The organism is Pseudomonas wadenswilerensis, assembly GCF_900497695.1.
Lineage (GTDB): Bacteria > Pseudomonadota > Gammaproteobacteria > Pseudomonadales > Pseudomonadaceae > Aquipseudomonas > Aquipseudomonas wadenswilerensis.
In genome coordinates this window covers 1-56,239 of record NZ_UIDD01000007.1, presented here as the reverse complement: position 1 = coordinate 56,239, position 56,239 = coordinate 1, and the positions used below count along the sequence as shown (strand labels likewise).

General features: G+C 63.2%; 52 protein-coding genes and 1 pseudogene (1 of these 53 cut by a window edge). 22 read left to right on the top strand and 31 right to left on the bottom strand.

Annotated elements, in window-relative coordinates; translation table 11 throughout:
* A protein-coding gene (locus CCOS864_RS11475; protein WP_115086413.1) for a dihydrodipicolinate synthase family protein crosses the window boundary here: on the top strand, positions 1-91 show its 3' portion. The gene continues 794 nt to the left of window position 1, outside the view; the window shows 91 of its 885 coding nt (coding positions 795-885); the start codon falls outside the window, past its left edge; its stop codon occupies positions 89-91.
* Positions 92-254: 163 nt separating this feature from the next.
* On the top strand, positions 255-1,784 hold the full coding sequence (locus CCOS864_RS11470) for a catalase (RefSeq protein ID WP_115086412.1): 1,530 nt from the start codon (positions 255-257) through the stop codon (positions 1,782-1,784).
* Here CCOS864_RS11470 and CCOS864_RS11465 read toward each other — a convergent pair.
* Positions 1,753-2,784, bottom strand: coding sequence for an AraC family transcriptional regulator (locus CCOS864_RS11465; RefSeq protein WP_115086411.1), 1,032 nt, complete (start codon positions 2,782-2,784; stop codon positions 1,753-1,755). The two genes, CCOS864_RS11470 and CCOS864_RS11465, sit on opposite strands and share 32 nt — an antisense overlap.
* Before the next feature lie 170 nt (positions 2,785-2,954).
* Between CCOS864_RS11465 and CCOS864_RS11460 the strand changes: the two genes are divergently transcribed.
* From CCOS864_RS11460 to CCOS864_RS11450, 3 genes are read left to right on the top strand one after another with little or no spacing between them, the layout of a single operon-like run.
* Positions 2,955-4,139, top strand: a complete 1,185-nt coding sequence (locus CCOS864_RS11460; protein ID WP_045198067.1) for an acetyl-CoA C-acyltransferase family protein — start codon at positions 2,955-2,957, stop codon at positions 4,137-4,139.
* Positions 4,140-4,153: 14 nt separating this feature from the next.
* A complete protein-coding gene (locus CCOS864_RS11455; protein WP_115086410.1) occupies positions 4,154-5,002 on the top strand; it encodes a 3-hydroxybutyryl-CoA dehydrogenase in 849 nt (282 codons plus the stop codon).
* An 11-nt stretch (positions 5,003-5,013) separates the two neighbouring features.
* A complete protein-coding gene (locus tag CCOS864_RS11450; RefSeq protein ID WP_115086409.1) occupies positions 5,014-5,607 on the top strand; it encodes a TetR/AcrR family transcriptional regulator in 594 nt (197 codons plus the stop codon).
* A gap of 1 nt (position 5,608) precedes the next feature.
* Here CCOS864_RS11450 and CCOS864_RS11445 read toward each other — a convergent pair whose 3' ends face one another.
* The 7 genes from CCOS864_RS11445 to CCOS864_RS11415 all read right to left on the bottom strand — a co-directional run bounded on the left by CCOS864_RS11445 (position 5,609) and on the right by CCOS864_RS11415 (position 14,645).
* On the bottom strand, positions 5,609-6,235 hold the full coding sequence (locus tag CCOS864_RS11445; RefSeq protein WP_244211907.1) for a DUF2931 family protein: 627 nt from the start codon (positions 6,233-6,235) through the stop codon (positions 5,609-5,611).
* Positions 6,236-6,248: 13 nt separating this feature from the next.
* A complete protein-coding gene (locus CCOS864_RS11440) occupies positions 6,249-8,009 on the bottom strand; it encodes a PAAR domain-containing protein (RefSeq protein ID WP_115086407.1) in 1,761 nt (586 codons plus the stop codon).
* A 106-nt stretch (positions 8,010-8,115) separates the two neighbouring features.
* Entirely contained in the window at positions 8,116-8,493 is a 378-nt protein-coding gene (locus CCOS864_RS11435) for a response regulator (RefSeq protein WP_115086406.1), read from the bottom strand.
* A gap of 71 nt (positions 8,494-8,564) precedes the next feature.
* Positions 8,565-9,773, bottom strand: a complete 1,209-nt coding sequence (locus CCOS864_RS11430; RefSeq protein ID WP_115086405.1) for a hybrid sensor histidine kinase/response regulator — start codon at positions 9,771-9,773, stop codon at positions 8,565-8,567.
* On the bottom strand, positions 9,767-10,342 hold the full coding sequence (locus tag CCOS864_RS11425) for a chemotaxis protein CheB (protein ID WP_115086404.1): 576 nt from the start codon (positions 10,340-10,342) through the stop codon (positions 9,767-9,769). Before CCOS864_RS11425 ends, CCOS864_RS11430 begins: the two co-directional genes overlap by 7 nt.
* Positions 10,339-11,160 carry a CheR family methyltransferase gene (locus tag CCOS864_RS11420; protein ID WP_115086403.1) on the bottom strand — a complete coding sequence of 274 codons (822 nt, stop codon included), beginning with the start codon at positions 11,158-11,160 and terminating at the stop codon, positions 10,339-10,341. The genes CCOS864_RS11425 and CCOS864_RS11420 overlap by 4 nt, the downstream gene beginning before the upstream one ends.
* Positions 11,157-14,645, bottom strand: coding sequence for a response regulator (locus CCOS864_RS11415; RefSeq protein WP_115086402.1), 3,489 nt, complete (start codon positions 14,643-14,645; stop codon positions 11,157-11,159). Before CCOS864_RS11415 ends, CCOS864_RS11420 begins: the two co-directional genes overlap by 4 nt.
* Before the next feature lie 296 nt (positions 14,646-14,941).
* Between CCOS864_RS11415 and CCOS864_RS11410 the strand changes: the two genes are divergently transcribed.
* Positions 14,942-15,313, top strand: a complete 372-nt coding sequence (locus CCOS864_RS11410) for a response regulator (protein WP_115086401.1) — start codon at positions 14,942-14,944, stop codon at positions 15,311-15,313.
* A 60-nt stretch (positions 15,314-15,373) separates the two neighbouring features.
* A complete protein-coding gene (locus CCOS864_RS11405; RefSeq protein WP_115086400.1) occupies positions 15,374-16,693 on the top strand; it encodes a glycosyltransferase in 1,320 nt (439 codons plus the stop codon).
* On the opposite strand, the gene cobF is transcribed toward CCOS864_RS11405, so the two are convergent.
* Together cobF and CCOS864_RS11395 are read right to left on the bottom strand one after the other, a co-directional pair.
* Positions 16,659-17,408, bottom strand: coding sequence for a precorrin-6A synthase (deacetylating) (gene cobF / locus CCOS864_RS11400; protein WP_115086399.1), 750 nt, complete (start codon positions 17,406-17,408; stop codon positions 16,659-16,661). The genes CCOS864_RS11405 and cobF overlap by 35 nt on opposite strands.
* A gap of 72 nt (positions 17,409-17,480) precedes the next feature.
* Positions 17,481-18,770, bottom strand: coding sequence for an OprD family porin (locus tag CCOS864_RS11395; protein ID WP_115086398.1), 1,290 nt, complete (start codon positions 18,768-18,770; stop codon positions 17,481-17,483).
* Positions 18,771-19,135: 365 nt separating this feature from the next.
* Here CCOS864_RS11395 and CCOS864_RS11390 point away from each other — a divergent pair, with 365 nt between their 5' ends.
* Together CCOS864_RS11390 and gloA are read left to right on the top strand one after the other, a co-directional pair.
* Complete coding sequence (locus CCOS864_RS11390; protein ID WP_115086397.1) at positions 19,136-19,495, top strand: histone-like nucleoid-structuring protein, MvaT/MvaU family; 360 nt, start codon at positions 19,136-19,138, stop codon at positions 19,493-19,495.
* 216 nt (positions 19,496-19,711) lie between these two features.
* Entirely contained in the window at positions 19,712-20,233 is a 522-nt protein-coding gene (gloA, locus tag CCOS864_RS11385; protein WP_115086396.1) for a lactoylglutathione lyase, read from the top strand.
* Between the two features lie 155 nt (positions 20,234-20,388).
* Here the strand turns inward: gloA and CCOS864_RS11380 are convergent, their stop codons facing one another.
* On the bottom strand, positions 20,389-21,801 hold the full coding sequence (locus tag CCOS864_RS11380; protein ID WP_115086395.1) for a purine-cytosine permease family protein: 1,413 nt from the start codon (positions 21,799-21,801) through the stop codon (positions 20,389-20,391).
* A gap of 325 nt (positions 21,802-22,126) precedes the next feature.
* Here CCOS864_RS11380 and CCOS864_RS11375 point away from each other — a divergent pair, with 325 nt between their 5' ends.
* The 3 genes from CCOS864_RS11375 (at position 22,127) to CCOS864_RS11365 (ending at position 24,104) form a co-directional block, all read left to right on the top strand.
* A complete protein-coding gene (locus tag CCOS864_RS11375) occupies positions 22,127-22,612 on the top strand; it encodes a flavin reductase family protein (protein WP_115086394.1) in 486 nt (161 codons plus the stop codon).
* 94 nt (positions 22,613-22,706) lie between these two features.
* Positions 22,707-23,750 carry an LLM class flavin-dependent oxidoreductase gene (locus CCOS864_RS11370; protein WP_115086393.1) on the top strand — a complete coding sequence of 348 codons (1,044 nt, stop codon included), beginning with the start codon at positions 22,707-22,709 and terminating at the stop codon, positions 23,748-23,750.
* Between the two features lie 105 nt (positions 23,751-23,855).
* Positions 23,856-24,104, top strand: coding sequence for a hypothetical protein (locus tag CCOS864_RS11365; RefSeq protein WP_115086392.1), 249 nt, complete (start codon positions 23,856-23,858; stop codon positions 24,102-24,104).
* Between the two features lie 16 nt (positions 24,105-24,120).
* Here CCOS864_RS11365 and CCOS864_RS11360 read toward each other — a convergent pair whose 3' ends face one another.
* The gene (locus CCOS864_RS11360) at positions 24,121-24,336 is read right to left on the bottom strand and encodes a DUF3079 domain-containing protein (protein ID WP_115086391.1); all 216 of its coding nucleotides are present in this window, start codon (positions 24,334-24,336) and stop codon (positions 24,121-24,123) included.
* Between the two features lie 174 nt (positions 24,337-24,510).
* On the opposite strand from CCOS864_RS11360, the gene CCOS864_RS11355 reads away from it, so the two are divergent.
* From CCOS864_RS11355 to CCOS864_RS11340, 4 genes are read left to right on the top strand one after another with little or no spacing between them, the layout of a single operon-like run.
* The gene (locus CCOS864_RS11355) at positions 24,511-25,041 is read left to right on the top strand and encodes an iron transporter (protein WP_115086390.1); all 531 of its coding nucleotides are present in this window, start codon (positions 24,511-24,513) and stop codon (positions 25,039-25,041) included.
* The gene (locus CCOS864_RS11350; RefSeq protein ID WP_115086389.1) at positions 25,042-25,362 is read left to right on the top strand and encodes a cupredoxin domain-containing protein; all 321 of its coding nucleotides are present in this window, start codon (positions 25,042-25,044) and stop codon (positions 25,360-25,362) included. It abuts the gene before it with no gap.
* A gap of 20 nt (positions 25,363-25,382) precedes the next feature.
* Positions 25,383-26,237, top strand: a complete 855-nt coding sequence (locus CCOS864_RS11345; RefSeq protein ID WP_115086388.1) for an FTR1 family iron permease — start codon at positions 25,383-25,385, stop codon at positions 26,235-26,237.
* Positions 26,225-27,604 (top strand): 4Fe-4S binding protein, encoded by a 1,380-nt coding sequence (locus tag CCOS864_RS11340; protein ID WP_115086387.1) that lies wholly within the window; start codon positions 26,225-26,227, stop codon positions 27,602-27,604. The genes CCOS864_RS11345 and CCOS864_RS11340 overlap by 13 nt, the downstream gene beginning before the upstream one ends.
* Here the strand turns inward: CCOS864_RS11340 and CCOS864_RS11335 are convergent.
* From CCOS864_RS11335 to CCOS864_RS11280, 12 genes are all read right to left on the bottom strand, one after another.
* The gene (locus CCOS864_RS11335; RefSeq protein WP_115086386.1) at positions 27,601-29,220 is read right to left on the bottom strand and encodes a methyl-accepting chemotaxis protein; all 1,620 of its coding nucleotides are present in this window, start codon (positions 29,218-29,220) and stop codon (positions 27,601-27,603) included. The genes CCOS864_RS11340 and CCOS864_RS11335 overlap by 4 nt on opposite strands.
* Before the next feature lie 12 nt (positions 29,221-29,232).
* Complete coding sequence (locus CCOS864_RS11330) at positions 29,233-29,928, bottom strand: anaerobic ribonucleoside-triphosphate reductase activating protein (RefSeq protein ID WP_115086385.1); 696 nt, start codon at positions 29,926-29,928, stop codon at positions 29,233-29,235.
* Positions 29,925-30,092 carry an anaerobic ribonucleoside-triphosphate reductase gene (gene nrdD / locus CCOS864_RS28595; RefSeq protein WP_115086384.1) on the bottom strand — a complete coding sequence of 56 codons (168 nt, stop codon included), beginning with the start codon at positions 30,090-30,092 and terminating at the stop codon, positions 29,925-29,927. Before nrdD ends, CCOS864_RS11330 begins: the two co-directional genes overlap by 4 nt.
* Positions 30,093-30,126: 34 nt before the next feature.
* Entirely contained in the window at positions 30,127-32,139 is a 2,013-nt protein-coding gene (locus tag CCOS864_RS11320; protein WP_115086383.1) for a ribonucleoside triphosphate reductase, read from the bottom strand.
* A 229-nt stretch (positions 32,140-32,368) separates the two neighbouring features.
* The gene (gene moaA, locus CCOS864_RS11315) at positions 32,369-33,361 is read right to left on the bottom strand and encodes a GTP 3',8-cyclase MoaA (protein ID WP_115086382.1); all 993 of its coding nucleotides are present in this window, start codon (positions 33,359-33,361) and stop codon (positions 32,369-32,371) included.
* A gap of 10 nt (positions 33,362-33,371) precedes the next feature.
* On the bottom strand, positions 33,372-34,289 hold the full coding sequence (locus tag CCOS864_RS11310; protein WP_115086381.1) for a peptidylprolyl isomerase: 918 nt from the start codon (positions 34,287-34,289) through the stop codon (positions 33,372-33,374).
* A 10-nt stretch (positions 34,290-34,299) separates the two neighbouring features.
* On the bottom strand, positions 34,300-34,980 hold the full coding sequence (gene narI, locus CCOS864_RS11305; RefSeq protein ID WP_115086380.1) for a respiratory nitrate reductase subunit gamma: 681 nt from the start codon (positions 34,978-34,980) through the stop codon (positions 34,300-34,302).
* Positions 34,973-35,728 carry a nitrate reductase molybdenum cofactor assembly chaperone gene (gene narJ, locus CCOS864_RS11300; RefSeq protein ID WP_115086379.1) on the bottom strand — a complete coding sequence of 252 codons (756 nt, stop codon included), beginning with the start codon at positions 35,726-35,728 and terminating at the stop codon, positions 34,973-34,975. Before narJ ends, narI begins: the two co-directional genes overlap by 8 nt.
* 2 nt (positions 35,729-35,730) lie before the next feature.
* Positions 35,731-37,269: a nitrate reductase subunit beta gene (narH, locus tag CCOS864_RS11295; protein WP_038995541.1), complete on the bottom strand. Its 1,539-nt coding sequence runs from the start codon at positions 37,267-37,269 to the stop codon at positions 35,731-35,733.
* 11 nt (positions 37,270-37,280) lie between these two features.
* Entirely contained in the window at positions 37,281-41,048 is a 3,768-nt protein-coding gene (locus tag CCOS864_RS11290) for a nitrate reductase subunit alpha (RefSeq protein ID WP_115086378.1), read from the bottom strand.
* Positions 41,049-41,121: 73 nt separating this feature from the next.
* Positions 41,122-42,519 carry a NarK family nitrate/nitrite MFS transporter gene (locus CCOS864_RS11285; protein ID WP_115086377.1) on the bottom strand — a complete coding sequence of 466 codons (1,398 nt, stop codon included), beginning with the start codon at positions 42,517-42,519 and terminating at the stop codon, positions 41,122-41,124.
* Positions 42,506-43,801 (bottom strand): MFS transporter, encoded by a 1,296-nt coding sequence (locus CCOS864_RS11280; RefSeq protein ID WP_115086376.1) that lies wholly within the window; start codon positions 43,799-43,801, stop codon positions 42,506-42,508. Before CCOS864_RS11280 ends, CCOS864_RS11285 begins: the two co-directional genes overlap by 14 nt.
* Positions 43,802-44,117: 316 nt before the next feature.
* Here CCOS864_RS11280 and CCOS864_RS11275 point away from each other — a divergent pair, with 316 nt between their 5' ends.
* The 3 genes from CCOS864_RS11275 to CCOS864_RS11265 all read left to right on the top strand — a co-directional run bounded on the left by CCOS864_RS11275 (position 44,118) and on the right by CCOS864_RS11265 (position 47,337).
* On the top strand, positions 44,118-45,920 hold the full coding sequence (locus CCOS864_RS11275; RefSeq protein WP_115086375.1) for a HAMP domain-containing protein: 1,803 nt from the start codon (positions 44,118-44,120) through the stop codon (positions 45,918-45,920).
* Entirely contained in the window at positions 45,917-46,564 is a 648-nt protein-coding gene (gene narL, locus CCOS864_RS11270; protein ID WP_115086374.1) for a two-component system response regulator NarL, read from the top strand. The genes CCOS864_RS11275 and narL overlap by 4 nt, the downstream gene beginning before the upstream one ends.
* A gap of 95 nt (positions 46,565-46,659) precedes the next feature.
* Entirely contained in the window at positions 46,660-47,337 is a 678-nt protein-coding gene (locus CCOS864_RS11265) for a Crp/Fnr family transcriptional regulator (protein ID WP_115086373.1), read from the top strand.
* A gap of 22 nt (positions 47,338-47,359) precedes the next feature.
* On the opposite strand, the gene ubiT is transcribed toward CCOS864_RS11265, so the two are convergent.
* From ubiT to norR, 7 genes are all read right to left on the bottom strand, one after another.
* Positions 47,360-47,830 carry a ubiquinone anaerobic biosynthesis accessory factor UbiT gene (gene ubiT, locus CCOS864_RS11260; RefSeq protein WP_115086372.1) on the bottom strand — a complete coding sequence of 157 codons (471 nt, stop codon included), beginning with the start codon at positions 47,828-47,830 and terminating at the stop codon, positions 47,360-47,362.
* Positions 47,824-48,714, bottom strand: coding sequence for a U32 family peptidase (locus CCOS864_RS11255; protein ID WP_115086371.1), 891 nt, complete (start codon positions 48,712-48,714; stop codon positions 47,824-47,826). Before CCOS864_RS11255 ends, ubiT begins: the two co-directional genes overlap by 7 nt.
* Positions 48,715-48,724: 10 nt before the next feature.
* Positions 48,725-49,720 carry a ubiquinone anaerobic biosynthesis protein UbiU gene (gene ubiU / locus CCOS864_RS11250; RefSeq protein ID WP_115086370.1) on the bottom strand — a complete coding sequence of 332 codons (996 nt, stop codon included), beginning with the start codon at positions 49,718-49,720 and terminating at the stop codon, positions 48,725-48,727.
* Between the two features lie 133 nt (positions 49,721-49,853).
* Positions 49,854-51,089 (bottom strand): molybdopterin molybdotransferase MoeA, encoded by a 1,236-nt coding sequence (locus CCOS864_RS11245; protein WP_115086369.1) that lies wholly within the window; start codon positions 51,087-51,089, stop codon positions 49,854-49,856.
* On the bottom strand, positions 51,086-51,640 hold the full coding sequence (gene moaB / locus CCOS864_RS11240; protein WP_115086368.1) for a molybdenum cofactor biosynthesis protein B: 555 nt from the start codon (positions 51,638-51,640) through the stop codon (positions 51,086-51,088). Before moaB ends, CCOS864_RS11245 begins: the two co-directional genes overlap by 4 nt.
* Positions 51,641-51,730: 90 nt before the next feature.
* Positions 51,731-52,378: a pyridoxamine 5'-phosphate oxidase gene (gene pdxH / locus CCOS864_RS11235; RefSeq protein WP_115086367.1), complete on the bottom strand. Its 648-nt coding sequence runs from the start codon at positions 52,376-52,378 to the stop codon at positions 51,731-51,733.
* 81 nt (positions 52,379-52,459) lie between these two features.
* On the bottom strand, positions 52,460-53,980 hold the full coding sequence (norR, locus tag CCOS864_RS11230; RefSeq protein WP_115087095.1) for a nitric oxide reductase transcriptional regulator NorR: 1,521 nt from the start codon (positions 53,978-53,980) through the stop codon (positions 52,460-52,462).
* A 180-nt stretch (positions 53,981-54,160) separates the two neighbouring features.
* On the opposite strand from norR, the pseudogene CCOS864_RS11225 reads away from it, so the two are divergent.
* From CCOS864_RS11225 to CCOS864_RS28225, 3 genes and pseudogenes are all read left to right on the top strand, one after another.
* Positions 54,161-54,595, top strand: a pseudogene (locus tag CCOS864_RS11225) (hemerythrin domain-containing protein); the annotation flags it as partial.
* Between the two features lie 733 nt (positions 54,596-55,328).
* A complete protein-coding gene (locus tag CCOS864_RS11220) occupies positions 55,329-55,688 on the top strand; it encodes a transposase (protein ID WP_010226374.1) in 360 nt (119 codons plus the stop codon).
* On the top strand, positions 55,685-56,239 hold a 555-nt coding region (locus CCOS864_RS28225), incomplete at its 3' end, for an IS3 family transposase (RefSeq protein ID WP_167458880.1). The genes CCOS864_RS11220 and CCOS864_RS28225, both read left to right, overlap by 4 nt.

Genomic DNA, 56,239 nt, shown 5'->3' with positions numbered 1-56,239 from the left:
TTTGCCGGTGGGTGAACCGCGGCGGCCGGTATTCGCCCTCGACACTGCAGGCCAGGCGCGCTTGCAGCAGTTGCTCAAGCAAATGCCGTAGCGGCGCTGCAGCAACCCGGCACTGAGGCAGTGTCGGGTCCCCCCCCCCATAGTCGCCAGCCAGTTAGGGAGAAGTCTGACGCCGCGTAATGAAAACCCATCTGGGTACACTGTCCCGTCGTTTCTATCATCGGCTGCTCCCCTTCCATGACAGGACAGTCATCATGAGCACCCGCAGTTTTTCAGGCTACACATTGGGCATACTCGCCTCGGCCGTGCTGATTGCCAGCAGCGCCCTCGCCGCTCCGCTGACCCGCGACAACGGCGCCCCGGTAGGCGACAACCAGAACTCGCAGACTGCCGGCGGCACTGGCCCCGCCCTGCTGCAGGATGTGCAGTTGATCCAGAAGCTTCAGCGCTTCGACCGCGAGCGCATACCTGAGCGTGTCGTTCATGCCCGCGGTACCGGTGCCCATGGCGAGTTCATCGCCTCCAGCGACATTTCCGAGCTGACCCGGGCCAAGGTGTTCACCCCGGGGGAGCGAACCCCGGTGTTCGTGCGCTTCTCTTCGGTGGTGCACGGCCTGCATTCACCAGAAACCCTGCGCGACCCGCGCGGTTTTGCCACCCGTTTTTACACCGCCGATGGCAACTGGGACCTGGTCGGCAACAACTTCCCGACCTTCTTCATCCGCGATGCGATCAAGTTCCCCGACATGGTCCACGCCTTCAAGCCCGACCCGCGCACCAACCTGGGCAACGACGCCCGGCGCTTCGACCTGCTCTCGCATATGCCCGAAGCCACCCGCACCCTGACCCTGCTCTACTCCAACGAAGGCACGCCACTGAGCTACCGGCACATGGACGGCAACAGTGTTCACGCCTACAAGTTCGTCAACAGGGATGGCGAAACCACCTACGTGAAGTTCCGCTGGAAAACCTTGCAAGGTCAGAAGAACCTCAACCCCGGCGAAGTGGCCAAGCTGCAGGGCCATGACTTCAGCCACATGACCACCGACCTGGTCAATTCCATCAACCGCGGCGACCATCCGAAGTGGGACCTGTATATCCAGACCCTCAAGCCCGAGCAACTGGCAGGTTTTGACTTCGATCCGCTGGACCCTACCAAGATCTGGCCAGGGGTTCCTGAGCGCAAAGTCGGGCAGATGGTGCTCAAGCGCAATGTCGGCAACTACTTCCAGGAAACCGAACAGGTGGCGCTGGCGCCTTCGAACCTGATTCCGGGCATCGAGCCCTCGGAAGACCGCCTGCTACAGGGCCGGCTGTTCTCCTATGCCGACACCCAGATGTACCGGGTTGGCGCCAACGCCGCCGGCTTGCCGATCAACCAGCCCAGGGTCAAGGTCAACAACGGCAACCAGGATGGCGCCCTGAACGCGTCGCGCACGGTCGGCGGGGTCAATTACGAGCCCAGCCGCCTGATGCCGCGCCCGTCGACCGAGTCAGCGCGCTACAGCCCGTTGCCCTTGAGCGGCAATACCCAGCAACAGGGCATCGAGCGTCAGCAGAACTTCAGGCAGGCTGGCGAGCTGTTCCGTTCTTACGACAGCAAAAACCGCCGCGACCTGATCAACAGCTTCGGCCAGTCGCTGGCCAGCAGCGATGACGAAAGCAAGCACACCATCCTCTCGTACCTGTACAAGGCCGACCCGGAGTATGGCAAGGGGGTGGCCAAGGTTGCCGGTGGCGACCTGGTCAGGGTCAAGCAACTGGCGGCGCACCTGCAGGACTGAGCATGCGCTGGCGGTAACTGCCGGGGCTCTCGCCGGTCCACTTCTTGAACGCCCGGTGAAACGCACTGGGCTCCTGGAAACCGGTGTGCTCGGCGACTTCGGCAATACTCAGGTGCGTCTGGCGCAGGCATTCGAACGCCATGGCCCGGCGCACCTCGTCCTTGATCTGCTGGTACGAGCGGCCCTCACGCTCCAGTTGGCGGCGAAAGCTGCTGGGGCTCAGGCCCTGGCGTTCGGCCATGGCCAGCAGGGTCGGCCACTGGCCATACTGGCGGGCGCGCAGGTAGCGATACACCTGGGCCACCTGGCCATTCTGGTTGCGGTAGCGAATCACCAGCCATTGCGGGGCGCTGCGCAGGAAGGTCTTAAGCGCCGCCAGGTCCTGGACCACCGGCAAGCGCAGGTAATCGGCAGCAAACTCGATCTCGGTACGGCCACTGCCCAGTTGCACGTTGGCGCCCCACAGCAATGGGTCATCCTCCTGGGCCGGGCGCGTGTCGGCCAGCGCCGTACGGTCGATCACGATGCGTCGCCCGGCCAGCCAGCACAGCAGGCTGATCACCAGGGCGAGGAAGGTTTCTTCGGCGTACACCCGGGTCAGCGGATCTTCGATGCCGGTGCGCAGGCTGATCACTGCGCGCCCGCCCTTGATCGTCAACTGCCCGCGAATATCGCGCAGGAACAGCGCAAAGTTGTTCAGGCACTGGCGCAGGGCCTTTTCCAGGGTCGGCTCCTGGATCAGCCCCCGGCAGATCAGGGCAAAGCTGCCCTGGGGCATGCCATGGCTGTCGAGGTTGAAGAACTCGTCGTTCAATGCTTCGATCAGCAGCAACCACAGTCGTGCAAACGCCGGTGCCGGTACGCGCGCAACGGACGATTCCAAGACCGCCTGATCGATACCGGCCTCGGCCAGCAACGCGGCCGCCCGCTCAGGCTGGGCGCGCAAAGCATGGAGCATGGTACGAACGAAATAAACGGCGACTGTATCGTTTTCCCGCATGGCGGTTTCCGCAAGGGTGTGGCAAAAAATACCAGTGTCACTGGACAGTTATGGCATAGGCCCGCGCGCAGGCTTTGCCTAGACTCAAAGCCAACCTGAAGGTGGCTGTGGGCAGCATTCTGGCAGACGCCGGCCCTGCCCCGCCACGCTTTCGCACACTGGAGTCGCTCATGAATACCCCGGACATCTATGTAGTCAGCGCCGTACGCTCGGCCATTGGCAGCTTCGGCGGCGCCCTCAAGGACCTGCCCCTGGCGGACCTGGCCAGCAGCGTGACCCGCGCCGCCATCGAACGCGCAGGCGTGGCGCCTGAGCAGATCGGCCATGTGGTCATGGGCAACGTAATCCCTACCGAGGCGCGCGACGCCTACCTGGCGCGGGTCGCGGCAATGAATGCCGGCATCCCCAAGGAGACCCCGGCATTCAACGTCAACCGCCTGTGCGGCTCGGGCCTGCAGGCCATCGTTTCGGCGGCGCAAAGCCTGCTGCTGGGCGACGCTGAAGCAGTCGTCGCCGCGGGCGCCGAATCCATGAGCCGCGGCCCTTACCTGCTGCCGCAAGCCCGCTGGGGCGCGCGCATGGGTGATCTGCAGGGTATCGACTACATGCTCGGCATCCTCCACGACCCCTTCGCCGGCTTCCATATGGGTATCACTGCCGAGAACGTTGCCGAACGCAATGGCATCACCCGGCAGATGCAGGACGAACTGGCCCTGACCAGCCAGCGCCGCGCTGCCCGCGCCATCGCCGAGGGCCGCTTCGCCAGCCAGATCGTGCCGATCGAGATTCCCAGCCGCAAAGGCCCGGTACGCTTCGAAGTCGATGAGCACGTGCGTGGCGAGGTGACTGCCGAGCAACTGGCCGGCATGAAGGCTGTATTCAAGAAAGACGGCACGGTCACCGCCGGCAACGCCAGCGGCCTGAACGACGGCGCCGGTGCCCTGGTGCTGGCCACCGGTGACTTCGTCAAACGCCATAACCTGCAGCCCTTGGCCCGCCTGGTGGCCTACGCGCACGCTGGCGTCGAGCCGGAGCTGATGGGCCTGGGCCCGGTACCGGCGACCCGCAAGGTACTCGACAAGGCCGGCCTGAGCGTTGCCGACCTCGACGTGATCGAGTCCAACGAAGCCTTCGCCGCGCAAGCCTGCGCCGTCGCCGGTGAACTGGGCTTCGACCCGGAAAAGGTCAACCCCAACGGTTCGGGCATTTCCCTCGGCCACCCGGTCGGCGCCACCGGGGCGATCATCGCCACCAAGGCCATTCATGAACTGCAGCGCATCCAGGGCCGTTACGCCCTGGCAACCATGTGCATCGGCGGTGGCCAGGGTATCGCCATCGTCTTCGAACGCGTCTGAGCAAGGAGTACAAGGTGAGTATTGAGAATATTGCGGTGATCGGCGCTGGCACCATGGGCAACGGCATTGCCCAGGTGTGTGCGGTGGCCGGTTACCAGGTGACCCTGATCGATGTCTCCGACGCCGCCCTCGAGCGTGGTGTAGCCACCCTGCGCAAGAACCTCGAGCGTCAGGTCAGCAAGCAGACCCTGGCCGCTGAAGATGCCGAGGCCGCCGTGGCGCGCATCCGCACCAGCACCGACTACGCGCAACTGCAACAGGCCGAGCTGGTGATCGAGGCTGCCACCGAGAACCTCGACCTGAAGCTGCGCATCCTCAAGCAGATCGCCGCCAGCGTCAGCGACCAGTGCGTGATTGCCACCAACACTTCGTCGCTGTCGATCACCCAGTTGGGCGCGGCGGTCAGCCAGCCTGAGCGCTTCATTGGCGTGCACTTCTTCAACCCGGTGCCGATGATGGCCCTGGTCGAGATCATCCGCGGCCTGCAAACCAATGATGCCACCTACGCCAAGGCCCTGGCCCTGACCGAAAAGGTCGGCAAGACGCCGATCAGCGCCGGCAACCGCCCGGGCTTTGTGGTCAACCGCATTCTGGTGCCGATGATCAACGAAGCGATCTTCGTGCTCCAGGAAGGCCTGGCCAGCGCCGAAGACATCGACACCGGCATGCGCCTGGGCTGCAACCAGCCGATCGGCCCGCTGGCCCTGGCCGACCTGATCGGCCTGGACACCCTGCTGGCGATCATCGAGGCCTTCCACGAAGGCTACAACGACAGCAAATATCGCCCTGCTCCGCTGCTCAAGGAAATGGTTGCCGCCGGCTACCTGGGGCGCAAGAGCGGTCGCGGTTTCTTCACCTACTAGGGAGCCCTGCCATGGACGCCGCTTTGCGCTGTGCGAACTTTGAAGAGCGGCGTGACAAGGCCCTGGAACTGTTCGCCGAGAAGGGTTTCGGCCAGGTCAGCATGCGTGAACTGGCCGCCCACCTGGGGCTGACGGCAGGCTCCTTGTACCACCACTTTCCGAGCAAGCAGCACTTGCTGTTCGATCTGATCGAGGAGTTGTTCGAGGAGCTGCTGGCGACCCTTAACCCGGGGCGGCGCAGCCAGCAGCAGACCCTGGGCGAAGTGATTGCCGCCCACTGGAGCTTGCATGCTGAGCGGCCGTTGCAGTTTCGACTGGCCGAGCGTGACCTGTGTTGTTTGAGTATCGAGCAACAGGCGCGCATCGGCCAACTGCGTCACCAGTATGAAGGCGCCCTGCTGCGTCTGCTGGTGCCCAAGGCAACCCTGCGCGGCAAGGCATTGCAAGCCACCGCCCATGTCATCGCCAACCTGCTCAACAGCCTGCCCGGCTGGCTGCAAACCTCACAACTGCCCCAGGCCCAGGGCCTGGCGCTAATGGAAAGCATGCTCCTGGGCGGGATCGAGCGAACCCTGCGCGGTGAAAGCCTGAACTCGATGGCCTGAGTCACCAGGCGCCGTAGGGGATGCCATGGGTGTCGATGTAGGTTTGGGACTCGGGTTCCAGTGGTGGGTAGCCGCTGCTGGAGCGGCCTAGATCCGGGCCCAACGGCACAATTCGGCCGACCGTTCGGGTGACCTTGATGCGGTCCAGGCAAACACCCCGTAGCCAGGTTTGGGCGATGCCGCCGGGGGCCAGGCCGATGGTGACATACGTACGGTGATTAACAATGACTCGATCATCCAATCGACAGTAGGCGCGTACAGGTTCCAACATGCTCTGGCGCGTTGCCTCGGGAATCTCAATGACGACTTCGTAGGTCTGTGCTTCGGCTAATGATTGCCAGCGCACGTAGATCAATTTGGGCAAATCACTGCCCGATACGTATTTTCCCGACCCAAATCCCGTACGGGTTGACCAGCCATCCTCAGGCTTGAATGTAAAATCCATCCTGGCGTTCCCGCCCATGACTCGTCTAAACCCTCGATCCTTGATATCCAGTACATCGGCAGTTTCAATCCATACAGCCATATGGGTAGGCGCCACAAAACCCAAATACCACGCATCATAAGGCAGCCCAGCGCCACCTTGACCTGCACAACCTGCCAGCAGCAGAGCGGTGTGCAGCAGCATGACTCGCCAGACACTACTCATTGGGGAATACGCTGCGTTGACCGTTTTCATTCGGCCTATGAATAAACACCACTTCTGCACTGTCGCGCACTAAATAACCCATGGGATTCCAGTGACTGGACAGATGAATGTAGCGCGTGCGCAACAATGTCTCTTCATCAGGATCAAGCCCATGACTGGCTCGGTCGCCTAACGCATAAGCGGTCAATTTCGCTGCAATGCCTTGAAGCTCATCGGGCAAGCCCTGTTGATCACGAAGCTCGTGGAACGGCACACCATTTCGCATACCAAGTTCACGCATAATACGGAAATAGACTTGCGACAAGTCGGCAAATACATCGCGTTCACAACGTATAAAAGCAAACACGCGCTTTTGCGGGTGTGCGTCTCGATTTGGAACAAAGGGTAGGTCCATTGACCAGGTAACTATATTGATTTGCAATTGCAGTCGCTCCCACTTTGAGCGATTTCGCAAGTAATCTTCCTGGGCTCTTAGATAGGACTGGCTCCGTTCGTTGGCCACGCTGCGTAGTTCGACACTGCTACGCGGCCTAGACAGCAAGACTTTTTCTCGCATGTGTGGCAGGTAACCTCCACCTACATCAGAGTGCGCGCCAGGCACCTCGATATCGTTGTCGGTTCGGGTCAGCGGGAAATTTTTGCGCCACTCATCCCGTGCCACCAGGTGCACGACCTTATGGGCAACACCAGCCTTGAGGCCCATTTCCACCCCAGAGTAGTTAGCGTTCGCCGGACTGAAATTACCGCGAAATACCGCCACTATCGCCGCAACAGAATCAAACAGACCAATAAACTGAATGTTCAAATGATGTTTGGAATTCCAGTCGAAGTCATCAGAAAGCATGACGTGCACCGGCCAGCGTGCAGCCAGACCACTGCGCTTGCCCCTGTGCAGATCGTTAGCAAAGTGCCTTGGTGCGGCGGCGCCCCGGCTGAAACCAAATAGGTCAAATTGCAACTCGTATACTTTTGCCTGAGGATTCTCGTCAAACCAGATGTTGACCTGATTCAAAACCTCATCATGTGCCTGTTCTGCCCGAGCAATCACCCCCGTCCCGTAACGACCGGTTGCCTGAGACAAGGCTGAATCCTTGCCCCCGCTCGTAGTACCTATCCCTTGGATATAGACTTTGAGCACAGCCAGACGCCTGCCTTGGTGTTTATCACTGCGTACCCGATCCTGATACAACTCATACAACCGCGCCACATTGGTCATATCATTGCCATAGCTGTTATCCGGCACATTCCCCTGCCCGTCATAGCCATACCTGGCGCAATGGCGACGCACTTCTTCGGCCTCTTCTTCCAGTTCTACATCCCGGGCAAAGCACTGGGCGACGGTGGCGCTGTTGGCCAGGTTGTTGCCCGTGCCATCAAAGAACACGCCGATGCGCAGGGTGACGCCATCGTCCACCTCGACTTCTTCCTCCTCTTCTTCGAGGGCAATTGCCGGCGGCAGCGATCGCCCGGTGGTGGTCAAGCCCATGCGCGCCCGCTGTTGGCTGGCGATCAGCGTGTGGCTGCCATAGGGGCAGGCGCAGCGCACCAGGTGACCTTCGCCGGCCACCGGTTGGCCGCTTACCTTGTAGGCCGGGTTGCCCTGGGCAATTTCGCCGGTACGCTGGCAGCGAGGGCAATAGACCGGGTCGCCCATGCGTGCGATGGGCCGACCGCCAAGCGGATGCTTTGCGCAGCCGCCGCGTACTTCACCACCGGTGCTGGTGGCGTCTCCTTTGCGAACGATAAAGCGCATGCGCCGATTCCCTGTGGCGACTCACAAGGATGTTATCGGACGCTTTTTGCACGGAGGGGAACATCAGCCACCCATGCTCGATGGCGTGGGAAGTGTCAGCAGGCTCCTAGCGCAATTGCTCCTGAATCTGGTCACGCAAGCTGTCCAGATCAAAGGGCTTGGCCAGGATCGGCGCCTTGAAGGCGATCGGGCTGCCTGATTCGCGGATTTCCGCCGGATAGCCGCTGATGAAAATCACCTTAAGGTCCGGGCGCATCTTGACCGCAGGTTCGGCGATCTGCACCCCGGAGATCCCTCCCGGCAAACGAAAATCGGTGACAATCAGGTCCAGGTGCGGCTTGCTTGCCAGAATCTTGAAGGCTTGCTCACCGTTCTCCGCCACCAGCACGTGGTAACCCTCACCCTTGAGGTAGTCCTCGAGAATCATGCGAATCACCGGTTCGTCTTCGACCACCAGTACTACGTCTTGCGCATCTTCACTCATGCCAATGCCTTGTTCTATAAATCGTTTGGTTACATCGCAGTATGACCCCGGCCTCATGCAGAGGTTGCCTGCTACCGGTCATTTTCTCGCAGTGACTGCGGCAACGGCAGACACACGGTAAAAGTCGCGCCCTCGCCTTCGACGCTGTGCACGCTGATGCCGCCGCCATGGGCCAGGACGATCTGCTCGGAGATGTACAGGCCAAGGCCAAGGCCTGCACTGCTCTGGCTGGAAGCGACCCGTTCGAACTGCTGGAAGATCCGTTGCTGGTTGTGCTCGCTGATGCCGATGCCGTGGTCACGCACCTCGACACAGGCCATGCCGCCTTGCTCGAAGGTGCGCACCTGCACCGGGCTTTTCGCCCCGTAGCGCAGGGCATTGGTCAGCAGGTTGGCGACCACCTGTTCGATCCGAAACTCGTCCCAGACACCTGCCAGCGGCACGCCCGCCTCGAACTCGATGCGTGACTCGGCAGCCGCCGCCTGGGCTTCGAAGTTCTCGATCAAGCCGCCCACCAGTTGCCCCAGGTCGAACTGACTGGGGCGGATCGACAGCTTGCCGGTGCGGATCCGCGACACGTCGAGCATGTCCTCGATCAGGCGGATCAGGCTGTTGATCTGCCGCTCGTCGCGCTCGACCATGGCGCGCATCTTGTCCAGGGTAAAGGCATCGGCGTTGTCCTTGGCCAGGTGCAGCTTGCGCAGTTGGGTTTCCAGGATCAGGCCGTTCAGGGGCGTACGCACCTCATGGGAGACGATCGACATGAAGTCATCGCGCATGCGCACCGCGTGTTCCAGTTCGCGGCGGGTCACCTGCAACTGCGCCAGCAGCAGTTCCTGTTCTTCGCGGCTGCGTTCGAGAGCTTCCAGTTGCTGGCCGAGGGCCTTGCGCTGGCGAAACAGGTCGACGAACACCGCCACCTTGCTTTTCACCGCCAGGCTGTCCAGCGGCTTGTGCAGGAAGTCCACCGCGCCGCTTTCGTAGCCCTTGAAGGCGTAGTTCATCTCGCGCCCGGCGGCGCTGACAAAGACAATCGGGATATTCTTGGTCTTCTCGGTGCCGCGCATCAGCTCGGCCAGTTCGAAGCCGTTCATGCCGGGCATCTGCACGTCGAGGATAGCCAGGGCGAACTCGTGCTCGAGCAACAGTGCCAGGGCCTGGTCGGCGGACTGAGCCTGGTGCACCTCGCGGTCTTCGCCCTTGATCAACGCGTCCAGGGCCAGCAGGTTCTCCGGCAGGTCGTCGACGATCAGCAGTTTTGCATGGATGTGGCTTAGCATTCAGGGGCTTCCAGGCTGGCGAGCAATTGCCCGATGCCATTCAAAGGGAGTATGTAATCGGGCTGGTGCAGAGCCAGTGCCGCGCGCGGCATGGTCGACACTTGCGCCTCATGGGGGTCCTGGATAATGGTCCGGCCACCTTGGCGCTTGATCGATGCAAGGCCACGAGCACCGTCTTCATTGGCGCCGGTCAGTAGTACACCGAGCAAGCCCGGGCCATAGGCATCAGCCGCCGACTCGAACAGAACGTCGATCGAGGGCCGGGAAAAATGCACGCGCTCCTCCTGGCTCAGGGACAGGCTATGGTCGCGCTCCACTGACAGGTGGTAGCCGGGGCCCGCCACATAAATGGAGCCGGGCGCGATGTCTTCCTTGTCACGGGCTTCACGCACCGGACGCTTGAGTCTGCGGGCAAAGACCTCGGCCAGGTGGCTGTGGCGATCATCCGGCAGATGCAGCACGCACACCAGCGGAATGCGAAACGCCGGCGGCAAGGCCTGGAACACCGCAAGCAAGGCGCTGACGCCCCCCGCCGAGGCACCAAGGGCAATCGCCTGGACCCCCTTCATGATTTACGGTAGATCCGTTCGGGCTTGACCAGCGCCTCGAACTGGTCGGCATAGGCCGAGAAATCCAGGGTTTCCTTGCTGCCCAGGACCAGAAAACCGCGATGGCACAGCGACTCGTGGAACAGGCCGAAGGCACGGTCCTGCAGGGCCTTGTTGAAGTAGATCAGCACATTGCGGCAGGAGATCAACTGGGTTTCGGAGAATACGCTGTCGGTGGCCAGGCTGTGGTCGGCGAAGGTCACGTTGTCGCGCAGGCTGCTGTCGACGATGGCATTGCCATAGGCCGAGGTGTAGTAGTCGCTGAGCTCGCCGCGGCCCCCGGCCTTGCGGTAGTTCTCGGCATACAGGCGCATGTTCTGCATGCTGTAGATGCCCTGCTTGGCCTTCTCCAGGGAGCTGGGATTGATGTCGGTGGCGTAGATGATGGTGCGTTCCAGCAAGCCTTCTTCGCGCAGCAGGATGGCCATCGAATAGACCTCTTCGCCGGTACTGCAACCGGCGATCCAGATCTTGATCGAAGGCCAGGTGCGCAGCAGCGGCACCACTTCCTGGCGCACCGCGAGAAAGTGCTCGGGGTCGCGGAACATCTCGCTGACCGGGATGGTCAGGAACTGCAGCAACTGCATGAACATGCCTGGATCGTGCAACACCCGCTCCTGCAGGGCCGACACCGTCTTGCAGTCGAACTGGCGCAGTGCGTGCTGGATCCGGCGCTTGATCGAGGCGCCGGAGTAATCGCGAAAGTCATAGCTGTACTTGAGGTAGATCGCCTCGATCAGCAGCCGGATTTCAATGTCGGTGTTGCGTTCGATACTCAAATTCGCTCCAGTTGCGGCAGCCAGACACGGATCAGCGAGAACAGACGGTCAAGGTCGATGGGCTTGGCGAGATAGTCGTTGGCCCCGGCTTGCAGGCAACGCTCCTGGTCATCCTTCATCGCCTTGGCGGTGACGGCGATGATCGGCAGCTTGCGCCAGCGCGGGTCCTTGCGGATCAAACGGGTGGCCTCATAGCCGTCCATCTCCGGCATCATCACGTCCATCAGCACCAGGTCGATGTCCTCGTGCTGTTCCAGGCGCTCGATGGCTTCGCGGCCATTGCGCCCGATCTCGACGATCGCGCCCTTGTGTTCCAGGGCGCTGGTCAGGGCAAAGATGTTACGCACGTCGTCATCCACCAGCAGCAACTTGCGCCCCTCGAAGACCTTGTCGCGGCTGCGCGCGGTCTTGAGCATGCGCTGCCTTTCATGGGACAGCTTGGATTCGACTTTGTGCAGAAAAAGCGTGACTTCATCGAGCAGGCGCTCGGGTGAGCGCGCGCCCTTGATGATGATCGAGCGCGAGTACTTGAGCAGGTCGGCTTCTTCTTCGCGGGTCAGGTTGCGCCCGGTGTAGACGATCACCGGCGGGAACGCGCGGATGTCGTCGTCGGACATGCGCTTGAGCAGCTCGTTGCCAAGCATGTCCGGCAGTTTGAGGTCAATGATCATGCAGTCATAGATGTTCTCGCGCAGCAGGTCCAAGGCCTGCTGGGCCATGCCTACGGCGGTGATCTCGATGTCTTCGTCGCCGATCAGGCGGGCGATGCTTTCGCGCTGCAGGTCGTCATCCTCGACCAGCAGGATGTGCTTGAGCTTCTGGGTCAGCTTGGCCTCCAGGCGGGCGAACACCTGCTTGAGTTCCTCGCGGGTCGCCGGCTTGACCGCATAGCCGATGGCGCCCATGTGCAACGCCGCCTCGACCCGGTCCTCGACCGAGATCACATGCACCGGAATGTGCCGGGTGCTGGCCTGCTCCTTGAGCCGTTGCAGCACGGTCAGGCCGGAATGGTCCGGCAGGCGCATGTCCAGCAGCACCGCATCGGGAATGAAGCTTGCCGCCAGTTCGAAGCCTTCGTCGGCGGCCTGCGCGACGAGGCAGCTGTAGCCCAGCTCATGGGCCAGGTCGTAGAGGATGCGGGCGAAATTCGGCTCGTCCTCGATCACCAGGATGCAGCGGTTGCTGAAGGGTGCCTTGTCGCGGTCGTCGGCGAAGCTTGGCGTCTGGCGTGGCGCCGGTGCTGGCACCACTTCCGGCACGGGTGCTGCGACCACCAGCGCCGGCTGATGAACGATCGCCGCCGGGCGTTGCTCGACAATCGGCTCGTAGCGCTCCGGCAGGATCAGGCTGAACACGCTGCCCTTGCCCAGGCTGCTGTCGACGCTGATCTGGCCACCGAGCAACTGCGCCAGGTCGCGCGAGATCGACAAGCCCAGGCCAGTACCGCCATAACGACGGTTGGTGGTGCCATCGGCCTGATGGAAGGCCTCGAAGATGCTCTGCTGCTGGTCGGCAGCAATACCGATGCCGCTGTCGCGCACCGAGAAGACGATACCGCTGCCCGCCTGCCAGCCAACGCTCAGGCTGACTTCGCCGCGCTCGGTGAACTTGACCGCATTGGACAGCAGGTTCTTGAGGATCTGTTCCAGGCGTTGGCGATCGGTATACAGGGTTGGCGGCACCTGCGCCTCGACCGAGACCTTGAAGCTCAGGTGCTTTTCGTCGGCCAGTGGTTCGAACAGGTTACGCAGGCCTTCGGCAAGACGCGCCACGTGGGTGGTTTCCGGGCGCACCTCGAGTTTGCCGGCCTCGACCTTGGCGATGTCGAGAATATCGTTGATCAGGTTGAGCAGGTCATTGCCCGCCGAATAGATCGACTCGGCAAACTTGACCTGCTCGCCGGTGAGGTTTTCTTCGGCGTTCTCGGCCAGCAGCTTGGCCAGGATCAGCGAACTGTTGAGCGGCGTGCGCAGCTCGTGGGACATGTTGGCAAGGAACTCGGACTTGTACTTGCTCGAGCGTTGCAAGTCTTCGGCGCGCTCCTGCAGCTCGACCTGGGCCTGGTTCAACTCGCTGTTCTTGCGGTCCAGGGCATCGCGCTGTTCGGCCAGGGCTTCGGTGCGCTCGGCCAGTTGCTCGTTGGTCTGCTCGAGTTCGGCCTGTTGGGTTTCCAGGTTGGCCTGGGACTCCTTGAGCACCCGCGACTGTTCTTCAAGCTCTTCGTTGGCGGTTTTCAGCTCTTCCTGCTGCACCTGCAACTCTTCGTTGAGCTGCTGGGTTTCGGCCAATACCTCCTGCAGGCGCTGACGGTAGCGGGCGCTTTCGATCGACGTCCCCATGTTGGCGGCCACCAGTTCCAGGAACTCGATATCGCGCTCATCCAGGGTGCGCAGGAACCCCAGCTCGACCACGCCGTTGATCTGCCCATCGTTGCTGGTCGGCATCACCAGCACGCTGCGAGGCAAGCCCTCGCCCAAGCCGCTGCTGACCTTGAAATAGTCGCCCGGCAGATCGTCCAGGCGCAGCAGGCGCTCCTGCATGACGGCCTGGGCCAGAATACCTTCCTGGCTGCCGACCACCTGGTCCCGCGCGGCCTGCTCGGCCGACAGCCCATAGGTGGCGACCCGGCGCAAGCCGCCGTGTTCGTCGCGGGCGTACAGGGCGCCCACGGCGCTGCCCAGGTAGCCGGCAAAAAAGCGCAGGATATTGTTGCCGAGCATCGGCAGGGTCAACTGCCCCAGCACCTGGCCGGCCAGTTCGGTCTGCCCGGTGCGCAGCCAGGCCTGGCGCTCCAGGCGCTGGTTGGCACGTTGCTGGGACTCAAGGCCGCTGGCATAGCTGCTGGACAACGCCAGCAGGTCGCGGCGACCCAGGTAGGCCAGCAGGCCGCTGAGCAGGATGACAAACACCAGGTAGACGGAAATCGACACCACGGTGGTGGTATTCACCGTTTCGTTGCGCGCGACCCGTAGCTGGTGCTCCATGGCAATGAAGGCGTCGAACTCCTTGCGGATCTCGTCGGTCAGGCGCTTGCCCCTTCCCGAGCCAATGGCCTCGCGAAAGTTGCCGTTGTCGCGGCGCAGGCTGATCATCGTGCTGGCAAAGGTGTTCCACTCCTCCTGCAGACCGAGCAGGCGCTCCAGGCGGTCAACCTGCTGCGGGTTGTCCGCCACCATCTGCTCCAGGCCCTTGATACCGGCGACCACCTGCGGCTTGGCCACCTCATAGGGATCGAGAAAGCGTTCTTCGCCGGTGAGCAGGAAGCCGCGCATGCCGGTTTCCATGTCGATCGACAGCTTGACCGTCTCGTTGGCGTTGTTGATCACCCGATCGGTGTGCTCGACCCACTGGATGGCCGCCAGCAGGTAGCTGATGATGGTGACGAACACCACCGCACTGAGCAGTCCGACCCCCAGGGGCAGGCCGATGTTGCGGGTCAGCAGCTTGCGAAAGCTGCGCTGATCGATTGAGGCTGGTTGAATCATCTCAAGACGCCCGAGCAAAGGTAGCAAACGAAGGAGTGTGGCGGATTTTTCGAGTAATCGTTCTATTTTCCGTGGGAACGGCCATTCTGCCAGCCTTCCCTACTCCGAGTCTAAACGCCTTTGGCCATTCTGGCAGGGCATTTAGCCAGCATTTGAGAGGTGTCTTGCGCAAACGTTCCCTGCTTTTTCAATGACCGCTATGCTGTTCATTCGGGGGGCTTTTTTCAGCACAGAGGGAACTTCGGAGCGCACCCGGCTTACAGATAATGAACAGACTTTTGTACAGGAATCCCCCAATGTCCCAGACACCCCAGCCCCTGCTCGTCGTCGAAGATGACGCTATCGTGCGCATGCTGATGGTCGAGGTGCTTGAAGAGCTGGGCTATCAGGTGCTGCAGGCTGCCGATGCAGAAGCGGCGCTGAAGGTTTTGAAAGACACGCAACAATCCCTGGCCTTGCTGCTGACCGACGTCGGCCTGCCGGACATGAACGGCAAGGACCTGGCAGTAAAAGCCCGGGAGCTGCGTCCGGCGCTGCCGGTGCTGTTTGCCAGTGGCTATGGCGACAACCTCGATGTACCGGCCGACCTGCACCAGATCGCCAAGCCGTTCAGCATCGACCAGTTGCGTGACAAGGTGCAGGGTATTCTCCAGGCCTTTTATGAATGAGTGGGGGTGGGAGCGCAGAATCTGCTTTAATACGCGCTTTTGCCAAGGTCCCCGATACCCATGTCCGCCCCTGCCCTCAACGTCCTGGTCATTGGCTACGTCTGGCCCGAGCCGCGCTCTTCGGCCGCCGGTTCGCACATGATGCAGATCCTTGAAAGCTTCGTGCAGCGCGGTTGGCGCATCACCTTCAGCAGCCCTGCAGCCATTGGCGAGCACACGGCCGACCTGGCAAGCCTGGGTATCGCCGAGCAGGCCATCACCCTCAACGACAGCAGCTTCGACCGCTTTGTCGGCGAACTGGCCCCGGACGTCGTGCTGTTCGACCGTTTCATGATGGAAGAGCAGTTCGGCTGGCGCGTGGAAAAACACTGCCCCAACGCCCTGCGCGTGCTGGAAACCTCCGACCTGCAAAGCCTGCGCGATGCTCGCCAGCAACTGCTGCGCCGGCGCCTGATCGAGGGCCTGGACCCGAATGATTTTCGCGCGCTGTTCAACACCTCCGGCCCCGACCTCTATCGGCAGATGGCCAGCGCCGACCTGACCCTGCGCGAACTCGCCGCCATCTACCGCAGCGACCTGAGCCTGATGATCTCCGACGTCGAGATCGACCTGCTGCTCAACGGCTTCGGCGTGCCCGAGCACCTGCTGCACTGGTGCCCGCTGATGCTCGACGCGCCCAGCGAGCCGTTCAAACCGTTCGCCGAGCGCGCGCACTTCCTCAGCATCGGCAACTTCCGCCATGCGCCGAACTGGGACGCGGTGCTGTGGATGAAGAACAGCCTGTGGCCGATGATCCGTCGGCGCCTGCCGCAGGCGCAGTTGCACATCTACGGCGCCTACACCCCGCCCAAGGCCACGGCGCTGCACAAACCGGCCGAGGGCTTTCACATCATGAACTGGGCTGAAGATGCCCTGGAAGTGATGAGCAATGCGCGCATCTGCCTGGCCCCCCTGCGCTTTGGCGCCGGGATCAAGGGCAAGCTCACCGACGCCATGCAATGCGGCACGCCCAGCGTGACCACGCCGATCGGCGCCGAAGCCATGCACGGCGCCCTGCCCTGGCCCGGAGCGATCGCCGAGACCGCCGAAGGCCTGGCCGAAGCCGCGGCGACGCTATACAGCGACGAAGCGCGCTGGAACCAGGCGCAGCAGGACGCGCGCCGGCTGTTGAGCGCTCGCTACGACCGTCGCCAGCACGCCAACGCCTTGGTCGAACGCATCGAATACGCCCTGGCCGACCTCGACCAGCACCGCCTGTTCAACTTCACCGGCGCCATGCTCCGCCACCACCAGCACAAAAGCACCCAGTACATGGCCCAGTGGATCGAGGCCAAGAATCGCCTGGCTACAGCGGCCGACGCAGCAGATAAGTGTCCATGATCCAGCCTTTGCGCGCCCGTGCCTGTTCACGGGCGGCGAGGATCTGCGCCTTGACCTCAAGCAGCGGCCCGGCAATCAGGATCTGGTCTGCCGTGCCCAGGTAAGCGCCCCAATAGATGTGCAACTGCGGATCATCCAGCGCCGCGAAGGCGCACTGGCCATCGAGCATGACCACCAGGTTGTCGATGCGCGGCTGTTCGGCCAGACGCCGCCCGGGCAGCACGGTCAGGGGCTCGCCAATACGGTTCAAGGCAATGCGGTGGCCGGCGGCCAGGGCCTGCACGCTGCTGATGCCGGGGATCACTTCAAGCGCCAGTGACACGCCTCGGGCCTGCACCAGATCGAGAATACGCAGGGTACTGTCGTACAGGGTCGGCTCCCCCCACAGCAGGAAAGCGCCACATTCACCGTCCGCCAGTTCGTTTTCGATCAGGCTGGCGTACAGCGCCGCACGCTGCTGGTGCCAGTCCTGCACTGCACCGACATAGTCGCTGGCCGCGCCATCGCGCAGCGGGTCATCGACCTGCACCAGGCGATACCCGGGTTGATCGATGTAACGTTCGAGAATGTTCTTGCGCAGTTGCAGCAACTCATCCTTGACCGCGCCCTTGTCGAGCACGAAGAACACCTGGGCACGGTTCAGCCCGTCGATGGCTTCAAGGGTGATCTGGCGCGGATTGCCCGGCCCGATACCAATCAACAGCAGTTGTTTCATTGCAAGTCGCTTCCATGGCCCGGCCAGCCCCTATAGTCGGCTGGCCGAAGCACAATGGCAACGTACTGTTGTTTAGAAGATCGAGAAGTTGTAGCTGACGATCACCCGGGTTTCGTCCATGTCGCGGGCATACTTCTCGTAGTTGCTGCGGTAGGTGGAGTTACGCAGGCGCACGCTGACATCCTTGAAGGTGCCGCCCTGGATCTGGTACTTGAGCTCGCTGTCGCGTTCCCACTCCTTGCCCTCGGCCAGGCTGCCCGGGACCTTGATATGGTCACCGTTGATGTAGCGGGTAAAGAAACTCAAGCCCGGTACACCCATGGCCTTGAAGTCGTAGTCGTAGCGCAGTTGCCAGGAGCGCTCCTGGGCTGCAGCGAAGTCGTTGACCTGGGCGTAGTTGACCAGGTACGGGTTGCTGCCATCCAGGTACGGCATGGCGTTCTCGCCATACATGCGCTGCCAGCCGGCGCTGACCTTGTGCCCACCCAGGCTATAACCGAGCATGCCGCTCAAGGCGCGGTGATCGATATCGCCCGCGCGCGCACGGCCGATGTCGTCGCTCTTGATCAGGCGCAGGTCGGCCGACAGGCTGCCGACGCTCAACGGCTGGCTGGCCACCAGGCCCAGGAAGTGCTGGCGGTAGATGTTCTCAAGTTTGGCCACCTGGTACTGCGCACTCAGGCGGTCATTGAACTTGTAGTCGACCCCAGCCATGTCGAAATGGTCGGCAGTGGTATTGCAGGCGTAGCGTTTGTTCTTGCAATGAACGCGGATGTCCTGACGGTCGGTTGAATCCCGCGCGGTGTACTTGTCCAGGCGGGCAACGGTGAACTTCAGGCCCTTGATTTCTTCGGAGGTCAGCAGCGTGCCCTGAAACATCGTCGGCAACAAACGCCCGTCGTTGTACTTGAGCAGCGGCATGTCCGGCATCATCGAGCCGACCTTGAGCACCGTCTGCGAATAACGCATCTTGCCGGCCACGCCCATCTTCGCGTACTGGTCTACCGAACCGCGCGGGTCATGTCCGCTGGACGGCAACAGACCACTGTTGCTGTCGGCCGGGCTGGAGTCGAGTTTGAAGCCGAGCATGCCCAGTGCATCAACACCAAATCCTACAGTGCCTTCGGTGTAGCCGGACTGCACATTGAGAATAAAGCCCTGGGCCCACTCTTCGCGTTTCGAGGCTCCCTGACTGGAACTGGTATGACCATCACGGAAGTCACGGTTGAAGTAGACGTTGCGTGCTTCGACTTTGGCGCTGCTGTCTTCAAGAAAACCAGCGGCTTGAGTCGATACAGCAGCAAACATCGCGAGCAGGCCGATAAGGCTGCGCCCGGGCGCGAGAGGGTATGGGGCAAACATGAGAAGCGAAATCCGAAAGAAAGGCAAAAAACAACCGGCGCCGGTCCCGGCGCCGACAATGCTCCCAGCGCCGATGGCAGTCGACGGTGACCGTCTATCATCTCGCAACCGCTCTAGACCGGCCCATTGGACCATGGTCTAAGGCGCCAGGCACAGTGTCGACTAGTTCTTTGGCCACGGTGTGGGGTTAATTAAGAAAGTTCCATAAGCGGTAATATAAAAGTTTAATGTTTACCCGCCTCGTACAGACTACTACACTCTTTATTAGTGCGATGTTGTACCCAACCCGGTGGCGGCTGCGTTATACAGAATGTTGCTGATCTTCACGCATGCCGGGCCACTGCAGACTTAAAGGAGTGATGACAGTGTCCAGACTTGCAGAGTTCCGCGCTGCCGAAAAGGCCCTTCAGGAACAAATGGCGCAATTGGAGGCGCTTAAAAAGGATGCCGGCCTGAAGCGCGAAATCGAGTTCGAAAAGAAACTTGTCGACCTGATGAAACACTACGACAAGGGCCTGCGCGATATTATCGCCATCCTCGATCCAAAAGCGTCCCACAAAGGCCCGGTCAGCGCGCCGAAACAGCGCCGCGCGCGGGTCGTAAAGGTCTATGAAAACCCGCACACCGGCGAGCTGATCGAGACCAAGGGCGGCAACCACCGGGGCCTGAAAGCCTGGAAGGAACAGTACGGCGCCAAGACAGTCGACAGCTGGTTGCGTAAGTGAAAAACACCTTCACACTTTTTTCACATCGACTGGCTCAGGATGAAGGCTGCTAACGGACTAGCGCCCCATACGCCCGCTTCGGCGGGCTTCTAATTCTTGCGCCCCGCCCTGTAAAGGCGGGGCGCAAATCGTTTGCGCAATCGCTTCAGTTCCGTATCATGACGCCCTGACTGTTTTGCTGGCAGCACTGTTGCCAGCCTCAAATGCGGAGAGCCCATGAGCCTGAACCATCTCGACACCCTCCCTGGTGTCACCGCGCAACCGGATGCCGCGACCCACAACTTCGTTTTCAACCACACCATGCTGCGGGTCAAGGACGTTGCCAAGTCCCTGGACTTCTACACCCGTGTGCTGGGCTTCAGCCTGGTAGAAAAACGCGACTTCCCGGAAGCCGAGTTCAGCCTGTACTTCCTCGCCCTGGTCGACAAGGCGCAAATCCCGGCTGACGCCGCCAAGCGCACCGAGTGGATGAAGTCGATCCCTGGCATCCTCGAACTGACCCACAACCACGGTACCGAGAACGACGCCGACTTTGCCTACCACAACGGCAACACCGACCCGCGTGGTTTCGGTCATATCTGCATCTCGGTGCCGGATATCCGTGCAGCCTGCGAGCGTTTCGAGCAACTGGGCGTCACCTTCCAGAAACGCCTGAGCGACGGCCGCATGAAGCACCTGGCGTTCATCAAGGACCCGGATGATTACTGGGTCGAGATCATTCAGCCGACCGCGTTCTGATCAAGGCCTTTCGATACTGTACTGGCCTCATCGCTGGCAAGCCAGCTCCCACAATGGATCTGTGTACGCCGGACTTGTGGGAGCTGGCCTTGCCGGCGATCGAGCGCGCAGCGGTCGCAATCCAGACAACACTTGATGTGCTGGCTGTACCGGCCTCATCGCGGGTCTAGCCCGCTCCTGCATTGGATCTGTACCAACTGACCCCGCCCCCGCGTCGCCAGGCAGTAATACAACGGGCACGTCACCAACAGCCCCACCAGCCACGACAAGTCCGCACCCTCCACCAGATTGGCATACGGCCCGACATACAGCGACGTATTGGCAAACGGCAGTTGCACCAGGATCCCACAGGCATAAGCGATGATCGCATGGGCATTGAAGCGCCCGTAGACGCCGCCATCGGCACGAAAGATCGAGGCAATGTCGTAGCTACCGCGCTTGATCAGGTAGAAGTCGATCAGGTTGATCGACGCCCAGGGCACCAGTACCAGCAACAGCGCCAGGATCAGGCCGATGAAATGACCAATGAAGTCCGCCGAGGCGCTCAACGCCACCAGGCAGCAGCCCAACAGAATCACACTGGCCAGCACCACACGCACCTTGATGCTCGGGGTCCAGCGGCTGGCAAAGGTCTGGATCGAGGTGACGATCGATAACACCGCGCCATACAGGTTAAGGGCGTTGTGGCTGATGATGTTGAGCAGGAACAGCACCATCAGGATCGGCCCCAACCAGCCGGTGGCCTGCTCCACCGCCGCCATCGCCTCGGTCCCCTCCGGCACCGCCAGTACGGCAACGACGCCAAAGCTGAACGACAGAATAGTGCCCAGGGTAGCGCCGAAATAGGTTGCCCAGAACGGCCGCGCAATACCCACTTCACGCGGCAGGTAGCGTGAATAGTCGGACACGTAGGGTGAAAAGCTGATCTGCCAGATCACCCCCAGCGACAAGGTCGCAACCCAGCCCGACAGGTTGAAGCCGCCACGGCTGAAGAAATCGGCCGGCAGCTCCTGGGCGAAGATCATTGCAAAGCCCGCCAGCAACGCCGTACCCATCACCCAGGTACCGATGCGGTTGAGGCTATGGATGAATCGGTAGCCGATCACGCCAATGGCGGTGGCGCTGAGGGCGCCGATGATGATCGCCGCCGGCATCGGCACGCTCGGCGCAATGCCGTGGATCGACTTGCCGGCCAGGACGATGTTGGAAATAAAGAAGCCGACATAGATGATGGCGGCAAAGAACACGATCAGCAGCGCGCCATAACGGCCGAACTGACCACGGCTCTGGACCATCTGCGGAATGCCCATCTGCGGCCCTTGGGCCGAGGCCAGGGCAATGACAATACCTCCGAGCATATGGCCGAGAACAATAGCCAGCATTCCCCAGAACAAATTGAGATGGAACACCTGAACCACCATGGCCCCGGTGACAATCGGCAGCGGCGCAATGTTGGTGCTGAACCACAAGGTGAACAGATCGCGCGCCTGACCATGGCGCTCGGCGGGCGGTACGTAATCGACCGTATGGTTTTCGATCAACTGCTGTTGCGAAGACGACTGGGACATGGGCAATAAGCTCGAAAGGTTCTGTTTTTATCTTTGTAGGAAACCGCTTGCGGAGCGCTCGAAACGAGCAACTTAGCTGCGCACCATATTATGGTATTCCATCTTTTTCACAAGACTGATCCGGCCGTTTTGCCTGCAACTGATCTGATTTTTTGCTCGCCCTCTTCCTTCCATATTCGCTCAAACCCCCGTATTTGCGGGCGCTTAAGGCAATGCTGGGCCGTTCGTCCCGACTGAAAATTCCACTTGCAAATTAGGTATTACGGTATACCATCAGACACATCAAACAAAAACGCGGACCACCGCTGCTTCCGAGGACCACGCCATGATCGACGCAACCGTCTACAAGAACGTCCTGGGCTCCTTCCCGTCCGGCGTTACGGTGATTACCACCCTGGACGACGACGGCCAGGTCGTCGGCCTGACCGCCAGCGCGTTCAGTTCGCTGTCCATGGACCCGCCGCTGGTACTGTTCTGCCCCAACTACAGCTCCGATTCCTACCCGGTGCTGATCCGCAACAAGCGCTTCGCCATCCACTTGCTGTCCGGCGCACAACAGGCCGAAGCCTATGCCTTTGCGCGCAAGGGCAAGGACAAGGCCCAGGGCATCGACTGGACCCTGAGCGCACTGGGCAATCCGTTGCTGGCCAACGCCACGGCAATCATCGAATGCGAGCTGTGGCGCGAATATGAAGGCGGCGACCACGCGATCATGGTCGGCGCAGTGAAAAACCTCATCGTCCCCGAGCAGGCCCCCAGCCCGCTGGTGTACTGCCGCGGCAAGATGGCCGAACTGCCAGCCTTGGCCTGAGCCCCGCTATTCTTACGACAGGCGCCAGGCGCAGGTCGAGAGTCATGCCGCCTGACTCGACAGGCGACCTACAACAAGATCCGAGGAATGCGTCATGAAATTTTCGTTGTTCGTACACATGGAACGTTGGGATGAACAGGTCAGCCACCGCCAGCTGTTCGAAGACCTCACCGAACTGACCCTGATGGCCGAAGACGGCGGTTTCAGCACCGTGTGGATCGGCGAACACCACGCCATGGAATACACCATCTCGCCCAGCCCGATGCCGCTGCTGGCCTACCTCGCGGCGCGCACCACGACCATCCACCTCGGTGCCGGGACCATCATTGCGCCGTTCTGGCACCCGCTACGGGTGGCCGGTGAATGCGCCCTGCTCGATGTGATCAGCAACGGCCGCATGGAAGTCGGCCTGGCCCGCGGCGCCTACCAGTTCGAGTTCGACCGCATGGCTGGGGGCATGCCCGCCTCCGAGGGCGGTCAGGCCCTGCGTGAGATGGTCCCGGTGATCCGTGCCTTGTGGCAAGGCGACTACGCCCACGACGGCGAGATCTGGAAGTTCCCCACCTCGACCTGCGTGCCCAAGCCGCTGCACAAGCCCATGCCGCCGATGTGGATCGCCGCGCGCGACCCGGACTCGCACAACTTCGCGGTCAAGAACGGCTGCAACGTGATGGTCACGCCGCTGATGAAAGGCGATGAAGAAGTCCTCGACCTTAAAAACAAGTTCGATGCGGCCCTGGCCAACAACCCCGAGGTACCGCGCCCGCAACTGATGGTGCTACGCCACACCCACGTGCATGCCGCGGATGACGCCGACGGCTGGAAAGTCGGCGCCCAGGCCATCTCGCGCTTCTACCGGACCTTCGATGCCTGGTTCGGCAACAAGCAGGTGCCGGAGAACGGCTTTTTGGCCCCCAGCCCGGAAGAGAAATTCAAGGAACGCCCGGAGTTCGAACTGGACAACATCCGCAAGAACACCATGATCGGCACCCCGGCAGAAATCATCGCGCGCATTCGTTACTACCAGCAACTGGGGGTCGACGAGTTCAGCTTCTGGTGCGACAACAGCCTGTCCCACGCCGAGAAGAAAAAGTCGCTGGCGCTGTTTATCAACGAAGTGGTGCCGGCGTTCCGCTGACCGTCACGTTCGTCGGCCCGGATCCAACCGGGCCGACGCTGTGGTATACCCGAAAAAGCAACCTGACTGATGCGCTTTCGATACCACAGCAGCGAGGTAAGGATGATGAAAACCCTTCAATGCGTGCATCGCAACCACACCATCACCGCAAGCGTCGAAACCCACCCGGGCATTCCCACGCCCTTCAACGCCGGATGCCTGATTACCGATCCCGAGGGCCACACCAGCCGGCGCTTGTCGCTGCCGGTGAAGATGGCCTACCTGGCCGACCTTGATAACGCCCAGCATGCATCACTGGCGCACGGCAAATGGCTGGTCGACCAGCAACTGGATAAGCGTCAACAGCTGTTTTGACTGAACAACCGTGCACCTATGTGGCCCCCTGATCCTGAGCGGGGCCCTGCTGCTCCGGCAACGCCAGCCCGTAATCACCTTGCTCGTTCCAGTCATCACCGAACACTTCCGCCGGGTGCATGGTGCGGTCGGCGCCGTTACCGCAGGCCAGGGCGTTGGCCGCGCAGTAGCGGTCACAACCCCAGCAGATGCGCTCGGGGTGCTTGGGGCTGATGGGAAAAGGCTTGGCCATGAGATGCCTCGGACGGGCAATGGGCGAGCTTCCACGCTACTGCGCAGCTAAAATCCTGCCCTTGATGCAGATCAAGGGTGCGGCCGGATCGCCGGTAAAATTGATAATAATCATTATTATTCGCTTAAAGGCTTCCTAGACTCGGGCTTCCACTGCCCAGCCCCGGAAGCCATCATGCGTACGCCCCTCTCGTTGTCACTCGCCTTGCTCCTGATCACCCCGCAGGCGTTCGCCAAGGAATACCCCATCGGCGAGCCGCAACTGTGCCCGGGCCTTGAAGTCGGCGCGGTGTACCTGCAGCCGATCGAAATGGCCCCGGCCGGGATGATGCGCGCGACCGTCGACTCCGATATCCACCTGGAAGCCGACGTGCGCGCCACTGAAAACAACCGCCAGGGCTTTCAGGAAGGCAGTTTCGTGCCCTACCTGAATGTCGCCTTCAGCCTGCAGAAACAGGGCAGCGACACGCCCATCAGCGGTAACTTCCACGCCATGGTCGCCAACGACGGGCCTCACTATGGCGATAACGTCAAGCTGCAGGGGCCAGGCAAATACCAGTTGACCTTCACCCTGCTGCCGCCGGCCGGCCACGGCTCGCTCGGACGCCATACCGACAAGGAAACCGGCGTCGAACCCTGGTTCGAGCGCTGCGAACTGCACTACGAATTCGTTTATGCCGGGATCGGCAAGAAAGGCGGTTATTGAATGAAGGCCATGGCCCTGTTGCTCGCTTGTGCGGCCTTGCCGCTGAGCGCCGCGCCGCTGCCGAGTTTCGAGCTGATCCTGCGCGACGGCCACTTCACCCCTGCGCTGCTCGAGGTGCCGGCCGGTCAGCGTTTCAAGATCGTCCTGAAAAACCTCGGCGAGGGCCCGGCGGAATTCGAAAGCACGCCGCTGCGGGTGGAGAAAGTGCTGTCGCCCGGGGTGACCAGCTTTGTCGTCATTCACCCGTTGCGCCCCGGCCACTATCCGTTCTTCGACGAATTCAATCCGCAGTTGCCCGAGGGCGGCATCCTCGCCAAATAACGCTGCTGCAGGGAGTTTCCATGAATCAAGCCTTGTTCATCGTCTGGCGCGAAAGCGTCGAGGCGCTGCTGGTGATCGGCATTCTCCAGGCCTGGGCCGACCAGCAACAACGCGCTCAGCGCCTGCTCGGGTTTCTGTGGGCTGGCGTGGCCCTGGGCCTGCTGCTGTCGGCGCTGCTGGCGCTGCTGATCCTGTTTGCCGGCGAGGCCATGAGTGGCGCCGGCAACGAATGGTTCCAGGCCGGCATGGCGCTGGTCGCCAGTCTGCTGATGGTGCAGATGGTCGGCTGGATGCATCGCCACGCCCGCTCACTCAAGGATGACTTGCGCCGCCATGCTGATCGGCAACTGGCGCGCCAGGGCGGCATCGGCCTGTTGCTTCTGGCCATGCTGGCAGTCAGCCGGGAAGGCAGCGAAACCGTGGTCTTTCTGTATGGGGCCGGCGCACGCCTGCACGGCACGCAACTGGGCCTGTTTGCCATCGGCGGGGTTGCCGGGCTGGTGTTGTCGGGCTTGTCCATCGCCCTGCTGCACAGCAGCCGGCGATTTGTTTCCTGGCGGCGTTTCTTTGCCATCAGCGAAGCGCTGTTGCTGCTGCTGGCTGCCGGGCTGCTGGTCAGTGCGAGCGAACGCATCGGCGGCCAGTTGCTGGCTTGGGACCTGCCGGAGATGGCTTACAGCCTGGTCGGCGACGCCCTTTGGGACAGCAGCGCCTGGCTCAGCGACAGTCACGGCCCGGGCAGTTTTCTCGCAGGTTTCGCCGGCTACCGGGCGAGCCCCAGCGCGCTCACCCTGCTGGTGCTCTGCGGCTACTGGCTGAGTGTCGGCTGCTGGTTGCTGCAGCGCAGGACAGGCGCCCAAGCATGTCCAGCCTGAGCTTGCACAATCGCTGGCTACAACGCCTGGGCGACGGCATGCGGCGCAACGCCGGGGTGATCAGGGTACTTCAATGGGCGGTTGTGCTGTTCTACGCCCTGCTGCTAGTGCTGCCGGCATTTCTACCTTTACCGAACAGCCAGGCACGCATGCTGGATAACCTGACCCTGCTCGCCCAGTTCCTGTTCTGGGGTATCTGGTGGCCATTCGTGCTGCTGTCGATCGTGCTGTTCGGCAGGCTCTGGTGCGGCGTGCTCTGCCCGGAAGGCGCGCTGAGCGAATGGGCCAGCCAGTATGGCCGGGGCATGGGCGTGCCACGCTGGCTGCGCTGGGGCGGCTGGCCGACCCTGGCGTTCTGCCTGACCACCCTCTACGGCCAATTGATCAGCGTCTATGACTACGCCCAGGCGGCGCTGCTGATTCTCGGTGGCTCGACCCTGGCGGCGGTGCTGGTCGGTGTGCTGTTCGTGCGTGGCAAGCGCATCTGGTGCCGCTACCTGTGCCCGGTCAGCGGGGTCTTCGCCCTGCTCGCCCGGCTGGCGCCGGTGCACTTTCAGGTCGATGAACAGCGCTGGCAAGCCAACGCCGGGCCACGCCTGCCACCGCCCAACTGCGCCCCGCTGCTGGACATCCGGCGGATGCGCGGCGCCCGTGATTGCCATGCCTGTGGCCGCTGCAGCGGGCAACGCGGCGCGGTGCAACTGATCGCCCGTTCCAGCAACCAGGAGATCCTTGAATCGGCCACCCACACCCCCTCGCCCTGGGACACCCGCTTGCTGCTGTTCGGGGTGATCGGCCTGGCCATGGGCGCCTTCCAATGGACAGTCAGCCCCTGGTTCATCGCCCTCAAGCAATGGCTGGCCAACTGGCTGGTGGAGCATGAGCTGCTCTGGCCGCTACAGGACAACGCGCCCTGGTGGCTGCTGACCCATTACCCGCAACTCAACGACAGTTTCAGCTGGCTCGACGGCTTCAGTATCGTCGTGTACCTGTGTGGCAGTGCCCTGCTGCTCGGCGGCGGGCTGCTGATCCTGCTACGCCTGGCCGCGCGGCTGGCGGGCAATCCTGCCCTGTATTGGCCCCTGAGCCTGTGCCTGACGCCCCTGGGTGGTGCAGGGCTGTTCCTTGGCTTGTCGGCCACCACGGTGAAGTTGCTGCGCTTTGAGGGCTTGCTGCTGGACTGGGTACAGCCGGCCAGGGCCACGTTGTTGATCGCGGCCTTGGGCTGGAGCCTGTTGTTGGCGAGCAAGCTGCTGGCAGCGCAACACATCCGTGGCTGGCGCCGTTGCGGCGCCAGCGCTTGCCTGTTGCTGGCCGTCGCCGCAGTGGGCTATGGCGGGTGGTTGCAGTTCTGGGGCTGGAGCTAGACCTTGAAGCGCGCCACGGTCTGGCTCAGGCTGCCGGCCATCTGCGCCAGGTCCTGGCCGGCGGTGTCGGTGTGTTGCGCACCGAGCAGCACCTGTTCGGACAGGTTGCGGATGCCCACCAGGTTGCGGTCCACTTCGCGGGCCACCAGGGCCTGCTCTTCGGTGGCGCTGGCGATCATCATGTTGCGCTCGTTGATCTGCGAGATCGACTGGGTGATCGCCTCCAGCGCTTCACCGGCACGCTGCGCCACCTCCAGGGTGGTGTGTACCCGCTCGCTGCTGCTGAGCATGGCGGTCACCGCCTGGCCGGTGTCCTGGCGGATATTGCCGATCATCTGCTCAATCTCCTGGGTCGAGACCTGGGTGCGATGGGCCAAGGCCCGCACCTCATCGGCAACCACGGCAAAGCCGCGCCCGGCATCGCCGGCCCGGGCCGCTTCGATCGCAGCGTTGAGCGCCAGCAGGTTGGTCTGTTCGGCAATGCTGCGGATCACATCCAGCACGGTGCTGATGTCCTGCACGCGCCCGGCCAGTTGCTGGATGCGCCCGGAGGTATCGTTGACGTCATCGGCCAGGGCGGTGATCGAGGCTACCGTCTCGCGCACCTGTTCACGACCACGCTGGGCGGTTTGCTCGGAGACCTTCGAGGCTTCGCTGGTGCTCACCGCGTTGCGCGCCACCTCGTCCACCGCAGCAGTCATCTCGTTGACCGCTGCCGCTGCCTGCTCGATTTCCAGGCCCTGCAACTGCAGGCTGCTGCTGGTCTGGCTACTGACCGCACTGAGCTCCTCGGAGGAGCTGGCAACGCGCTCCACCGAGGCGGCGATGTGCTTGACCATGCCATTGAGGCTCTGCTGCATTTCATGCATGTTGAGCATCACGCTGCCGTCGGCACTGGCGTGGGTCGGCACCTCGATGGTCAGGTCGCCCTGGGCGATCTGGCTCAGCACCCGTGCGGCGGTATCCGGCTCGCCACCCAGCGGCCGGGTCACACTGCGGGTCACCACCAGCGCGGCGGCGAGCACCGCCACCAGGCACAACGCGAACAGCCCGAGCATGTTCAACCGGGCATCGTTGTAGAGCGCCTGCGCAGCTTGTTCGCGCTCGACGAAAATCTGCCCCTGCAGGGCCATCAGGGTTTCCAGGTTCTTGTAGACCTCGCGCTCGGCGGGCACCACCTGCTGCTTGAGCTGGGCCATCGCCGCTTGCCCATCGCCCTGGCGAATCAGGGTCTGCACCTGGGTGAAGGCAGCGACATACGCTTCGCGGCTGGCTTTCAGCGCGGCATAGGCGGCCTTGCCTTCGGGCAGGTAGAACAACGGCTCGAGCGTCGCCAGGGCCTGGCTGATGCGCTGCTTGGTGGTGTCGATGGCCTGCTGCACCTGCAGGTTGTCCTTGTCGATCAGCAGGTCGCGGGTGTTGCGCGCGTTGTCGCGCACGCCGGTGGCAATGACCATGATCGGCTCGATCTTCGGCCAGTCCTGTTTGACGATCACCACCGCCTGCTCCTTGAGCGTGGCCAGATCGTGCAGTGCATAGAAAGCCAGGCCAAGGAGCGCCAGGGGCGCGATGGCAAAGCCGATGAGGATACGTTGTGCTGTGGTCAATCTGGTCATTTCAAAGCCTTACTAGTCGCGTACTTCAAACACGGGAAACAGCGCGTGGAGGGTGCCCCACAGCTCGGGCAGCAAGCTTTGTGCCGAAGCACTGGGCAATTGCGCATCGAGCATGCGTGCCGTGCGCACCAACTGCACGACGAAGCGTTTGACCCCGAGCGCGTTCAAGCGCCGGGCCAGGGTGATGAGTCGGAGGGGATCGATCAGGTGCCAGTGCACCGTGGTGCGGCATTCATAGTCGACGCCGCTGGCCAGCAGGTAGTCGAGGCTGCGCCAGTTGGCCTGGCCGCTGCCGCGCACGCCGGTGACCGCCTGGCCGTCCTCGGCCAGCGCCTTGACGTCAAAGCCCACCCAATCGGTGCCGGGCAATACCCGGGCAAAGGCCTCGGGCTTGATCCCGGCACTGTGCAGGCCGATGGCAAAGCCCATGGCCCGCACCTGGGCCATGGCCTCTGCCAGGCTGTCCTGCAAGGTCGGTTCGCCGCCGCTGAACACCACGGCGTCGAGCAGGCCCCGACGCCGCTGCAAAAACTCCAGCACCTGCGCCCAGGGCAGTTCATCACTACCCCGGGGCGGGATCAGTTGCGGGTTGTGGCAATAACGGCAACGCCAGGCGCAGCCCTGGCAGAACAGCACACAGGCCAGCCTGCCGGGGTAATCGAGGGTGGTCAGGGGCACCATGCCCCCGACCCGCAGCACTCGATTCATCGGTGCCCGGCCGTTGCCGCGCCCTCATTGAAATGCAGCCGTTCCTGGTGCTCGGACTGTTTACCGGGGTTGAACGCCGACACCGGGCGGTGATAGCCCATGACCCGGGTCCAGACTTCGCACCGTTGGCGTTGCGCCACGGGCAGGGATTGCTGTGCAGTCATGTTGAAGCTCCTTGCAGTTGGGGGTAAAGCGGGGTCAATGCACGCTGCCCTGCTGCTGAGCCAGCAACAGCGCCTCGTCGCACTTGGGGCAGAACTCATGTTCGCCATCCAGGTAGCCGTGTACCGGGCAGATGGAAAACGTCGGGGTGATCGTCAGGTACGGCAGGCGGAAGCGCTCCAGGGCCCTGCGCACCAGTTGCTTGCAGGCCTGGGCCGAGGAGATCCGCTCGGCCATGTACAGGTGCAGCACGGTGCCGCCGGTGTACTTGCATTGCAGCTCGTCCTGCAGCTCCAGAGCCTCGAACGGATCGTCGGTGTAACCCACCGGCAGCTGCGATGAGTTGGTGTAGTACGGAGCCTGGCTGCAACCGGCCTGGAGGATGTCGGGGAAGCGCTTGAGGTCTTCCTTGGCGAAGCGGTAGGTGGTGCCTTCGGCCGGGGTCGCTTCGAGGTTGTACAGGTGGCCGGTTTCTTCCTGGAAGCGCACCAGGGTGGCACGCACGTGGTCCAGCAGGTTGAGGGCGAAGCGCCGGCCCTGGGCGCTGTGCAGGCCCATCTGGTCGTCGCTGAAGTTGCGCAGCATCTCGTGCAGGCCGTTGACGCCAATGGTCGAGAAGTGATTGCGCAAGGTACCCAGGTAGCGTTTGGTGTACGGGTACAAACCGGCATCCATGTGATGCTGGATCACCTTGCGCTTGACCTCCAGGCTCTCCATGGCCAGTTCCATCAGGGCATCCAGGCGCTGCAGCAGGCCGCTGACATCACCTTTGAACAGGTAGCCCAGACGCGCGCAGTTGATCGTAACCACGCCCAGCGAGCCGGTCTGCTCGGCCGAGCCGAACAGGCCGCCGCCGCGCTTGAGCAGCTCGCGCACATCCAGCTGCAGGCGACAGCACATCGAGCGCACCTGGTTGGGCTGCATGTCCGAGTTGAGGAAGTTCTGGAAATACGGCAGGCCGTAGCGGGCGGTCATTTCGAACAGGCGCTCGGCGTTGTCGCTGTCCCAGGGAAAATCATGGGTGATGTTGTAGGTCGGGATCGGGAAGGTAAACACCCGGCCCTTGGCGTCGCCGGCCTGCATCACCTCGATGTAGGCCCGGTTGAGCAGGTCCATTTCGGCCTGCAGCTCGCCATAGGCAAAGGGCATCTCCTCGCCGCCGATCACCGGGATCTGTTCGCGCAGGTCCTGCGGGCAGACCCAGTCAAAGGTCAGGTTGGTAAAGGGCGTTTGCGTGCCCCAGCGCGACGGCACGTTGAGGTTGTAGATGAACTCCTGGATGGCCTGGCGCACCTCTTCAAAGCTCAGCTGGTCCTTGCGCACGTAGGGCGCGAGGTAAGTGTCGAACGAACTGAACGCCTGGGCCCCGGCCCATTCGTTCTGCAGGGTGCCGAGAAAGTTGACCATCTGCCCCAGGGCGCTGCTCAAGTGCTTGGGCGGCCCGGCCTCAACCCGCCCGGGCACGCCATTGAGGCCCTCGTGCAGCAGGCTGCGCAGCGACCAGCCGGCGCAGTAGCCGGCGAGCATGTCGAGGTCATGGATGTGCAGGTCGGCCTCGCGGTGGGCGCGGCCGATGGCTTCGCTGTAGACCTCGTCGAGCCAATAGTTGGCAGTGACCTTGCCGGAGACGTTGAGCACCAGCCCGCCGAGGGAATAACCCTGGTTGGCGTTGGCCTGCACCCGCCAGTCTTCGCGGTTGAGGTATTCGTTCATCGAGGTCGCGACTTCGACCAGGGTCTTGCGGTCACGGCGCAAGCGCCCATGCTGTTCGCGGTAGACGATATAGGCGCGTAGCGAAAGGAAGTGGCCGGCGTCCATCAGCACCCGCTCGACCCGGTCCTGGATCTGCTCGACGTGCAGCTTGGAGTAGCCCTCAAGGTGGGCAAGGACTGCTTCAAGCAAACCGTCTGCCTCAGCTTCGGCATACTCGCCAGTGGCCTTGCCGGCGGCGATCAACGCCTGGCGGATCTTGTCCGCCTCGAAGGCCACCAGGCTGCCGTCGCGCTTGTGCAACCGGTTATGCCCTACCCTGATCAGCGTGCTGTGCATTTGCCCTCCAGACACTACATATAGATGTTTATTAATTTAGAAACACAATATGCAGTGAAGGCTACGGGTAAAGCGGGTGGAAGAAATTGATCGATATCAAGGTTGCCAGGTTGTGCAATCAACCCGGGCTGCTGCGCAGCCATCGCTGGCAAGCCAGCTCCCACAAAGTTCAGTGTATACAGTCCCTGTGGGAGCTGGCTTGCCAGCGATGAGGCCAGAACCGCCACCCTCACCCGCCGCTCATGTTCATGAACCGCAAGATCTGCACCTCCCCCTGCGCACTGAAATCATGGCGCAACGGCTTGCGCCGCAACGCCTGTTGCAGGGCGTTGATGATCGGCTGGTCATCCAGCGGATAGCGGCGCAACAAGCCACGCAAATCCAGCGAATCCTCCTGCCCCAGGCACAGCAACAAGCGCCCTTCCACGGTCATCCGCACCCGATTGCAGCTGGCGCAGAAGTTGTGACTGTTGGGCGAGATAAAGCCGATACGCGTATCGGGATGCCGGGCCAGACGCATGTAGCGCGCCGGCCCACCGCTGTTTTCGGCGCTGTCGAGCAGGGCATGCCGGCTGGCAATCAGCGCCCGCACCTCATCACTGGAACAGAACGACTCGCCGCGCGAACGGCCGACTTCGCCCAAGGGCATCTCCTCGATGAAGGTGATGTCGATGCGCTGCTCGATGGCGTACTGCAGCAAAGGCAGCACTTCATCGAAGTTGCGCCCTTTCATCACCACGCAGTTGAGTTTGATGCCCTCGAACCCGGCATCACGCGCCGCCTCGATGCCGCACAGCACCTGGTCGAGGTCGCCATTGCGGGTAATCGCCCGGAAGCGCTCGCCGTCCAGGCTATCGAGGCTGATGTTCATGCGCTTGACCCCGGCGTCTACCAGCGGCCGGGCCAGGCGCTGCAGTTGCGAGCCGTTGCTGGTCATCACCAGTTCACGCAGGCCCGGCAAGGCGGCAATGTGACGGCACAGTTCGACGATGCCCGGACGAATCAGCGGCTCGCCACCGGTCAGGCGGATCTTGCGCACGCCCTGGCCAACGAACAGCGTGGCCAGGCGTTGCAATTCCTCCAGGGTCAGCACCTGCTGGCGTGGCAGGAAGGTCATGTGCTTGGCCATGCAGTACACACAGCGAAAATCACAGCGATCGGTCACCGACATGCGCAAGTAATCGATCTGCCGCCCGAAGCCGTCCTGCATCACAGTGCTCATCACCTTCCCCTTATTGCACCAGCGGTGAATCGGCGCCCTGCAAGCGGATGCCGCGAATATCGGCGGCACCGATCAGGGTTTGCAGGTACTGCACCAGGGCCTTTTGCCACACGCCCTGCTGCAACTGGGTGCGAATCGCCGTGGCCACCGCCTCATAAGGCAAGGCCTGGCCTTCGATACGCAGGTCGACACTGACCAGGTGCCAGCCGTAGCGGCTTTCCAGCGGCTTGCCGGCCAGCCCCGGGGCCAGGGTGAACAGCTGGCGCTCCAGCTCCGGCACGGTCTGGCCTTTGCTGATCTGCCCCAGCTCACCGCCCTGGGCCTTCGACGGGCAGGCCGAATACTTCTGCGCAAGCTCGGCGAACTGCTCGGGAAACTGCATCAGGCGCTCATGGAGGATCTCGGCCTGTGCCAGCGCCAGGCTGCGCGCTTCGGCATCATCCGGCGCACACTCCAGCAGGATGTGCCGCACCGCCAGCAGCGGCGCGCTGTGAAAGCGCGCGCGGTTGCTGTGGTAGTAGCGTTGGCAGGTGGCCTCGTCACACACCGGTACCTGCACTTCGCGCTCCAGCAGCAAGCGGGTGGCCGCCTCCTCCTGGTTCTCGCCGGCGCCGACCTGCAATTGCAGCCCCAGCTCGGCAATCCGCTGCTGCATCAGCTCGCGGATCACCAACGCGCGGGCGGCCATGTACACCGCCTCTTCGCGATCCGCTGCCGGGTGGTATTGCAGCTCCTGGGCCAACGCCTCGGGGCTGAGGGATACACCGTTGACGCTGATGATCGGCCATTCCTGTTCACTGCTGGCGATCAGTTGCGCCGGCGGCTCGAGCTCCACCGCCAGGGCACTTGGCGCGGTTTCAAGGACCGTCGAAGACGCGCAACCACCGCCACCGCCGTTACCGCCACCACATCCACATCCGCTAGTCATGGCAACCTCCTCAGGCTTTCTGCCGAACGATTTGATAGCGCCGCCCCAGGTACCACACCGGCGCGCTGACGATGTGCACCAGGCGGGTGAAGGGGAACAGCACGAACAGGGTCAGGCCCAGCAGCACGTGCAGCTTGTACACCAGGCTGACCGGGGCAATCGCTGCCGCCGCTTCAACCGGGCGCAGCAGCACGGTGTTCTGCGCCCAGTCGGCGAGCATCACCATCACCGAGCCGTCCATATGGCCGGTGGAGGCGACGATGGTCAGCAAGCCGAGCACCAGTTGCGCCAGCAATACCAGCAAAATCAGGATGTCCGAGGTGCTGGAGGTGGCGCGTACCCGCGGCTCGGTCAGGCGCCGGTGCAGCAGCATGATCAGGCCGATCAGGCACAGCAGGCCGAAGAAGCCCCCGGAGACCATTGCCAGCAGCTGCTTGTGCTCGGTGCTGATCACGTGGTGATAGACCGACGCCGGGGTCAGCAGGCCGACAAAATGCCCGGCCAGGACGAACAGCACGCCGATGTGAAAGAAGTTGCTCGCCACGCGCATGCCGCGCTTGTCGAGCATCTGGCTGGAGCCGGCCTTCCAGCTGTACTGCGACAGGTCGAATCGCGCCCAGCTGCCAAGCAAGCAAATCGCCAGCGCCACATAGGGATACACCCCGAACAACAACAGGTTCCACTTAGACATTGCTCACCTCCCCGGCCGGCGCGCTGGCCTGGCCCTGATGCTGAAAATCGACCCAGTGCAGCGGTACCGCGCTCTCTTCCCGGGCCTTGCCCGGCGCGCTTGGCATTGAGCTGCAGCGCTCCTGCTGCTCAGCCTTGAGAAAGTCCACCGCCTCCTCTTCCCAGATCTTGTCCAGGGCTTCGAGGGAGTCATCGCGTTGCTCGGCGGCCACCTGTTCGCGCAGGTCGGCCACCGCCTGGTGCGGCTCGGCGCCGGCAATCTGCAGCAGCGCACGGAAGCAACTGGCGTAGGCGCTCTCGCGCTCCTCCAGGCGTGCGGCAAGCAGCGCCAGCAGGTGCGCGACATCGGCGAGGCCCTCGCGGGCCTCGAGGTCTTCGCGGGTCGAGAGGTATTCCAGGTACAGCGGGATGTAGTCCGGCAGCTCCTTGACGTCGATGGCAAAGCCCGCGTCTTCGTACTGGGCGAGCATGTCGACCATGGCCTGGCCGCGGTCGCGGGACTCGCCATGCACATGCTCGAACAGCAACAGCGACAACGAACGGCCACGGCCGAACAGCGCGCCGTAGTGTTCCTGGCCATCCATCAGGTCGTTGTTGCAGATCAGCTCCAGCAGCTCGAACAGGGCGCCGCGCTGGCGCGGGCTGATTTCCCGCGCCTGGATGATCGCCTGCTCCAGCTCGTCGCGGCCGGCAACCAGGGTTTCGCTCGGGTAATCGAGCAGCAGCGAAATCACTTTAAGGATGCGCATGCTCATTCCTCCCACAGCTGTACGGTTTTGAGGATGTCGCGGCGGTTGGCCTTCTTCGCCCCGAACATGTTGGTGTCGGAGCTGCCGCTGCAGCCGCTGCCGAAGCTGAAGCCACAACCGGAGCGCTCGGCGAAGGCGTCGCTCATGGCCTCTTCGCGGTGGGCACTCGGTACGACATAACGGTCTTCGTAGTTGGCGATGGCCAGGTAGCGGTACATCTCCTCGACCTGGTTCACGCTCAAGCCGACGTCGCTGAGCACCTTGAGGTCCTGGACGCCTTCGACCTGCTCGGCACGCTTGTAGGCGCGCATGGCCAGCAGGCGCTTGAGGGCGCGCTTCACCGGTTTTTCGTCGCCGGCGGTCAGCAGGTTGGCCAGGTAGCGCAGCGGAATGCGCAGGCTGTCGACATCCGGGATCACCCCGTTCATGCCCACGGTGCCAGCGGCCGCAGCGTTCTGGATCGGCGACAGCGGCGGCACGTACCAGACCATCGGCAAGGTGCGGTATTCCGGGTGCAGCGGCAGTGCCAGCTTCCAGTCGACGGCCATCTTGTACACCGGCGAGCGTTGCGCGGCGTCGATCACCGACTGCGGTACGCCGTCCTCCAGGGCCTGGCGGATCACCGCCGGGTCGTTGGGGTCGAGGAAGATCTCCAGCTGCTTCTCGTACAAGTCGTGCTCGTTGGCGGTGCTCGCCACTTCCGCGATGCGGTCGGCGTCATACAGCAGCACACCGAGGTAGCGGATACGGCCCACGCAGGTTTCGGCACACACGGTGGGCATGCCGGCCTCGATGCGCGGGTAGCAGAAGATGCACTTCTCGGACTTGCCGCTCTTCCAGTTGAAGTAGATCTTCTTGTACGGGCAGCCACTGATGCACATGCGCCAGCCGCGGCATTTTTCCTGGTCGATGAGGACGATACCGTCCTCTTCGCGCTTGTAGATCGCCCCGCTCGGGCAGGACGCCGCGCACGCCGGGTTCAGGCAGTGCTCGCACAAGCGCGGCAGGTACATCATGAAGGTGTTTTCGTACTCACCGTAAATGTCGGCCTGGATCTGGTCGAAGTTCTTGTCCTTGCGCCGCTTGGCGAACTCGGTGCCGAGGATCTCTTCCCAGTTCGGGCCCCACTCGATCTTCTCCATGCGCTTGCCGGACACCACCGAGCGCGGCCGCGCCGTCGGCTGGTGCTCGCCCAGGGGCGCGGTGTGCAGGTGCTGGTAGTCGAAGTCGAACGGCTCGTAATAGTCATCCAGGCTCGGCAGGTCGGGGTTGGCGAAGATGTTCGCCAGCACCCGGAACTTGCCGCCGATGCGCGGGTTGATCGAGCCGTTGGCGTTGCGCACCCAGCCGCCCTTCCACTTGTCCTGGTTTTCCCACTCTTTCGGGTAGCCGACCCCGGGCTTGGATTCAACGTTGTTGAACCAGGCGTACTCCATGCCTTCACGGCTGGTCCAGACGTTCTTGCAGGTGATCGAACAAGTGTGGCAACCGATGCATTTGTCCAGGTTCAGGACCATGCCAATTTGTGAACGGATCTTCATGACAGCACTCCTTATTCCATCTCGGTCGGCAGCGGACCTGGCAGCTCATCGCCGCGCGAACCGTCGAGCCAGTCGACCTTGGCCATCTTGCGCACCACGACGAATTCGTCGCGGTTGCAGCCGACCGTGCCGTAATAGTTGAAGCCATAGGCCTGTTGGGCATAACCGCCGATCATGTGGGTCGGCTTGAGCACCACGCGGGTGACCGAGTTGTGGTGGCCGCCGCGGGTCTTGGTGGTCTCCGCGCCCGGCACGTTCACGATCCGTTCCTGGGCGTGGTACATCATCACCATGCCCTCCTTGACCCGCTGGCTGACCACCGCCCGCGCGGTCAGCGCGCCGTTGGCGTTGAAGCACTCGATCCAGTCGTTGTCCTCGATGCCGGCCTTCTTCGCGTCGATTTCCGAGAGCCAGACGATCGGCCCGCCACGGCTGAGGGTGAGCATCAGCAGGTTGTCGCTGTAGGTGCTGTGGATGCCCCACTTCTGGTGCGGGGTGATCCAGTTGAGAACGATCTCGGTCTCGCCGTTGCTGCGCTTGCCTTTCACCCCGGCGATGGTGCGGGTGTTGACCGGTGGCCGGTAGCTCATCAACTGCTCGCCGAACGCCTGCATCCACGGGTGATCCTGGTAGAACTGCTGGCGGCCGGTGATGGTCCGCCACGGGATGTTCTCGTGAACGTTGGTGTAGCCGGCGTTGTAGCTGACATGATCATCCTCGAGCCCCGACCAGGTCGGGCTGGAGATGATCTTGCGCGGCTGCGCCTGGATATCGCGAAAGCGGATCGCTTCGTGGGCCTTGGACAGCGCCAGGTGGCTGTGGTCGATGCCGGTGAACTGCGACAGTGCCGCCCAGGCCTTGACTGCGACATGGCCGTTGGTTTCCGGCGCCAGCGAGAGGATCACCTCGGCGGCGTCGATGGCGGTGTCGATTTTCGGCCGGCCCTGGCTGATGCCCGCCTCGACTTCGCGGTAGTTCAGCTCACCGAGGAATTTCACTTCCTCATCGGTGTTCCAGTTGATGCCCTTGCCGCCGTTGCCGAGTTTTTCCAGCAGCGGGCCCAGCGAGGTGAACTGCTTGTAGATGTTCGGGTAATCACGCTCGACCACCTGCAGGTTCGGCGCGTTCTTGCCCGGCTGCGGGGCGACACCGGCGGTTTTCCAGTCGGTGCCGCCAAACGGCTGGGCCAGTTCGCCGACGCTGTCATGCATCAGCGGCACGGTGACCAGGTCCTGCTCGATGCCCAGGTGCCCTTCGGCCATGGCCGAGAAGGCCTTGGCGATGCCCTTGTAGATCTCCCAGTCCGAACGCGATTCCCAGGCCGGATCAATTGCTGCCGACAGCGGGTGGATGAACGGGTGCATGTCCGAAGTGTTCATGTCGTCCTTCTCGTACCAGGTTGCGGTCGGCAGGACGATGTCGGAGTACACGCAGGTCGAAGACATGCGGAAATCCAGGGTGGTGACCAGGTCGAGCTTGCCGATGGCGCCCTCGTCGACCCATTCGGCCTCTTGCGGCTTGCAGTCGCCGACCTGGCCGATGTCTTCGTTCATCACGCCGTTGCGGGTGCCCAGCAGGTACTTGAGCATGTACTCGTGGCCCTTGCCCGACGAGCCCAGCAGGTTGGAACGCCAGATGAACATGTTGCGCGGGAAGTTGACCGGGTTGTCCGGCTGCTCGCAGGCAAAGCGCAGGCTGCCTTCGTGCAGGCCCTTGACCACGTAGTCCTTGGGCGCCATGCCGGCAGCGGCGGCGTCGCGGCAGATGTGCAGCGGGTTGGTGTTGAGCTGCGGCGCGCTGGGCAGCCAGCCGGCGCGTTCGGCGCGGATGTTGTAGTCCAGGGCGTGTTCGGGGAACTCGCGCTTGTCGGCCAGCGGCGAGAGCACGTCGTGCATGCTCATCTTCTCGTGGCGCCATTGCGAGCTGTGGGCGTAGAAGAAGCTGGTGCCGTTCATCTGCCGTGGCGGCCGGCTCCAGTCCAGGCCGAAGGCCAGGGGCAGCCAGCCGCACTGCGGGCGCAGTTTCTCCTGGCCGACGTAGTGGGCCCAGCCGCCACCGGTCTGGCCGACACAACCGCAGAGCATGAGCATGTTGATCAGCCCGCGGTAGTTCATGTCCATGTGGTACCAGTGGTTCATCGCCGCGCCGACGATGATCATCGAGCGGCCACGGGTCTTGTCGGCGTTGTCGGCGAACTCGCGGGCGATCTGGATGGCTTTCTCGCGGCTGACGCCGGTGATCTGCTCCTGCCAGGCCGGCGTGCCGGGCACGCTGGCGTCATCGTAGTCGCGGGCCACGTTGGCGCCGCCCAGGCCACGGTCGATGGCCAGGTTGGCCGCCGACAGGTCGAACACCGTGGCCACCTTGGCCTGGCTGCCGTCGGCCAGGGTCAGGCTGCGCACCGGTACGCGGCGGTACTGCACGGCGTCACCGGCGACATGCTGGAAGTGCTCGTGGCTTTCGCCGGCAAAGTACGGGAAGGCCACTTCGGCAACATCGCCACCCATCAGGCTCAGGGTCAGGTCGATCTCGCGGCCTTCGCCACCCTCACGGGCCAGGATGTTCCACTTGCCCTGCTCGCCCCAGCGGTAGCCGATCGAGCCCTGGGGCGAGACCAGCTCGCCGTCGGCATTGACGGCGATGGTTTTCCATTCCGGGTTGTTGTCCTGGCCAAGGTTGTCGGCCAGGTCAGAGGCACGCAGGAAGCGGTCCGGCTGATAACCGTTGCCCGGCGCGGTACCGAGCATCGGCTTGAGCAGCACCAGTACCGGCAGGTCGGTGTAGCGCTTGGCGTAATCGGTGAAATAGGCGCTTGGCTGGTCCAGGTGAAACTCTTTGAAGATCACATGGTTGAAGGCCTGGGCCAGGGCGGCGTCGGTGCCCTGCTTGGGGTTGAGCCAGAGGTCGGTGAGCTTGGCCACTTCCGAATAGTCGGGGGTGATGGCCACGGTCTTGGTGCCCTTGTAGCGCACCTCGGTGAAAAAATGCGCGTCGGGGGTACGGGTCTGCGGAACGTTCGAGCCCCAGGCGATGATGTAGTTGGAGTTGTACCAGTCGGCCGACTCCGGCACGTCGGTCTGCTCGCCCCAGACCATTGGCGAGGCCGGCGGCAGGTCGCAGTACCAGTCGTAGAAGCTCAGGCAGGTGCCGCCCAGCAGCGACAGGTAACGGGCACCGGCGGCGTAGCTGACCATCGACATCGCCGGGATCGGCGAGAAGCCCACCACCCGGTCGGGGCCGTACTGCTTGATGGTGTAGACGTTGGCGGCAGCGATGATCTCGGTGACTTCATCCCAGCTGGAGCGAATGAAGCCGCCCATGCCGCGCTTGCTCTTGTAGCTGTCGGCCTTGGCCTTGTTCTCGACAATGCTCGCCCAGGCTTCGACCGGCGCCAGGCTCTGGCGCGCCTCGCGCCACAGCTTGAGCAGCGGCTTGCGGATCTTCGGGTACTTCAGGCGGTTGGCGCTGTAGATGTACCAGCTGTAGCTGGCACCCCGCGGGCAGCCGCGCGGCTCGTGGTTGGGCAGGTCGTTGCGGGTACGCGGGTAGTCGGTCTGCTGGGTTTCCCAGGTAATCAGGCCGTTCTTCACGTAGATCTTCCACGAGCAGGAGCCGGTGCAGTTGACCCCGTGGGTGGAGCGCACGATCTTGTCGTACTGCCAGCGCGAACGGTAGACGTTCTCCCAGTCGCGCGACTCTTTGCGGGTCTCGCCATGACCGTCGGCAAACTCGCCTTGCTTGCGATTGAAGAACCGCAGTTGATCCAGTAGATGACTCATGGTGCTTTCCTCTCAGGCTTGCTGCTGCGGGGTTCTGTGCCCCGCCCGTGCAAGGTGTGAATTCGGGGTTCTGTCAGCAGGGCGTCGCGGCGCCTTTGCGCGCGTACCACCACCAGGTCACGACGATGCAGCTCAGGTAAAAACCGACGAACATGTAGAAGGCCATCTGCGGGCTACCGGTCAGGGCCATGGAAGTGCCGAAGGTCTTGGGAATGAAGAACGCGCCGAAGGCACCCATGGCCGAACTGAAGCCGAGTACCGCGGCCGATTCCTTGCCGGCGTTTTTCAGCGCCTGTTCGCGGGCGGCGGCGCCTTTGCCGCTGGCAGCCTGTTCGTGCAGGGTGCGGAAGATCACCGGGATCATGCGGAAGGTCGAACCGTTGCCGATGCCGGTGGTGATGAACAGCAGCATGAACATGCCGAGGAAGCCGTAGAAGTTGCCGCTCTCGCCCTGCTGGGGGATGAACGCCAGCACGCCGAAGACCATGACGATCATCAGCACGAAGTTCCACAGGGTCACCCGTGCGCCGCCGAGCTTGTCCGCCAGCCAGCCACCCAGCGGCCGTACCAGGGCGCCGACCAGCGGGCCGAGGAAGGCGAACGTCAGGGCGTTGACCTGCGGGAAGGCGGTCTTGATCAGCAGCGGAAAGGCGGCCGAGAAGCCGATGAACGAGCCGAAGGTGGCCAGGTACAACCAGCACATCAGCCAGTTGTGCTTGCGCTTGAAGATCACCGCCTGCTCGCTGAACGAGGCCTTGGCGCTGGACAGGTCATTCATGCCGAACCAGGCCAGCAAGGTGACGATGATGATGAACGGCACCCAGATGAAACCGGCGTTCTGCAGCCACAGCTGACCGCCATCGGCCAGCACCTGCGGCTGGCCACCGAGCACGCCGAACAGGCCGAAGGTAATCACCAGCGGTACGCAGAACTGCATGACCGAGACGCCGAGGTTACCCAGGCCGGCATTCAGGCCCAGGGCCGTGCCCTGCTGCGACTTGGGGTAGAAGAAACTGATGTTGGACATGCTCGAGGCGAAGTTGCCGCCGCCAAAGCCGCACAGCAGCGCAATCATCACGAACACGCTGTAGGGCGTGCTCGGGTCTTGCACGGCAAAGCCCATCCACAGCGATGGCGCCAGCAGCGAGGCGGTGCTCAGGGCGGTCCAGCGCCGACCGCCGAAGATCGGCACCATGAACGAATAGAACACCCGGAAGGTCGCCCCCGAGAGCCCCGGCAAGGCCGCCAGCCAGAACAGCTGGTCGGTGCTGAAAGTAAAGCCGATGGCGTTCAGGCGCACGATCACCGTGCTCCACACCATCCACACGGCAAAGGCCAGCAGCAGTGCGGGAATCGAGATCCACAGGTTGCGGGTGGCGGTCTTCTTGCCGCTACGGCCCCAGAACGCGGGATCTTCCGGGCGCCAGTCGTGAATCACCGGGCCTTTGTCAGGCGTGTTAAGAACCGACATGGTCTTCTCCTTGGGCAATGCTGGAAAACGGGGAGGCGGCCGCTGGAGGCTGTTTGCCCAGCAGCGGGCGCTTGCGGATTTCGCTGAAGTACATCCAGGTGAGCGACACCCAGACCACGCCGTACATCAACATGAAGCAGGAGGAACGCACGCCGGTGAGGTCGACCAGCGCGCCGAACAGGATCGGCAGGATGAAGCCGCCCAGGCCACCGGCCAGGCCGACGATGCCGGACACTGCGCCCATGTTCTGCGGGTAGTCGTTGGCGATGTACTTGAACACCGAGGCCTTGCCGAAGGCGAAGGCGATGCCCATGACGAACAGCAGCACGGTAAACAGCGCCGGGTTCAGGCCAATGTGAAAGTCCAGCGGGCCGTTGATGGTCTGCACCTGCAGCTGGGTTTGCGGGTACGACAGCAGGAACAGGCAGATCCAGCTCACCCACAGCACCCACCAGGTCACGCTCTGCGCGCCCCAGCGGTCCGACATCCAGCCGCCGACCGCGCGCAGCACGCCGCCCGGCAACGAGAAGCAGGCGGCCAGCAGCGCTGCGCTTTGCAGGCTGAAGCCATATTCCTGGACGTAGTACTTGGTCATCCACAGCGCCAGGGCCACGTAGCCGCCGAAGACGATCGAGTAGTACTGGCAGTAGCGCCACACCGCAGGTTCGGCCAGGGCCTTGAGCTGTTCGCTCAGGCTCGCGCCGCTGGCACTGCGATGGGCCTTGTTTTCGGCGCTGAGAAACCAGAACAGCACGGCGGTGATGAACAGGATGGCGCTGAACACTTTCGGTACCAACTGCCAGCTGCCGGCGGCAATCAGCGCCGGGGCGAGGAACTTGGTCACCGCCGCCCCGGCGTTGCCGGCGCCGAAGATGCCCATGGCCAGGCCCTGGTTGTCTTGTTCGAACCACTTGGCAACGTAGGCAATGCCCACCGAGAACGAGCCGCCGGCAAGGCCGACGAACAAGCCCAGCACCAGGAACTGCCAGTAAGCCGTGGCGTGGCTGATCAGGTACAGCGGCAGCACGCAGGCCAGCATCAGCAGGAAGAACACGCTGCGCCCGCCGAAGCGGTCGGTGAGCATGCCCAGCGGCAGGCGCACCAGCGAGCCGGTCAGCACCGGGGTGGCGGCCAGCAGGCCGAACTGGGTTTCGTTGAGCTGGAGCAGGTCCTTGATCGGTACGCCTAGCACGGCAAACATCATCCAGACCATGAAGCAGACGGTGAAGGCCAGCGTACTCATGCCCAGCACCAGGCCTTGGCGTATTCGCGGTTGAGTCATCTCGGGTCTCCAGTCAGGTAGCCATGGCCCGCAGACTAGAGAGGCAAACCCCGATAAAACTTGACGCCGATCAAAGAAGCCCTGGCGCTCATAGGCCTATGCTTGCACTGCCTACCTCCAACGAGGTAGAGCCGAAAAACCTCTAAACCCTTTGTTTATCAGGGTGTTGTCAGTTTTCCACCTGGTTTGGCGGTAAAACTGGCAGTTGCAAACTCTTTAGAGGTAGAGCGCCAGGGACAGGCTGCGAAACGATCAGCTGCAACACCTTGGAGTGCTCCATGTGCCGTTTTCCCCTTTTTGCCCCCGGCTGCCGTCCATGATCGGCTGGCTGCGCAGTTCGCTGCCCGCGCGCGCAGGCCTGGCGGTGATCCTGATCGCCGTGCTGGCCCTGGCCAGTTCGCTCAGCGCCGGGTTGATCGCCTGGTTCAGCCAGGGCGATGCGGCGGCGATCAACACCGCCGGTTCCGTGCGCATGGAGACCTACCACCTGAGCTGGAAGCTGGCCGCCGGGGCCGAACCCGTCGAGCTCGAGCGCATCCGCGACAGCCTGCAGCAGCGGCTCAACAGCCCGGCACTGGAAGCGGTGCTCGAAGACGGCAAGAACCTCGAGCTGCAGGCCAGTTACCAGCAATTGCAGGACTACTGGCAGCAAACCTTGCTGCCCGCCTTGCAGCGTGGCGACGCCGCCGGCTTTCAGGCCAGCACCCTGCCCTTCGTCAACCAGCTCAACCAGTTCGTCAGCCTGCTGCAACGCCAGAGCGAACATAAACAGGGCTGGCAGCAAGTGATCCAGGGTGCGGCGCTGTTCACCACCATGATCGTCCTGCTGTTCGGCCTGTATGAATTGCAATACAACGTGATCACGCCGTTGAAGGAACTGGTGGATGCCACCCAGCGCTTTCGCCGCGGCGAGTTCCAGGCACGGGTCAATCACCAGTCCGAAGACGAGCTCGGCGAGCTGGCCACCAGCTTCAACGCCATGGCCGAAACCATCGAACAATCCCACCGCACCCTGGAAACCCAGGTGCAGCATAAAACCCTCAACCTGCAGCAGGCCAACGCCGCCCTGGAGCTGCTGTACCAAAGCAGCCGCAGCCTGGCCACGCGGCTGGCCAACGCCGAGGGCCTCGATGAGCTGATCCGCCGCTTCCAGCAGCGCTTGCCGGGCCTGCGCCTGTCGCTGTGCCTGCAAGGCCAGTTGCAGGCCCCGGCCCAGCAACTGCTGGCCCTGCATGGCGCCGACAGCCGCAAGATCTGCGCCAGCAGCGATTGCGCCAGTTGCCAACGGCACCAGCGCACCAACCGCCACACCTTCAGCATCAGCAACCAGGGCAGCACCCTAGGCGAGCTGAAGGCGCACTTTATCGACGGCCACGAGCCGCAAGCCTGGGAGACCGAACTGATCCAGGCCCTGGCCAACCTGATCGGCACCTCGCTGTCGCTCAAACGCCAGCGCGAACAGGACCACCGCCTGGTGCTGCTCGAAGAGCGCGCAATCATCGCCCGCGAGCTGCACGACTCCCTGGCCCAGGCGCTGTCGTACATGAAGCTGCAAGTCAGCCGCATGCAAACGCTGATGCGCCGTGGCGAGCCGGTGGCGACCCTGGAGAACGTCACCGCCGAGCTGCGCGAAGGCTTGAACAACGCTTACCGCCAGTTGCGCGAACTGCTCACCACCTTTCGCCTGCAGATCCACGATGCCGGGCTGGTGCAGGAGCTCAAGGACACCGCCGAGGAGTTCTCCCGCCGGGGCGAATTCCAGGTGCACCTGCATGTCGACAGCCTGGCCTTCGAACTGTCGGCCAGCGAGCAGATCCACATCCTGCAGATCACCCGCGAGGCGCTGTCCAACTGCCTGCGCCACGCCCACGCGCAGAACGCCTGGCTGCAGTTGCGCCAGCATGGCGAGAACGTCTGCCTGTCGATCGAGGACGATGGCCGCGGCTTCAGCGGTACCCATGACCTGCGCGAACACCACGGCCTGAACATCATGGACGAACGCGCCCGCAGCCTGCGCGGCCAGTTGCAGATTGTTGGCCGGGAGCCGCAAGGCACCCGGGTCCAGATGGAATTTCGCCCGGAGTTTCTCGGGCACCTGACAGAAGGTAACCCTGTATGACCCCCTCCCCGCGCTACCGGATATTACTGGTCGACGACCACCCGATGATGCGCCGCGGCATTCGCCAGATGCTCGAACTGGAAGACGACTTCGAAATCGTCGGCGAAGCCAGCCACGGCGAAGAAGCCCTGGCCCTGATCCCGACACTGCAACCGGACCTGGTCCTGCTCGATAACAACATGCCGCAGATGAACGGCATCGAAACCCTGCGCCACCTGCGCAGCCAGGGCTTTGCCGGCAAGGTGCTGCTGTTCACCGTGTCCGATGCCGAAGACGACATTCGCGATGCCCTGCGCCTGGACGCCGACGGCTACCTGCTCAAGGACATGGAACCGGAGCTGCTGATCCAGTACATCCGCGACGCCATGAACGGCGCCCTGGTGATCAGCCCCGGCCTGACCCGCGTCATGGCCCAGGCCCTGCGCTCACCACCGCGCCAGCCGGAAGTAGAACTGACCGAACGCGAGCGCCAGGTACTGAAAACCATCGCCAGCGGCTACAGCAACAAGGTCATCGGGCACAAGCTGGGCATCACCGAAGGTACGGTCAAGGTGCATGTGAAGAACCTGCTGCACAAGCTCGGCCTGCGCTCGCGGGTGGAAGCGGCGGTGTGGGCCATGGAGCACCTGCGCCAAAGCGCCTGAGCCCCCTTTGCCGACTGCCCCTTTGGAGGTAGACCGGCAGAGGCATAGGCCGCCGGCGCCGCGGGTTTTACCATAGGCGCCAGCGGAGGTACGCCATGCTGACCCACCCTTCTACCGTTCTGGTTTTACGTCGCCACCACCTGTTCAGCCAACTGCCGGACAAAGTCTTCGAAGCTGTCTGCGGCCTGGCCATGCTCCGGCGCCTGAGCTGTCATGACACGCTCATGCACCAGGGCGATCCGGCCAAGCGTTTTTTCCTGCTGGTCAGTGGCCAGATCAAGCTGTACCGGCTCAGTGCCGAGGGCCAGGAGCACCTGGTGGAGATCATCCAGCCGGGCCAGACCTTTGCCGAAGCGCTGCTGTTCAGCCAGGCGCGCAGCTACCCGGTGACGGCCACGGCGCTCAAGGACTGCGTGCTGATCAGCATCGACGGCGGCCATTACCGTAATGCCCTGGAAGACCAGCCGCAGGTGTGCCTGGCCATTCTGGCGAGCATGAGCATCCACCTGCACCAGCGCCTCAAGGACATCGACACGCTGACCTCGGCCAGTGCCAGCCGGCGGGTGATCAACTTCCTGCTGCAGGAATGCGACCCGGACAGTGGCCGGGTCGAGCTGCAGGTGTCCAAGCGCCTGGTGGCCTCCAAACTGGGCATCCAGCCGGAGACCTTTTCGCGCACCCTGCATCGCCTGGTGGAGCGCGGCCTGATCGCCATGGAGCGGCGCAGCATCCATATCCTCGCCGCCGATGAGCTGGCCGACTACTCGGGATAGCCCGGGGTAGCCGGCCCTGCCCTCAACAGGCCGCCAGGCCCTTGCCGGCCCGCTCCAGGTTGCGCCACAACCACACCGGCAACACCTCGGGGTCGAGGCTGTCGATCAGGTTCTTCAGGGTCAGGCCCAGCTCGGTGTCGCCCTCGATCACCAGGCGGCGGCGGAAGAACAGCGTGTCCGGGTCTTCCTGACGGCTGGCCAGCAAGAGGAACTCGCGCCAGTTGCCGCGAATGGTCACGTCGGCCTTGGCCCGCTCGGCGATCTGCAGGCCATCGCGGTTGCGGGTCAGGTACCAGGCCAGGTCCAGGTCGGGGATGCGCAGGCACAACCAGCGCCCACGCAGCAGGTCGAACTCGCCGTCGCGCAAAGGCTCGGCCAGGCAGCGGTTGAGCGCCTGCTGCAGGGCCACCCGCTGGATCACGAACGGCACCCGGCGGATCAGCGGCAGGACCCGGTCGGCACCTTTCAACAGCCATTGCGTGCGGTTCAGCACAGGCCCACCTCCTCGACCCGCAACATGCCCGCCTGGCCGTGCCAGTAGCCGTTGCAACCCTCGACAAACAACGGCGGCGCCTCGCCCTGGCGCACCCGGGCAAAAGCCTCAACCACCTCGACCATGCCCTGGGCCCGCGGGCTCAGGCGCAACAGGTCGGCGCCGCAGGCTTCAAGGCCCGGATAGTCGGCCAGCAGGTTGGTGACCTCGGCCGACATGGTCTGGATGCCGTTCAGGGTGAACAGCGCCTGGCCTTCCTGGCTGCTCAGGGCCAGGCCGTCGGGGTAATTGATGCAGCAGAACTGGCAATCGTCCTTGGGCCGGTTTTCTGCCCGCGCGGTAAAGCAGCGCGCCGAGTAAGCCAGCGGCAGATGCCCATAGGCAAAGACTTCCACCTGCGGCAGTTCACAGCCCAGCTCGGCGGCCTGGTCGAGCACCGCGCGGATCAGCGCCGCCGAACACTCCACCGGCGGCACCCAGCGGATCATCCCGCACTCGAGCAGCTTGGCCAGGGCGTGGCCGTTGTACAGGTTGAGCGCCGGCCCGGCCACAAATGGCAGCTTGCGCTCGGCCAGGTACTGCACCGCGCCCATGTCGTTGGCTTCCACCAGCAGTTCGCCGTTGTCGCACAAACGGCGCAGGCTGGAGAGCTCGGACGCGGCCTCGATCAAGGTCAGGCCCGACAGCACGATCTGCGCCGGGCTACAGGCCTGCAGCTCGCGGCCCAGGCCAAGCCAGTGGTCGAGGTTCATCGCCCGGCGCTTCGAACACACGGTTTCACCCAGATAAATCACATCCAAGGGCAAGGCCGACATTTCGCTGTAGAAACGCCCCAATTGTTCCTTGTCCCAGTAATACAGGACGGGTCCCAGGCTGAGCTTCATGTCCAGTCCCTCATTGCCATGATCGATGGTAAGCACCCAGGGTGGTCTGGCTGCCTTCGGACAAACCGGCCAGCACCTGGCGCCACTGGTCCTTGACCGTGAAGCGTTGCGGCGCCAGGCGATGGGCGTCGAGCGCGGCGCGCCAGACCTGGGTGACCTGTTCGACATAGGCCGGGCTGCGCTGGCGGCCCTCGATCTTCACCGCCTCGACGCCCATGGCGGCGAGCTCCGGCAGCAGGTCGAGGGTGTCGAGGCTGGTGGGCTCTTCCAGGGCGTGGAAGCGCTTGCCATCGACCATAAAACGGCCCTTGCACAGGGTCGGGTAACCGGCGGGTTCATCTGCTTGATAGCGGTCGATCAGCACTTCGCTCAGGCGCGCACTCAAACCCTCGGCGTCTTCGCTCCAGCGCACGGCCTTGGCCGGCGAGCAGACGCCGCACAGGTTCGGCGACTCGCCGGTGATGTACGACGACAAATGGCAACGCCCTTCGGCCATGATGCACAGGCTGCCGAAGGCGAAGACCTCGATGGGCACCGTGCTGTTGGCCGCCACCTGGCGCACCTGGGCCAGCGACAGCACCCGCGGCAACACGGCGCGGCGGATGTTGTAGTGCTGGACGTAGAACGCCAGGGCGCTGGCATTGGTGGCCGAGCCTTGCACCGAGAGGTGCAGGCTCAACTGCGGGTGGCGCTGGGCCGCGTAGCCAAGCACGCCGGGGTCAGCGGCGATCAACGCGTCGACGCCATGGTCGGCGGCGCGGTCCACCGCCCGCTGCCAACGCTCCCAGCCCTGGGGTTGCGGATAGGTATTGACCGCGACATAGAGCTTGCGTTGGTGTTGGCGGATATGGGCAACAGCCGCGTCGAACTGCTTGTCGTCCATGTTCAGGCCGGCGAAATGCCGGGCGTTGGTGTCATCGCGAAAGCCGACGTAGACCGCATCGGCGCCTTGGCGCACCGCGGCTTTGAGCGCAGGCAGGTTGCCTGCCGGGCAGACCAGTTGCATGGGTTTTCCTCATCAAAGAAACCTATCTCCACTGGCCAGCACGGTAAACATTCGCGCAGGCCCGGAGCACTGGAAAAAGCGCTGCCAGTCTAGCCAGCGCACCCAGTAGAGCCTTGACGGCAATCAAGGTCGCTCACTGCATCAGCTCGGCAAATGACAGGAACTGCACGCTGTCGTGCTTGTGCAGCTGTTGCTCGCACTCCACCACCGCCAGGCCATCGGCCCAGCAGGCGGCGCTGAGCATCGCCGAGCTTTGCTGCGGGTGCAGTTGCACGCTGGACTGGCCGTTGGCCTCGGGCAGCAAGCGCGCCCGCAGGTACTGGCGGCGCTTGTTGCGTTGCAGCCAGTCGAAGCCCGCCGGCAGCGCCACGGGCCGTGGCAGCACATCGCGCACGCCCTGGGCGCGCAGCAAGAATGGCCGTACCACCACCAGCGCAGTGATCAGTGCCGATGCCGGGTTGCCCGGCATGCCGATCCACGGCCGGCCCGCCACCTCGCCAAAGGCCAGGGGCTTGCCCGGCTGGATCGCCAGGCGCCAGAAGTCGACACTGCCCAGGTCCTGGATGGCCTGCTTGAGGTGGTCTTCCTCACCCACCGAAACACCACCGGAGGTCAGCAGCAAGTCGCACTCGGCCGCAGCCAGGTTCAGCGCGTGCTTGCTGGCCGCCAGTTCGTCGGCCATCACCCCGTAGTCATGCACCTCCACGCCCCAGCCGTGCAACAAGGCCGTCAGGCAATAGCGGTTGCTGTTGTAGATCTGCCCCGGGGCCAGGGGTTGGCCGGGTTCGCGCAGCTCGTCGCCGCTGCTCAGCAGGCCGATGCGCAAGGGCCGATGAACCTCGACCCAGGCGACGCCCGAGGCCGCCAGCAGGCCCAGTTCCTGGGCGCGCAGGCGCTTGCCGGCTTGCAGCAACAGATGGCCCTCGCGCACCTCCTCGCCGGCCTTGCGCACGTGATCGCCAAGGCTCGCGGCCGGCAGCCAGACCTGCTCGCCTTCCACCCGGCACAGCTCCTGGGGGGCGACAGTGTCGGCGCCAGGCGGCAAGGGTGCACCGGTGAAGATCCGCACCGCCTGCCCCGCCTGCAACGCGGTGCTGGCCTGCTGGCCGGCGGCGATGCGCCCGGCCAGGTTCAGGCAGCCGCCAGCAGCTGGCAGGTCGGCCGCCCTGAAGGCAAAACCGTCCATGGCGCTGTTGTCCCAGCCCGGCAGGCTGCGCGGGGCATGGATATCAACCGCCAGCACCCGGCCCAGGGCTTTGTCCAGCAACACCATCTGTGCGGCGGGCGGCGGTGGCGCCTGTTCGAGCAAATGGCGGATGGCCTGGTCGACCGGGATCAGCTTGCCGCTGTCGCATACCCGGCCGCTCATGGCCGCGCTCCACAGGCCTCGATGACCTGCTCGGCCTGGGCCTTGAGGTGCGGGGCGAAATTGCACGGGCCGGTGCGGCTGTCGAGCTGGCTATGCAGGATCTGCGTCCAGGCGGTGCGGCAGGCGCCGGGCGACCCCGGCACGCAGCACACCAGCACGCCATTGCTCATGCCCGCCAACGCACGGGACTGCAGGCTGGACATGCCGATTTCGGCCAGCGAGACCTGGCGGAACAACTCGCCAAAGCCTTCGACGTGTTTGTCGAGCAATGGCAGTACCGCTTGCGGGGTGTTGTCGCGGGCGGTAAAGCCGGTGCCGCCGGTGGTCAGCACTACCTGCACTTTAGGGTCGGCGATCCAGCGCGAAAGCGTGGCGCGGATCTGGTAGATATCGTCCTTGACCAGGTCGCGCTCGACCAGCACATGCCCAGCCGCCTGCAGCAGATCGATGAGGGTCTGCCCGGAGCTGTCGGTGTCGAAGGTGCGCGTGTCGCTGATGGTCAGCACGGCGATGTTCAGGGGTTCAAACGTGCGTTGCGCCAGATGGGCCATGGCCTGGGCTTCCCGTGAAATGTGGATGGGCCCAAGCCTGAACCTAAAGCCTGGGCGAACCTATTCCTCCTTGGAGGTATCTCTTCGGGTTCAGGGTGCCAGGCGCTGGCGCGCCCATTGCCCGCCCCGGCTGCGGTAGTCGAGACGGTCATGCAGGCGGTCGGCACGGCCCTGCCAGAACTCCATGCGTTCAGGCGTCAGGCAATAGCCGCCCCAGTGTTCGGGGCGCTGCAGCGGTTGCTCGACGAAGCGGCGAATGGTCTGCGCCAGCAAGGCCTGCAGTTCGCCGCGGTCGGCCAGCGGCCGGCTTTGCGGCGAAGCCCAGGCACCCAGGCGGCTGGCTTCGGGGCGCGAATCGAAGTAGGCATCGCTGAGCTGCGGATCAAGCCGCGTCACCGGCCCTTCAATGCGTACCTGGCGCTCCAGCCCTGGCCAGAAGAAGGTCATCGCCGCATAGGGGTTGGCTGCCAGCTCCTGGCCCTTGGCACTTTGGTAATTGCCAAAAAAGGTAAAGCCCCCCTCGTCAAAGCCTTTGAGCAACAGCACCCGACAGTGCGGCCGGCCCTCGCGGTCGACGGTGGCCAGGTGCATGCTGTTGGCCTCCACCGGCTCGCGCTCGGTTTCGCGCGCCTGCTGCAACCACTGCGCGAACAGGGCCAGCGGGTCGAGCGGCGCTTCAGCTTCCTGCAGGCCACCGAGGGTGTAGTTGCGACGCATCTGGGCAAGGGACAGCGGCATGGCGGTGATCTCCTGTGAAGTTGTGCGCAGTCTGTAAGCACCACCGTGCCCGCACCTTGATCACCATCAACGCTAACGGCGTTACTTGAGGCGCAAACGCCTGGCCAGTTTGTGCAGGTTGCTCGGGTCGACCGCCAGCAAGCGCGCGGCGCTGGCCCAGTTGTCGCCGCTCAGGCGCAGGGCCTGGACAATGGCCTGGCGCTGGCAGGCGTCGACGGCATCGTTCAGGGATGCAAACGGCAGACCGGGCTCTGCCTGTGGGTCCGGCTGCGGCGTCACTGTCGGCGCGCTGTCCAGGTCAAGCACCTGCGGTTCCAGGGTGATGATCAGGTTGCGGCTGCCCTCACGGCTCAGTTGCTTGAGCGCGGCGCGACTGATCACATGCTCGAGTTCGCGCACATTACCCGGCCAGTGGTAGGCCAGCAGCGCCCGCTCGGCCGCTGCCGACAGGCGTAAACCACGCAAGCCCAGGCGGGTACGGTTGAGCTCGAGAAACTGCCCGGCAATCATCAACACATCGTTGCCACGCTCGCGCAGCGGCGGGATCGGCAACGGGTACACCGACAGGCGATGGTACAGGTCGGCACGAAACAGGCCGTCGCGAATGCTGTCCGGCAAGTGCCGGTTGGTGGCGGCGATGATGCGCACATCCACGTGCAGCGGCTTGTCGGCGCCCAGGCGCTGGATCTCGCCGTTCTGCAGGGTGCGCAACAGCTTGGCCTGAACGCTCAGCGGCAGCTCGCCGACTTCATCGAGAAACAGCGTGCCGCCATTGGCTGCATCGAAGCGCCCGGCGCGGTCGCTGCTGGCGCCGGAGAATGCGCCTTTGACATGGCCGAACAACTCGCTCTCGGCCAGGGACTCGGGCAAGGCCGCGCAGTTGACCTGGATCAGCGGCTTGTGGCTGCGCCGCGACAAGCGATGCAGACGACGGGCGAACAGCTCCTTGCCGACCCCGGTCTCGCCCAGCAGCAATACCGGCAACTCGGCGTCGGCCAGTACTTCAATCTCGCTGAGCAACTGCTGCAGCACGGCGCTGTGGCCTAGGATCTCACCCTCTTCAACGGGCCTGCGCAGGTCCTGGGGTTCGCTGCGCGACAGGCGCAGGCTGCGGTTTTCCTGCTCCAGACGCGTGACCCGCAGGGCGGCTTCGATCTGCAGGGTGCAGCGCTTGAGCTCATCGCGGGCATCGCTGTCGAAGGTTCCGGGCTGCAGCGCATCGAGGGTGATCGCGCCCCAGACCTGCCCCTCCACATAGAGGCTGACGCCCATGCAGTCGTGGACTGCCAGGGGTTCGTGCAGTGCCGTGTCGAGCAGGCCATCGTAGGGGTCCGGCAGGCGGCTGTCGGGCTCGAACCAGGTCGGCTCGCGCGAGGCCATGATGGCTGCCAGGCGCGGATGCTGGGCGATCACGAAGCGCCTGCCGAGGGCTTCGTGGACCAGGCCGACGCAGGCCTGCGGGCGCAGGCTGTCGCCCTCCAGACGCAACAGGCCGACGGCGCCGCAGTTGAAGTATTCGCGCAGCGTCTGTACCAGACGTTGCAAGCGCACAGCATTGGGCAGCTCGACGATCAGGTCGGCGGCCAGGCTTTCACGCAGCATGGTAGTCATCACCCTCTGTGGTTATCGCTACCCTGAGGTATTCGGGTACATTTCACCACAACCGCAGTAATGGCCCTTGATTTCGGGCAATTAAAGCTGGCATGGGCGATGCAATCACCCTGGGGATCCTTTGCAACCAGAGCAGGAACCCTGATGAACCCGACACTGTCCCCGAGCGAACTGATCGCCCACATCCTCTCGCGCTACCACGACCGCCACCGCCAGCAACTGCCGGAACTGATCCGCCTGGCCCGGCGTGTGGAGCAGGTCCACGGCGGCCACGACCAGTGCCCCAACGGCCTGGCCGATCACCTGCAGGACATGCAGCAGGAACTTGAAGGGCACATGCTCAAGGAAGAACAGGTGCTGTTCCCTTTACTGCAACGAGGCATGGGTCGCCAGGCTTCGGCGCCGATCCAGGTGATGCGCCTGGAGCATGACCAGCATGGCGAGGCGCTGGAGCGTTTGAGCTTGCTGACCGACGACATCAGCGCGCCGGAAGGTGCCTGCAACACATGGCGTACCCTGTACCGTGGGCTGGCGGAATTTCGCGAGGATTTGCTGCAGCATATTCATCTGGAGAACGATGTGCTGTTCGTCAGCGCACTGGCTTGATGGCTGGCCTTTGTGGGAGCTGGCCTTTAATCCAGACGCCACCTGATGTGCTGGCTGTACCGGCCTCATCGCGGGTCTAGCCCGCTCCTACAATGGATCTGTGTACGCCGGACTTGTGGGAGCTGGCCTTGCCAGCGATCGAGCGCGAAGCGGTCGTAATCCAGACGCCACCTGATGTACTGGCTGTACTGGCCTCATCGCCGGCAAGCCAGCTCCCACAGTGGATCTGTGTACGCCGGACTTGTGGGAGCTGGTCTTGCCAGCGATCGAGCGCGCAGAGGTCGTAATCCAGACAACACTTGATGTGCTGGCTGTACTGGCCTCATCGCCGGCAAGCCAGCTCCCACAGTGGATCTGTGTACGCCGGACTTGTGGGAGCTGGCCTTGCCAGCGATCAAGCGCGCAGCGGTCGTAATCCAGACGCCACCTGATGTACTGGCTGTACTGGCCTCATCGCCGGCAAGCCAGCTCCCACAGTGGATCTGTGTACGCCGGACTTGTGGGAGCTGGCCTTGCCAGCGATCGAGCGCGCAGCGGTCGTAATCCAGACAACACCTGATGTGCTGGCTGTACCGGCCTCATCGCCGGCAAGCCAGCTCCCACAGTGGATCTGTGTACGCCGGACTTGTGGGAGCTGGTCTTGCCAGCGATCGAGCGCGCAGAGGTCGCAATCCAGACGCCACCTGATGTACTGGCTGTACTGGCCTCATCGCCGGCAAGCTGAACTGGCCTAATGATTTTGGACACCTTCGTCGGGCGCTATTATGGCGCCCAATTGGAGGCAAAATCAGTGCGAAAATCTTACTCGAACGAATTCAAAATCAAAGCTGCCGAGATGGTGCTGGACGATGGTGAGTCAGTCCCTGATGTCTGCGAGAGCCTTGGCCTAGGGCGGACCGCGCTTCGTCGCTGGGTCGAGCAACTGCGCCAGGAACGAGAAGGTCAAACACCAGTCGGCGCCAAGGCCATCACTCCAGAGCAGCAGCGAATCCAGGAGCTGGAAGCGCTAGTCCGGCAAAAGGACCGGGATATCGAAATCCTAAAAAAGGCCAGTGCTCTCCTGCTTCGGGACTCCAAGGATCGTTCTCGTTGATCAACGAACTGAGTGAGCAATTTGGTGTTTTCGACTGCTGTCGCGTCCTTGGAGTTCGGCGCAGCAGTTTCTACGCATGGCGAAAACGCCAGGGACGAAAGGATCCGGTCAGAGAGGATCTGCGTTCAACGATGGCCAGCCTTTTCAAGGCCTCTCGTAGCTCTGCTGGGTCGCGAACGCTGGTTCGGGAATTGCGTCGTGCTGGCCATAAAGCCGGGCGATACAAGGTACGTATGCTGATGAAGGAAGCCGGTCTGCAATGCAAGCAACGCAGGCCGCATCGTTACCGATCATCGGGCACAGAAGCATTGATCGCGAGTAACCAGCTCAAGCGAAACTTCAACGTCTCGACGGTCAACCAGGTGTGGTGCGGCGATGTCACCTACATCCAGGTAGGCAAGCGTTGGCTGTACTTGGCGGCTGTGATCGACTTGTATGCTCGCCGAGTGGTGGGCTGGGCTTTCTCAATGATCGCCGATGCCCGGCTTGCCTGCGAGGCGCTACGAATGGCGGCCGAATCTAGAGGTAGACCGGCTGGAGTGATGTTCCAC

What these genes read in the sequence shown, in the direction of transcription:
- CCOS864_RS11450 (WP_115086409.1), top strand. Translation starts at nt 5,014, where the DNA reads ATGGACGCCGCTTTGCGCTGTGCGAACTTTGAAGAGCGGCGTGACAAG.
- moaB (WP_115086368.1), bottom strand. Translation starts at nt 51,640, where the DNA reads ATGGCCCATCTGGCGCAACGCACGTTTGAACCCCTGAACATCGCCGTG.
- CCOS864_RS11415 (WP_115086402.1), bottom strand. Translation starts at nt 14,645, where the DNA reads ATGATTCAACCAGCCTCAATCGATCAGCGCAGCTTTCGCAAGCTGCTG.
- narJ (WP_115086379.1), bottom strand. Translation starts at nt 35,728, where the DNA reads ATGCGCATCCTTAAAGTGATTTCGCTGCTGCTCGATTACCCGAGCGAA.
- CCOS864_RS11255 (WP_115086371.1), bottom strand. Translation starts at nt 48,714, where the DNA reads ATGAAGCTCAGCCTGGGACCCGTCCTGTATTACTGGGACAAGGAACAA.
- CCOS864_RS11330 (WP_115086385.1), bottom strand. Translation starts at nt 29,928, where the DNA reads ATGAATCGAGTGCTGCGGGTCGGGGGCATGGTGCCCCTGACCACCCTC.
- CCOS864_RS11445 (WP_244211907.1), bottom strand. Translation starts at nt 6,235, where the DNA reads ATGCTGCTGCACACCGCTCTGCTGCTGGCAGGTTGTGCAGGTCAAGGT.
- CCOS864_RS11220 (WP_010226374.1), top strand. Translation starts at nt 55,329, where the DNA reads ATGATTTTGGACACCTTCGTCGGGCGCTATTATGGCGCCCAATTGGAG.
- CCOS864_RS11465 (WP_115086411.1), bottom strand. Translation starts at nt 2,784, where the DNA reads ATGCGGGAAAACGATACAGTCGCCGTTTATTTCGTTCGTACCATGCTC.
- norR (WP_115087095.1), bottom strand. Translation starts at nt 53,980, where the DNA reads ATGCTGCGTGAAAGCCTGGCCGCCGACCTGATCGTCGAGCTGCCCAAT.
- moaA (WP_115086382.1), bottom strand. Translation starts at nt 33,361, where the DNA reads ATGAGCACTGTGATGCAGGACGGCTTCGGGCGGCAGATCGATTACTTG.
- CCOS864_RS11290 (WP_115086378.1), bottom strand. Translation starts at nt 41,048, where the DNA reads ATGAGTCATCTACTGGATCAACTGCGGTTCTTCAATCGCAAGCAAGGC.
- CCOS864_RS11335 (WP_115086386.1), bottom strand. Translation starts at nt 29,220, where the DNA reads ATGACCAGATTGACCACAGCACAACGTATCCTCATCGGCTTTGCCATC.
- CCOS864_RS11320 (WP_115086383.1), bottom strand. Translation starts at nt 32,139, where the DNA reads ATGCACAGCACGCTGATCAGGGTAGGGCATAACCGGTTGCACAAGCGC.
- CCOS864_RS11435 (WP_115086406.1), bottom strand. Translation starts at nt 8,493, where the DNA reads ATGAGTGAAGATGCGCAAGACGTAGTACTGGTGGTCGAAGACGAACCG.
- CCOS864_RS11440 (WP_115086407.1), bottom strand. Translation starts at nt 8,009, where the DNA reads ATGCGCTTTATCGTTCGCAAAGGAGACGCCACCAGCACCGGTGGTGAA.
- CCOS864_RS11425 (WP_115086404.1), bottom strand. Translation starts at nt 10,342, where the DNA reads ATGAAGGGGGTCCAGGCGATTGCCCTTGGTGCCTCGGCGGGGGGCGTC.
- CCOS864_RS11470 (WP_115086412.1), top strand. Translation starts at nt 255, where the DNA reads ATGAGCACCCGCAGTTTTTCAGGCTACACATTGGGCATACTCGCCTCG.
- CCOS864_RS11245 (WP_115086369.1), bottom strand. Translation starts at nt 51,089, where the DNA reads ATGAGCGGCCGGGTATGCGACAGCGGCAAGCTGATCCCGGTCGACCAG.
- narL (WP_115086374.1), top strand. Translation starts at nt 45,917, where the DNA reads ATGACCCCCTCCCCGCGCTACCGGATATTACTGGTCGACGACCACCCG.
- gloA (WP_115086396.1), top strand. Translation starts at nt 19,712, where the DNA reads ATGAGCCTGAACCATCTCGACACCCTCCCTGGTGTCACCGCGCAACCG.
- CCOS864_RS11365 (WP_115086392.1), top strand. Translation starts at nt 23,856, where the DNA reads ATGAAAACCCTTCAATGCGTGCATCGCAACCACACCATCACCGCAAGC.
- CCOS864_RS11360 (WP_115086391.1), bottom strand. Translation starts at nt 24,336, where the DNA reads ATGGCCAAGCCTTTTCCCATCAGCCCCAAGCACCCCGAGCGCATCTGC.
- CCOS864_RS11405 (WP_115086400.1), top strand. Translation starts at nt 15,374, where the DNA reads ATGTCCGCCCCTGCCCTCAACGTCCTGGTCATTGGCTACGTCTGGCCC.
- CCOS864_RS11265 (WP_115086373.1), top strand. Translation starts at nt 46,660, where the DNA reads ATGCTGACCCACCCTTCTACCGTTCTGGTTTTACGTCGCCACCACCTG.
- CCOS864_RS11380 (WP_115086395.1), bottom strand. Translation starts at nt 21,801, where the DNA reads ATGTCCCAGTCGTCTTCGCAACAGCAGTTGATCGAAAACCATACGGTC.
- CCOS864_RS11310 (WP_115086381.1), bottom strand. Translation starts at nt 34,289, where the DNA reads ATGACTAGCGGATGTGGATGTGGTGGCGGTAACGGCGGTGGCGGTGGT.
- narI (WP_115086380.1), bottom strand. Translation starts at nt 34,980, where the DNA reads ATGTCTAAGTGGAACCTGTTGTTGTTCGGGGTGTATCCCTATGTGGCG.
- CCOS864_RS11350 (WP_115086389.1), top strand. Translation starts at nt 25,042, where the DNA reads ATGAAGGCCATGGCCCTGTTGCTCGCTTGTGCGGCCTTGCCGCTGAGC.
- CCOS864_RS11395 (WP_115086398.1), bottom strand. Translation starts at nt 18,770, where the DNA reads ATGTTTGCCCCATACCCTCTCGCGCCCGGGCGCAGCCTTATCGGCCTG.
- cobF (WP_115086399.1), bottom strand. Translation starts at nt 17,408, where the DNA reads ATGAAACAACTGCTGTTGATTGGTATCGGGCCGGGCAATCCGCGCCAG.
- nrdD (WP_115086384.1), bottom strand. Translation starts at nt 30,092, where the DNA reads ATGACTGCACAGCAATCCCTGCCCGTGGCGCAACGCCAACGGTGCGAA.
- CCOS864_RS11275 (WP_115086375.1), top strand. Translation starts at nt 44,118, where the DNA reads ATGATCGGCTGGCTGCGCAGTTCGCTGCCCGCGCGCGCAGGCCTGGCG.
- ubiU (WP_115086370.1), bottom strand. Translation starts at nt 49,720, where the DNA reads ATGCAACTGGTCTGCCCGGCAGGCAACCTGCCTGCGCTCAAAGCCGCG.
- narH (WP_038995541.1), bottom strand. Translation starts at nt 37,269, where the DNA reads ATGAAGATCCGTTCACAAATTGGCATGGTCCTGAACCTGGACAAATGC.
- CCOS864_RS11430 (WP_115086405.1), bottom strand. Translation starts at nt 9,773, where the DNA reads ATGCTAAGCCACATCCATGCAAAACTGCTGATCGTCGACGACCTGCCG.
- CCOS864_RS11375 (WP_115086394.1), top strand. Translation starts at nt 22,127, where the DNA reads ATGATCGACGCAACCGTCTACAAGAACGTCCTGGGCTCCTTCCCGTCC.
- CCOS864_RS11285 (WP_115086377.1), bottom strand. Translation starts at nt 42,519, where the DNA reads ATGTCGGTTCTTAACACGCCTGACAAAGGCCCGGTGATTCACGACTGG.
- CCOS864_RS11345 (WP_115086388.1), top strand. Translation starts at nt 25,383, where the DNA reads ATGAATCAAGCCTTGTTCATCGTCTGGCGCGAAAGCGTCGAGGCGCTG.
- CCOS864_RS11355 (WP_115086390.1), top strand. Translation starts at nt 24,511, where the DNA reads ATGCGTACGCCCCTCTCGTTGTCACTCGCCTTGCTCCTGATCACCCCG.
- CCOS864_RS11460 (WP_045198067.1), top strand. Translation starts at nt 2,955, where the DNA reads ATGAATACCCCGGACATCTATGTAGTCAGCGCCGTACGCTCGGCCATT.
- CCOS864_RS11370 (WP_115086393.1), top strand. Translation starts at nt 22,707, where the DNA reads ATGAAATTTTCGTTGTTCGTACACATGGAACGTTGGGATGAACAGGTC.
- CCOS864_RS11340 (WP_115086387.1), top strand. Translation starts at nt 26,225, where the DNA reads ATGTCCAGCCTGAGCTTGCACAATCGCTGGCTACAACGCCTGGGCGAC.
- CCOS864_RS11280 (WP_115086376.1), bottom strand. Translation starts at nt 43,801, where the DNA reads ATGACTCAACCGCGAATACGCCAAGGCCTGGTGCTGGGCATGAGTACG.
- pdxH (WP_115086367.1), bottom strand. Translation starts at nt 52,378, where the DNA reads ATGCCGCTGTCCCTTGCCCAGATGCGTCGCAACTACACCCTCGGTGGC.
- CCOS864_RS11410 (WP_115086401.1), top strand. Translation starts at nt 14,942, where the DNA reads ATGTCCCAGACACCCCAGCCCCTGCTCGTCGTCGAAGATGACGCTATC.